Source organism: Vibrio sp. 10N.261.55.A10 (assembly GCF_041470825.1).
GTDB classification, from domain to species: Bacteria; Pseudomonadota; Gammaproteobacteria; order Enterobacterales; family Vibrionaceae; genus Vibrio; species Vibrio crassostreae_C.
Window position 1 is genome coordinate 1 of record NZ_JBFRNC010000032.1, and the last position, 57,671, is coordinate 57,671.

Annotated in this window: 44 protein-coding genes and 1 pseudogene; 26 read left to right on the forward strand and 19 right to left on the reverse strand. The window is 45.3% G+C overall.

Features of this window, described 5'->3' with window-relative positions; all coding sequences use genetic code 11:
• The first annotated feature begins 129 nt into the window (after window positions 1–129).
• Window positions 130–834: a hypothetical protein gene (locus AB4274_RS10755; protein ID WP_017065155.1), complete on the forward strand. Its 705-nt coding sequence runs from the start codon at window positions 130–132 to the stop codon at window positions 832–834.
• 108 nt (window positions 835–942) lie between these two features.
• On the opposite strand, the gene AB4274_RS10760 is transcribed toward AB4274_RS10755, so the two are convergent.
• Window positions 943–1,431 carry an Lrp/AsnC family transcriptional regulator gene (locus tag AB4274_RS10760; RefSeq protein ID WP_004732526.1) on the reverse strand — a complete coding sequence of 163 codons (489 nt, stop codon included), beginning with the start codon at window positions 1,429–1,431 and terminating at the stop codon, window positions 943–945.
• A 278-nt stretch (window positions 1,432–1,709) separates the two neighbouring features.
• On the opposite strand from AB4274_RS10760, the gene AB4274_RS10765 reads away from it, so the two are divergent.
• Window positions 1,710–1,880, forward strand: a complete 171-nt coding sequence (locus tag AB4274_RS10765) for a hypothetical protein (protein ID WP_017071239.1) — start codon at window positions 1,710–1,712, stop codon at window positions 1,878–1,880.
• 638 nt (window positions 1,881–2,518) lie between these two features.
• Here the strand turns inward: AB4274_RS10765 and putP are convergent.
• The 4 genes from putP to AB4274_RS10785 form a co-directional block, all read right to left on the reverse strand.
• Window positions 2,519–4,009, reverse strand: coding sequence for a sodium/proline symporter PutP (gene putP / locus AB4274_RS10770; protein WP_029235685.1), 1,491 nt, complete (start codon window positions 4,007–4,009; stop codon window positions 2,519–2,521).
• 183 nt (window positions 4,010–4,192) lie between these two features.
• Window positions 4,193–4,897 (reverse strand): 1-pyrroline-5-carboxylate dehydrogenase, encoded by a 705-nt coding sequence (locus AB4274_RS10775; RefSeq protein WP_017065152.1) that lies wholly within the window; start codon window positions 4,895–4,897, stop codon window positions 4,193–4,195.
• 11 nt (window positions 4,898–4,908) lie between these two features.
• Entirely contained in the window at window positions 4,909–8,046 is a 3,138-nt protein-coding gene (gene putA / locus AB4274_RS10780) for a bifunctional proline dehydrogenase/L-glutamate gamma-semialdehyde dehydrogenase PutA (protein ID WP_372111999.1), read from the reverse strand.
• Window positions 8,047–8,227: 181 nt separating this feature from the next.
• A complete protein-coding gene (locus AB4274_RS10785; RefSeq protein ID WP_017061200.1) occupies window positions 8,228–9,052 on the reverse strand; it encodes an AraC family transcriptional regulator in 825 nt (274 codons plus the stop codon).
• A 483-nt stretch (window positions 9,053–9,535) separates the two neighbouring features.
• Between AB4274_RS10785 and AB4274_RS10790 the strand changes: the two genes are divergently transcribed.
• The 3 genes from AB4274_RS10790 (at window position 9,536) to AB4274_RS10800 (ending at window position 13,787) form a co-directional block, all read left to right on the forward strand.
• Entirely contained in the window at window positions 9,536–10,639 is a 1,104-nt protein-coding gene (locus AB4274_RS10790; protein WP_372112001.1) for a PEGA domain-containing protein, read from the forward strand.
• A gap of 168 nt (window positions 10,640–10,807) precedes the next feature.
• Window positions 10,808–12,640, forward strand: a complete 1,833-nt coding sequence (locus AB4274_RS10795) for an SUMF1/EgtB/PvdO family nonheme iron enzyme (RefSeq protein WP_372112003.1) — start codon at window positions 10,808–10,810, stop codon at window positions 12,638–12,640.
• 364 nt (window positions 12,641–13,004) lie between these two features.
• A complete protein-coding gene (locus AB4274_RS10800) occupies window positions 13,005–13,787 on the forward strand; it encodes a helix-turn-helix transcriptional regulator (protein WP_032547136.1) in 783 nt (260 codons plus the stop codon).
• 102 nt (window positions 13,788–13,889) lie between these two features.
• Here the strand turns inward: AB4274_RS10800 and pdxH are convergent, their stop codons facing one another.
• A complete protein-coding gene (pdxH, locus tag AB4274_RS10805) occupies window positions 13,890–14,525 on the reverse strand; it encodes a pyridoxamine 5'-phosphate oxidase (protein ID WP_017061203.1) in 636 nt (211 codons plus the stop codon).
• Between the two features lie 167 nt (window positions 14,526–14,692).
• Between pdxH and AB4274_RS10810 the strand changes: the two genes are divergently transcribed.
• The 6 genes from AB4274_RS10810 to AB4274_RS10835 all read left to right on the forward strand — a co-directional run bounded on the left by AB4274_RS10810 (window position 14,693) and on the right by AB4274_RS10835 (window position 24,267).
• On the forward strand, window positions 14,693–16,615 hold the full coding sequence (locus AB4274_RS10810) for an ATP-binding protein (RefSeq protein ID WP_372112005.1): 1,923 nt from the start codon (window positions 14,693–14,695) through the stop codon (window positions 16,613–16,615).
• 84 nt (window positions 16,616–16,699) lie between these two features.
• Window positions 16,700–17,986: a sigma-54-dependent transcriptional regulator gene (locus tag AB4274_RS10815; RefSeq protein ID WP_372112109.1), complete on the forward strand. Its 1,287-nt coding sequence runs from the start codon at window positions 16,700–16,702 to the stop codon at window positions 17,984–17,986.
• 112 nt (window positions 17,987–18,098) lie between these two features.
• The gene (locus tag AB4274_RS10820) at window positions 18,099–19,490 is read left to right on the forward strand and encodes an HlyD family type I secretion periplasmic adaptor subunit (protein ID WP_048660519.1); all 1,392 of its coding nucleotides are present in this window, start codon (window positions 18,099–18,101) and stop codon (window positions 19,488–19,490) included.
• A gap of 59 nt (window positions 19,491–19,549) precedes the next feature.
• A complete protein-coding gene (locus AB4274_RS10825) occupies window positions 19,550–20,218 on the forward strand; it encodes a transglutaminase-like cysteine peptidase (protein WP_372112007.1) in 669 nt (222 codons plus the stop codon).
• A gap of 5 nt (window positions 20,219–20,223) precedes the next feature.
• The gene (locus AB4274_RS10830) at window positions 20,224–22,134 is read left to right on the forward strand and encodes a LapD/MoxY N-terminal periplasmic domain-containing protein (protein ID WP_017061208.1); all 1,911 of its coding nucleotides are present in this window, start codon (window positions 20,224–20,226) and stop codon (window positions 22,132–22,134) included.
• 18 nt (window positions 22,135–22,152) lie between these two features.
• On the forward strand, window positions 22,153–24,267 hold the full coding sequence (locus tag AB4274_RS10835; protein ID WP_017061209.1) for a type I secretion system permease/ATPase: 2,115 nt from the start codon (window positions 22,153–22,155) through the stop codon (window positions 24,265–24,267).
• A 124-nt stretch (window positions 24,268–24,391) separates the two neighbouring features.
• Here the strand turns inward: AB4274_RS10835 and AB4274_RS10840 are convergent, their stop codons facing one another.
• The 4 genes from AB4274_RS10840 to AB4274_RS10855 all read right to left on the reverse strand — a co-directional run bounded on the left by AB4274_RS10840 (window position 24,392) and on the right by AB4274_RS10855 (window position 30,866).
• On the reverse strand, window positions 24,392–26,062 hold the full coding sequence (locus AB4274_RS10840; RefSeq protein WP_372112009.1) for a FapA family protein: 1,671 nt from the start codon (window positions 26,060–26,062) through the stop codon (window positions 24,392–24,394).
• 419 nt (window positions 26,063–26,481) lie between these two features.
• Window positions 26,482–28,575, reverse strand: a complete 2,094-nt coding sequence (locus AB4274_RS10845; protein WP_372112011.1) for a GNAT family N-acetyltransferase — start codon at window positions 28,573–28,575, stop codon at window positions 26,482–26,484.
• 93 nt (window positions 28,576–28,668) lie between these two features.
• Entirely contained in the window at window positions 28,669–29,643 is a 975-nt protein-coding gene (locus AB4274_RS10850) for a ParB/RepB/Spo0J family partition protein (RefSeq protein WP_372112013.1), read from the reverse strand.
• Window positions 29,644–29,648: 5 nt separating this feature from the next.
• Complete coding sequence (locus AB4274_RS10855; protein ID WP_017061213.1) at window positions 29,649–30,866, reverse strand: ParA family protein; 1,218 nt, start codon at window positions 30,864–30,866, stop codon at window positions 29,649–29,651.
• Window positions 30,867–32,126: 1,260 nt separating this feature from the next.
• Here AB4274_RS10855 and AB4274_RS10860 point away from each other — a divergent pair.
• Window positions 32,127–34,106 carry a replication initiator protein RctB domain-containing protein gene (locus AB4274_RS10860; RefSeq protein ID WP_017071247.1) on the forward strand — a complete coding sequence of 660 codons (1,980 nt, stop codon included), beginning with the start codon at window positions 32,127–32,129 and terminating at the stop codon, window positions 34,104–34,106.
• A gap of 380 nt (window positions 34,107–34,486) precedes the next feature.
• On the opposite strand, the gene AB4274_RS10865 is transcribed toward AB4274_RS10860, so the two are convergent.
• Together AB4274_RS10865 and AB4274_RS10870 are read right to left on the reverse strand one after the other, a co-directional pair.
• On the reverse strand, window positions 34,487–35,005 hold the full coding sequence (locus AB4274_RS10865; RefSeq protein WP_017061216.1) for a hypothetical protein: 519 nt from the start codon (window positions 35,003–35,005) through the stop codon (window positions 34,487–34,489).
• A pseudogene (locus AB4274_RS10870) lies at window positions 35,002–35,886 on the reverse strand (ABC transporter ATP-binding protein). Before AB4274_RS10870 ends, AB4274_RS10865 begins: the two are co-directional and overlap by 4 nt.
• A 185-nt stretch (window positions 35,887–36,071) precedes the next feature.
• Here AB4274_RS10870 and AB4274_RS10875 point away from each other — a divergent pair.
• Both AB4274_RS10875 and AB4274_RS10880 read left to right on the forward strand, forming a co-directional pair.
• Complete coding sequence (locus tag AB4274_RS10875; RefSeq protein WP_017061218.1) at window positions 36,072–36,266, forward strand: hypothetical protein; 195 nt, start codon at window positions 36,072–36,074, stop codon at window positions 36,264–36,266.
• A gap of 189 nt (window positions 36,267–36,455) precedes the next feature.
• Window positions 36,456–37,016: an NADAR family protein gene (locus AB4274_RS10880; protein WP_050643559.1), complete on the forward strand. Its 561-nt coding sequence runs from the start codon at window positions 36,456–36,458 to the stop codon at window positions 37,014–37,016.
• Window positions 37,017–37,190: 174 nt separating this feature from the next.
• Here AB4274_RS10880 and AB4274_RS10885 read toward each other — a convergent pair whose 3' ends face one another.
• Complete coding sequence (locus tag AB4274_RS10885) at window positions 37,191–37,949, reverse strand: substrate-binding periplasmic protein (RefSeq protein WP_372112015.1); 759 nt, start codon at window positions 37,947–37,949, stop codon at window positions 37,191–37,193.
• 88 nt (window positions 37,950–38,037) lie between these two features.
• Here AB4274_RS10885 and AB4274_RS10890 point away from each other — a divergent pair, with 88 nt between their 5' ends.
• On the forward strand, window positions 38,038–40,470 hold the full coding sequence (locus AB4274_RS10890; protein ID WP_372112017.1) for a response regulator: 2,433 nt from the start codon (window positions 38,038–38,040) through the stop codon (window positions 40,468–40,470).
• Window positions 40,471–40,621: 151 nt separating this feature from the next.
• Here the strand turns inward: AB4274_RS10890 and AB4274_RS10895 are convergent, their stop codons facing one another.
• The gene (locus AB4274_RS10895) at window positions 40,622–41,374 is read right to left on the reverse strand and encodes an SDR family NAD(P)-dependent oxidoreductase (protein ID WP_017061222.1); all 753 of its coding nucleotides are present in this window, start codon (window positions 41,372–41,374) and stop codon (window positions 40,622–40,624) included.
• Window positions 41,375–41,386: 12 nt separating this feature from the next.
• A complete protein-coding gene (locus AB4274_RS10900) occupies window positions 41,387–42,082 on the reverse strand; it encodes a sulfite exporter TauE/SafE family protein (RefSeq protein WP_017061223.1) in 696 nt (231 codons plus the stop codon).
• A 362-nt stretch (window positions 42,083–42,444) separates the two neighbouring features.
• Here AB4274_RS10900 and AB4274_RS10905 point away from each other — a divergent pair, with 362 nt between their 5' ends.
• Complete coding sequence (locus tag AB4274_RS10905; RefSeq protein ID WP_017065135.1) at window positions 42,445–43,761, forward strand: aspartate aminotransferase family protein; 1,317 nt, start codon at window positions 42,445–42,447, stop codon at window positions 43,759–43,761.
• A gap of 167 nt (window positions 43,762–43,928) precedes the next feature.
• Here AB4274_RS10905 and AB4274_RS10910 read toward each other — a convergent pair whose 3' ends face one another.
• Window positions 43,929–45,443 carry a PLP-dependent aminotransferase family protein gene (locus AB4274_RS10910; RefSeq protein WP_372112019.1) on the reverse strand — a complete coding sequence of 505 codons (1,515 nt, stop codon included), beginning with the start codon at window positions 45,441–45,443 and terminating at the stop codon, window positions 43,929–43,931.
• 263 nt (window positions 45,444–45,706) lie between these two features.
• On the opposite strand from AB4274_RS10910, the gene AB4274_RS10915 reads away from it, so the two are divergent.
• The 4 genes from AB4274_RS10915 to AB4274_RS10930 all read left to right on the forward strand — a co-directional run bounded on the left by AB4274_RS10915 (window position 45,707) and on the right by AB4274_RS10930 (window position 48,993).
• The gene (locus tag AB4274_RS10915; protein ID WP_017066355.1) at window positions 45,707–46,573 is read left to right on the forward strand and encodes a transporter substrate-binding domain-containing protein; all 867 of its coding nucleotides are present in this window, start codon (window positions 45,707–45,709) and stop codon (window positions 46,571–46,573) included.
• A gap of 131 nt (window positions 46,574–46,704) precedes the next feature.
• Complete coding sequence (locus tag AB4274_RS10920; protein WP_017066356.1) at window positions 46,705–47,346, forward strand: amino acid ABC transporter permease; 642 nt, start codon at window positions 46,705–46,707, stop codon at window positions 47,344–47,346.
• 134 nt (window positions 47,347–47,480) lie between these two features.
• Window positions 47,481–48,146: an amino acid ABC transporter permease gene (locus tag AB4274_RS10925; protein WP_017066357.1), complete on the forward strand. Its 666-nt coding sequence runs from the start codon at window positions 47,481–47,483 to the stop codon at window positions 48,144–48,146.
• Window positions 48,139–48,993 carry an amino acid ABC transporter ATP-binding protein gene (locus AB4274_RS10930; RefSeq protein ID WP_061037768.1) on the forward strand — a complete coding sequence of 285 codons (855 nt, stop codon included), beginning with the start codon at window positions 48,139–48,141 and terminating at the stop codon, window positions 48,991–48,993. The genes AB4274_RS10925 and AB4274_RS10930 overlap by 8 nt, the downstream gene beginning before the upstream one ends.
• A gap of 121 nt (window positions 48,994–49,114) precedes the next feature.
• Here AB4274_RS10930 and AB4274_RS10935 read toward each other — a convergent pair whose 3' ends face one another.
• Entirely contained in the window at window positions 49,115–49,843 is a 729-nt protein-coding gene (locus AB4274_RS10935; RefSeq protein WP_017067362.1) for a UTRA domain-containing protein, read from the reverse strand.
• 211 nt (window positions 49,844–50,054) lie between these two features.
• On the opposite strand from AB4274_RS10935, the gene AB4274_RS10940 reads away from it, so the two are divergent.
• The 6 genes from AB4274_RS10940 (at window position 50,055) to AB4274_RS10965 (ending at window position 55,495) form a co-directional block, all read left to right on the forward strand.
• Window positions 50,055–51,158, forward strand: coding sequence for an ABC transporter substrate-binding protein (locus AB4274_RS10940; protein ID WP_102397955.1), 1,104 nt, complete (start codon window positions 50,055–50,057; stop codon window positions 51,156–51,158).
• Window positions 51,159–51,219: 61 nt separating this feature from the next.
• Window positions 51,220–52,140: an alkaline phosphatase family protein gene (locus AB4274_RS10945; protein WP_372112021.1), complete on the forward strand. Its 921-nt coding sequence runs from the start codon at window positions 51,220–51,222 to the stop codon at window positions 52,138–52,140.
• Complete coding sequence (locus AB4274_RS10950; protein ID WP_017061233.1) at window positions 52,137–53,030, forward strand: ABC transporter permease subunit; 894 nt, start codon at window positions 52,137–52,139, stop codon at window positions 53,028–53,030. The genes AB4274_RS10945 and AB4274_RS10950 overlap by 4 nt, the downstream gene beginning before the upstream one ends.
• On the forward strand, window positions 53,030–53,815 hold the full coding sequence (locus AB4274_RS10955) for an ABC transporter permease (protein ID WP_017070181.1): 786 nt from the start codon (window positions 53,030–53,032) through the stop codon (window positions 53,813–53,815). Before AB4274_RS10950 ends, AB4274_RS10955 begins: the two co-directional genes overlap by 1 nt.
• On the forward strand, window positions 53,815–54,834 hold the full coding sequence (locus AB4274_RS10960; protein ID WP_108195142.1) for an ABC transporter ATP-binding protein: 1,020 nt from the start codon (window positions 53,815–53,817) through the stop codon (window positions 54,832–54,834). Before AB4274_RS10955 ends, AB4274_RS10960 begins: the two co-directional genes overlap by 1 nt.
• 1 nt (window position 54,835) lies before the next feature.
• Window positions 54,836–55,495 (forward strand): HAD family hydrolase, encoded by a 660-nt coding sequence (locus AB4274_RS10965; protein ID WP_372112024.1) that lies wholly within the window; start codon window positions 54,836–54,838, stop codon window positions 55,493–55,495.
• A gap of 75 nt (window positions 55,496–55,570) precedes the next feature.
• Here AB4274_RS10965 and AB4274_RS10970 read toward each other — a convergent pair whose 3' ends face one another.
• Window positions 55,571–56,236 (reverse strand): response regulator, encoded by a 666-nt coding sequence (locus tag AB4274_RS10970; protein ID WP_017094156.1) that lies wholly within the window; start codon window positions 56,234–56,236, stop codon window positions 55,571–55,573.
• Window positions 56,233–57,603, reverse strand: a complete 1,371-nt coding sequence (locus AB4274_RS10975; protein WP_372112111.1) for an ATP-binding protein — start codon at window positions 57,601–57,603, stop codon at window positions 56,233–56,235. Before AB4274_RS10975 ends, AB4274_RS10970 begins: the two co-directional genes overlap by 4 nt.
• Between the last annotated feature and the right edge of the window lie 68 nt (window positions 57,604–57,671).

Here is a 57,671-nt window from a genome sequence, read left to right on the forward strand (position 1 = left end):
CGTATTTTAGGACGAGACATGCTATTTGGCGCTCTTTGCTACCTGTCCAATAAACTTCATCGATCCTTTTGTTTTTTTCTTGGCGTTTTTTTCTTAAAATGCGCGCAATATTCTTTCTAGAGATCAACCATGAACAAAAGTGTCTTAACTAACGTTATCGCGTTAGCGCTGCTTGCTGGCGGCTATGCGACAGCAAACCAATACTTGCTTTATGCAGGCCTATTCGCCTTTTCTGGTGCCATCACCAACTGGCTTGCGATTCACATGTTGTTCGAGAAAGTACCCGGCCTATACGGTTCTGGAGTGATTCCAGCGCGCTTTGAAGAGTTCAAGGCAGCCATCAAGCAACTGATGATGGAGCAATTCTTTACAGAAAGTAACATCGACCGCTTCCTAAGCAGCGAGATGACAGGAAAGTCGCTCAATCTAGAGCCTGTGATTCAGAAGATCGACTTTAATCCTGCATTCGACTCACTGGTGCATGTTATCGAGAACTCTCAGTTTGGCGGTATGTTGGCAATGTTTGGTGGCACAGAAGCACTAGAGCCAATGAAAGCGCCGTTTGTTGAGAAGATGCAAGAATCTGTGATTGAAATCAGCAAGAGTGATTCTGTAAAAAATGCCATCAAAGACGAGCTAGAATCGCCTGCGATGATGGATGAAATCAAAGAAAACATTGAGGCGATCATCGATCAGCGCTTGAATGAACTAACACCTAAGCTGGTTAAAGAGATGGTTCAGACCATGATCAAGAAACACCTTGGTTGGTTGGTCGTTTGGGGCGGTGTATTCGGTGGTGTGATTGGCTTAATCTCTGCGGCCATTACGCTTTAAGGCGAACAAGTTTATCGGGTTGCTCTTTATCTGACGCTCAACAAAAAATGGAAGCTTATTGCTTCCATTTTTTATATCTAAATCACGTTGGTAAGCGAAATTAGGCCACTATTTTAGAGTTGCCAACAACTCAGGGTTCACGCCGAAGCCCTTTTTATGCTCTTCAATCACCACTTCACTACGTGTCTGAATCACACCAGGCAAGGTGCCCAACTTCGTTGCCATAAACGCTTGGTACGCCTTCATGTCTTTCACTCGAACCTTGATCATGGTGTCAAAGTCACCCGACAGTGAGTAGCACTCTTCCACCTCAGGCATCATTTCCACGGCTTGGGCAAATTTGTCGAAGATCGAAAAGCTAGTCTGATCGAGACGGATATGGATAAAGACTTGAACATCGAGTCCCAGCTTTTCTGAACAAAGCTCAGCATGATAGCCCGTGATGTAGCCCTCTTTCTCCAATCGCTTGAGTCTATCAGAGCAAGGTGACGTCGTAAGGTTGACCTGTTTTGCCAGTTCAACAACAGGTAAACGCCCTTTCATATGCAGAATTCTTAGTATCTCTTTATCGATACGATCGAGCTGATGCTGAGACATAACATTCCTTAAACATTCTAAATTCCGCTCAGTATATTCCATACCAAGAGCAATCGAAGAAAACCTCGCTCACACATTTAAAAACTAAATGCACGGATGATATTCACGCCAGATATAAACACATACAAATAGATAAGAACCCTTATAAATCAAACTCTGGTTATTAACAAATTATTATAGAAATGACCCGATTAACAAATAAGTTGAGCCGGAAACGAAAGAAAGGATATAGGCCAAAGTGAATAATATAATTATCAAAGAGAAAGGATGACTCTATTATGAAAACGCAAGAACTCGCATATAAACCTTACGGTATTGGTTCATGGACACACGTAACGGTATCAAAAGATGTTGCTCAAGCACTAGCAAGTGAATACTCAAACTATGGATGGGAAGTGAAGATTGATGGCAATGCCATTGAAGCTGAGCTTGCACTCAAGGCTGCTTAGAAACACAAAAACCTCCTAGCACGGAGGTTTTTTGAATCAAGTTAGTAAGCACTTACTATGAGTTAGGCTAGGCCAACTTGGGGAACAGCACTTCCAGTTTCGCAACGACAATTGCACGTGCGGCAGAAGTGCTGAGTTTCCATATCGTAGTACAGGTTTCCACTAAATAGTTTTGACGTCCATTGCATCATACGGCCAGAAGCTGTCTCGGGCTCTGATTCACAACGTTTCATTATAGACTTATGTAGTGTTGTTTTTTTACATCCTTTGCAATAGAGATCAGGCATACCTTTGTCCTATAGGTCTTTAGTGGTTACTGACAATTGACACATCATGTCCAATTCGGTTCCACAATTCACCGAGCTAATGACAAAAGTGAGCGCCAAGTTCAAAAAATAGCCATTTTTCTGTTTTATTTTTTGACATCAAACGCCACCAACAAGACAGACCTTTCATTTCTCGCTCAAGATCCTTCGCTTTCGATTTACATTGTAAACCCCCATTTCAATATCAGAAAACCTCGAATAAACTTAATTTGAAATAAGACAAAGGTCGTACTCACATAAAAAAATAGAGCCACCGAAGTGACTCTATTGTTCATGTCTTTTGCTAATTCATTGGTATTTTTACAATGTAAATTAGTCTAGCTCAACAAGGTTCTTCTCGAACTCAGCGTGTTGCTTCTTAACTTCGTCTTCAGGCTCGCCCGTAATTAGACTCACGATAACGATAGAAAGAGTCGATAGGATGATTCCCGGTACGATTTCGTACACATCGAACCAACCGCCCGTGAACTGTTTCCAAAGTACAATCGTCACACCACCAACCACGATACCCGCTAGAGCGCCGTTACGGTTCATACGAGACCAGTACAGGCTCAATACAATAGCTGGGCCGAATGCAGCACCAAAACCAGCCCATGCGTAAGACACAAGGCCAAGTACTGAACTGTCTGGCGTCATCGCTAGCACAAGTGCAATCAAAGAGATTAGGATAACCGCGAAGCGGCCTACACGAACAATCTCTTCAGACGTCGCATCTTTCTTAAGTACTTGCTTATACAGATCTTCTGCTAGTGCAGATGAAGATACAAGTAGCTGTGAATCCGCAGTACTCATGATTGCCGCTAGGATTGCAGCAAGTAAGATACCTGCGATTACTGGGTGGAACATCGCGTTCACAAGAAGCATGAAGATCTTCTCGCCATCGTCTAGCTTAGGCGCGCCAGAGTTAGTCACGTAGATTAGACCAACCAGACCTACTAGCATTGCACCAACCATAGACAGAGCAGACCATACCACCGCGATACGACGCGCTGTTGTTAGGTCTTTGTTGCTACGTGTTGCTTTGAAACGAGCAAGGATGTGTGGCTGACCGAAGTAACCTAGACCCCATGCCGCTAGCGAGATGATCGCGATAGCAGAAAGTGGCTCACCTTTCACATCATTCCATAGCGTGAGAAGCTCTGGGTTGATGTTGTGAAGATCAGTCGATAGCTGACCAAGACCACCGTTCATCGCTGCGATTGGTACAATCAATAGCGCAGCAGACATCAGCAGACCTTGAACCAAATCCGTCCAAGATACCGCAAGGAAACCACCAAATAGCGTGTAAGAAACCACACATACTGTACCGATGATTACCGCTGTTGTGTAATCTAGGCCGAATACTGTTTCAAACAATTTACCACCTGCTACCAAGCCAGAACTTGTGTAGAAAAGGAAGAATAAAAGGATAAAGAAAGCAGAAATTGTTTGGATCAGCTTAGAATTATCATTGAAACGACGAGATAGGAACTCAGGTAGCGTCAGTGACTCTGTTGTAATGCTGTAAGTACGCAGACGCTTAGCACTGATTAACCAGTTCGCCCAAGTACCAACTAGCAGGCCACCAGCAAGCCAGAATGCTTCAAAACCAGCAGCATAAGCGTAACCCGGTAGACCAAGTAGTAGCCAACCACTCATGTCTGATGCACCAGCAGAAAGTGCAGCAGGCCATGGGCCTAGCGAACGACCACCTAGGAAGTAGTCTGTCGAGCTAGAAGTACGTTTGTAAGCAATAACACCGATTGCCAGCATCATAATTAGATACGCAATGAACGTCGTCGTTATTGCAAAACTGTTTTCTATCATTTGATAGTCCTCATTTGTAAAAAGCCTTCCATACCTAATTCAATGCAAGACACTCACCGTAAAGGCAAGCGAGTGCATTGAGTTAGGTATTGAGGCTCCAAGGCACTATGAGTTAAATCCAAAGATGGTGAAACCAACAATGGAGAAAACAAAAGTGCTTAGAGCCAATGTTACTGAAGGTTAGTGAGCTTCGCTTCCAAGTTCGAGCAAGGTCGCGTTACCGCCCACGGCTGTTATATTTATAGTTCGCGTACGCTCGGTAATGAAACGCAGCGATAAGTGTGGATCGTGAGCAACATGCATTGCTGTCAGATCCGTTTCAGCTACTAAACTGACGATGGCACCGTCACGCTTAGCAAGTTGTAAATTGATAGCTTGAGCCGTTTGTGAGTTACCTACGTAACCTGCGCTACGTACATCGCAAGACAGCAGCTGTTGAGCCGCGTCGTACGAAGCAACCTGCACCAAGTTCGTCGGTAAATTCGCTTGTTTCGCTGCATCAGCGATCAAGGTGTTGAATTGCACGTCATCACTGCACAATTGCACGCTGTTACCCGCTAATAGTGCTGCGGTAATCATCGCGGTTGCTGTTTGCAGTGCTGGCTCTTTGTCTTGGCAATCATCAACAATCACCAAAGCCACACCACGTCCTGCAGCATACAGCTCGTTTGTTTCACCAGTCGGGCCAGCCATTAGGTGCTGCTCAGAAAGCAGCGCAGAGGCTTGCTCTAGGTGATAAGTTGCCACTGCCGCCAAAGACGTAGATTGGCTTTCGATCTCTGATTTGAATGCAAGTACCTGAGCACTCTTATGATCAAAGTCGGTAAGATTCCATTGTTCCCACGCTAACAAAGCATCAGAAAAACCTGTCACTTGATGAACCATGATACTGCTCCTTATGCCTTGTCTTGTGATTGAGAAAAATGAACATCAGTAAAGCGGTATAGGTAGTGAGGACCACCCGCTTTAGGGCCAGTACCCGACAAACCTTGACCGCCGAATGGTTGAACACCAACAACAGCGCCCACTTGGTCACGGTTGATGTAGCAGTTACCCACACGAATGTGTTTCTCGATCCAACGGTAAGTTGTTTCGTTACGGCTGTGGATACCCATAGTTAGACCAAAACCGGTTTGGTTAATTTGGTCTACTACTTGTGTCAACTCACTCGCTTTGAAGCGAACGATATGCAGTACAGGACCAAACTGCTCTTCTTTCAAACAGCTGATGTCATCGATTTCAAATGCACTTGGTGGAACAAAGTCACCATGTTCACAATCCGCTCCTAGAGAAAGTTGAGCCACTTTCTTCTGGGTCTTAGTCATATTTTCTAGGTGCGTCATCAACTTCTGCTTCGCGTTTTGGTCGATAACTGGGCCCACATCCGTTTTATGAAGATGTGGAATACCAACGCTTAGCTCATCCATCGCACCGTGAATTAGTCCAATCACGCGATCTGCAATGTCTTCTTGAATGTAAAGCACACGTAGCGCAGAACAACGTTGACCTGCAGAAGCGAATGCCGAACGAATAACATCACGGACTACCTGTTCAGGCAGTGCGGTACTGTCGACGATCATCGCATTCTGACCACCGGTTTCCGCGATAAACGGAACAGGCTTAGCGTTACGACTCGCCAATGACACGTTGATACGTTGTGCTGTTGGTGTTGACCCCGTAAAGGCAACGCCCGCAATCGCATCATGACTGGTTAGCGCACTGCCGATCTCAGCGCCACGACCCGGTAGTAACTGAATCGTGCCAGCAGGGAAACCCGCTTCATTCATCAATTCCACTGCGCGAGCTGCAATTAAGCTTGTTTGCTCTGCAGGTTTCGCCACAACCGTGTTACCCGCCACTAGTGCAGCTGTAATTTGGCCAAGGAAGATCGCCAATGGGAAGTTCCAAGGGCTGATACAAACGAATACACCACGACCTTGTCGCGAAGCGATTCGAGTTAGACCATCAAAGCCTTTTAGCTCAAAACCTTGTAGGTTGTTCGCTTGTTTTGCGTAGTAACGACAGAAGTCGACCGCTTCACGCACTTCATCAATGCTGTCGTGAATCGTCTTACCTGCTTCTTGATGACAAATTGCCACCAGCTCAGCAAGGTTGTCTTCCATCAGGTCAGCCAGCTTATCAAGCGCTGCCGCTTTGGTTTCAACTGAAGTTGCGTTCCAATCAGCAAATGCTGCGTCTGCGCCAGTGATCGCTACGGAAACATGATCAAGGTTAGCAAAAGCCACCTGACCCACATTAATACGACGATCATAAGGTGCAGTCACTTGTTCAACGTTCTGATCAGCCTTGATCATGCTTTCGGCAAGAGATTCACCGTTGATCACAGGGCCCGCAGTCCATTGATTGTTTAAGAAGCCTTTTACTTGCTCTTCAAACTGATGCGCTTCGCTTTCGATATCAATGTTCACACCGTATGAATTTTTACGCTCAGGGAATACCGCTGGAGGCAGAGGAATCTTAGTGTTGTTTAATGTATCGAACGCCAGAAGCATATCGACTGGGTGTTGAGTCAGCTCTGCCACAGGGCAACGTGCATCAACTAGACGGTGTACAAACGAGCTGTTTGCGCCGTTTTCTAGCAAGCGACGTACTAGGTATGGCAGTAGATCTTTATGGCTGCCAACCGGTGCGTAAATACGTACTGACTGTTGGTAAGCTTCCATCGCATGGTTGTAAAGCGAGTCACCCATGCCGTGTAAGCGTTGGAATTCAAAGTCTTTATGATCGGTCATTACTGCAATAGCAGAAACCGTATGAGCATTGTGGCTCGCAAACTGCGGGAAGATATTGCCACGAACGCTTGGGCTCAATAGGTAACGTGCACATGCAAGGTAAGCTACGTCTGTCGCTTCTTTACGTGTGTAAACTGGGTAATCAGTAAAGCCTGCTTGTTGTGACCATTTGATTTCGCTGTCCCAGTACGCGCCTTTCACTAGGCGAAGCGGGATCAAATCACCCTGCTCTTTTGCTAGGCGGTTTAGCCAAACTAGAACCGGTAACGCACGCTTTGAATACGCTTGAATAACCAGACCAAACTTGCCCCAGCCTTTCACTAGCTCGCTGCGATACAGTTTTTCGAATAACTTAAGCGAAAGCTCTAGGCGATCCGCTTCTTCTGCATCAATCGTGATCGCAACATCAAGCTCAATCGCACGGCGCAGTAACTGCTCTAGCGCGTCGCATAGCTCAGTCAGTACGCGGTCTTCGTTCGCCACTTCGTAACGAGGATGAAGTGCAGAAAGCTTGATAGACACAGATGGCGCTGGGCTAGATTTTGAAGAGACATAAGTGTCTCGACCTACGGCTTCAATCGCCATTAGGTAATCTTTAAAGTACTTATTTGCGTCAGCTGTGGTCAGTGCTGCTTCACCTAGCATGTCGTATGAGTAGGTAAAGCCTTTGTCGCGCATCGACTTACCGTTCTTTTGCGCTTCAGCAATGCTGCGGCCAAGAACAAATTGGTGACCCATCACTTTCATCGCTTGGTGCATCGCTTTACGAATTACCGGCTCAGAAAGCTTGTTCACTAAACGGTTAACCGCTTGTCCAGCACTCTGCTCGTTCGATGAAAGTCCAACCACCTTGCCTGTTAGCATTAAGCCCCAAGTTGAAGCGTTAACAAAAACCGAATCAGAATTCTTTAGGTGAGACTTCCAATCCGCAACGCTTAGCTTGTCGCGAATCAGTGCATCAGCCGTTGCTGAATCAGGAATACGCATCAAGGCTTCCGCCAGACACATCAGCAAGATGCCCTCTTGAGTATCTAAGCTGTATTCAAGCAACAGTGCATCGATCATCTGGATAGAAGTCTTATCCGCACGGATAGCTTCGATCAAAGAAGTCGTTTTGTCTGTGATTTGCTGCTTTTCAGACTCAGAAGGGGTAGCTAGTGGCAGAAGTTGCTCTAGCCATTGGGTTTCATCCACCATATATAATGGTGAGATAAGCGACCATAGATCAGTAAGCGACTGCTCATTGAATTCTGGCTTTAACACATCAGTAGCTGTAAACATGCGTTTTCCTTAATCTCACACCCGGAATTAGCCCGGGATCTCTACAATGGCTGCAGTGTATGTAGAGTATATAAGGATTACTTGTCAAAAACTCCGAGTTTTTTGCTAAAAACTCGCTTTATTAACAAAACAAACACAACGTCACATATGAAACTTTAAAATAATATGCCGTTTTGTTTCACTATTTAACAGAAATTTTCTTTTTGTATTGAGATGGTGACATGCCTTGAAGGCGTGAAAAGGTATGAGTAAAGGAAGATTGACCGGAGAAACCAGCCAGTTCTGCGACCTGACCAAGGCTAAGGTTACCCTGTTCAATTAAACGGCGAGAACGATCGATACGCTTACCAAGAACATACTGGTGAGGGGTAATGCCCATTTGCTCTTTGAACAGCATATGGAACTGGCTTTCGCCCAAGAACACGCTGCCCGCAAGCTGAGCGACAGAGATCTTATTCGCGAGGTGTTGCTCGATGTAGCGATCCAGTGCTTCAAGATCAAAACGCGAGTCTTTAATTGAGGTTTCAAATGCCGATATGTGCCTTTGCATCAGAGCGATCACCGTGTCATTGCAGGCACGGCTTAACAATAGATCATCCGGGCTCGCCTGCATTTCTTGCACCAACATATGGATAAGCTTTTGAATTTGCGCGTCTAATTGGAAGTAGACGTTCGATGATTCTAACTGGTTAATCTTCTCTAACATTAGAGGGTCATCATCGGTTGGCACAGGCATATTGAGCACTAGGATATCCGACTGACCAACCACCCCACCGAAAGCATGATCAGAGCTCGCTGTTACCACACAACCTTGACCCGGCCCGATAAGATTACCTTTACCGCAAACTTCAAATTCCGCCTGACCATTTAAACCAATCACGACTTGCGAATAGTGGTGATCGTGACAATCCATATGCGAAGGCAAAGTAATGATCTCCGCAGGGCGAGGGCCAGTAAGGCCTAGCGGGGACAAGTCTAGGTTTGGAAAGGGTAAAGGTTTTGGCATGACAGCAAAGTACTCAGATCGACATAGTGAGAATAATACTCTGAAATCTGCACAAGATGAATTTGTAAATGATCATGAGAGTCATTTCCTCACCATAGACAGAAGATCATTACCGCGATCATCTTGATCATGCCTGCGGAAAGATGATCAAGAGCGTACAAACTACGGGCATTGTAAAACCAATCGTTCCGGCGAGTTTAGGGACTTCACCAGCAATCACACAAGCACGAAAAACCATGTGGTCAATAAATGCTTTTTCACGCCAACATAATGAATAAATTTTCTTATATAGCTCAAATAATTGGCTATAAGCCTGTAAAAAGTGTATCCGAAGTACCGAAACTTGGCTTTTGAGTAGATTGGATAGCAATAAAACGGTATAAAGACGGGTACTGTGTTAATTGCTAATAACTAGTGACTCACAACTAGGAAGTAGACACTTTATTAACGAGCCAATTTTCAATCTACAAGTTGCAGGGACCTATGACTAACTTTCGAATTTCAGCGCTTTTACTTGCGCTATCCCCACTTTGGGTATCTGCATCGGTATCCGCTGAAGAACTGAATCAAGTCGATCCCGTTTCAGCTATCGATGCAAAGCTAACAGAGAAAAACTCAGATATTGAGCGTATTTCAGCAACCAAAGTATCGGCGACTGAAAACCTAAAACAACTTCAAAACAAGAACAGCAAGTTGTTGCGCGAAGGTGAAGAACTTAAGGCAAAACGTAACAGAGCCAAGTCTGTACTCGACAAACAGTACAGTCGCTTGCTTGAAGATCCAGAAACAGATTTAGTCTCTTTCCAGAAAAGTTACCAAGACGCTTGGGCTGCGGTTAAAGAGAATCAATCGTCTCAGCTAGATAACGAACAAGCGATCAACGAGAGCGAAATTCACCTTTCTCAAATCAAGCAAAAGCAAGCTCGCCTGAATAATGAGCTGGCAAACTTGAGAGAGTCAAAAGTTGAAGCTCGCGTAAAACGTATCGCAACAGAACTGCGTGAAAGTGCGGTGCTTGAAACCAGCTATACCACCACATGTTCATCAACAATGACACTTGGTGAGTGTACTGCACAGGGTAAACACCTGACCAATCAAAAAGCCGTGCAAACGTTCAAGAGCCAATTACTTGAGCAGCTCACAGAAAGCACACTTGCGAAGCAAAACTTACAAGGTGTTCAGCTGAATATCCATGTTCAAGACAGCCAAGCGATCAAGAGCGGCTTCTCTGGTAACAACTCTTACTTCATGCAGATGCAAGCTCAACTGCAAGCAAAACCTGAAGCGGTTGCCGCATGTAACCTATTGAACGTTTCAACACGCTACTGTTTAACTGGCAGCGATGCGGCTGCAGTTAAAAAGAGCGACAAGAAATGGGCAAACGTAACCGTGCGTTCTGACCAATACAACGACTCTGTGACCATCAACGGTATTAAGTATGGCAGCACACCTCTTGAGGTAGCGCTACCAAGCGGTCGTCATCAAGTAACTATCTCTAAGCAAGGTTACGAGTCATACAACCGCACAGTTACCATCAACGGCAGCGACACTATCTGGGTTAAGCTTCTTCCTAGCAAAGAAAGCTAATTCCCTCAGTAAAAGATCGCCATACCGATTTCACAAAGCTGAATGAACACTCGCCATTTTGTTGATCGTTATAAACTTATACGGTCATTATAAACAATAACTGCAGACGAAATGGCGTTGTCGTTTAGAATAGTCGATTAACCTAAATTACGATTGAAGTAGCCCATCATGCGCCAAGGTTTTCCCACTCTATTATTTGCACTTGCTCCCTGCTTAATGACACCTGCTGTTTTCGCTGAAGCAACACCACCAGCAATCACGGCCGCCTCTGTTACTGATCTTGAAAGTTCGCTTTTCGAAAAGCACGCCGAGTTAACGGCTATCGAAAAGAAAGTCGAGGACAAACAAAATCAAGTCGATAACCAAGCACAGCAAACGGCACGTCTAGCTGAGTTATCAGCTCAAGCAGAGCAAACACTCGCAAAGGCAAAAGCCAGCCTAGAGCAAGATTACACGCGCATGATTGATGATCCCGATTTAGATATCTCGCTTGCTCAAAAACGCTTCCAAGACGCTTGGAAAACCGTAAAAGAAGGCAAACTTGCGATTTCAGACTCAGAGCAAAAGCAGCAAGGCTTGGTGATGGAGCTTGAGGCTATCCAAGCCGAGAAAGCCGCGGCAGAAGCTTCAATCGCAAACCTAAACCAAGACAAGCTAAGAGCAAGAGCAGAGCGACTAAGATACGAGATCACTCAGACGGAAGAGCAAACTGTTAGCTTTACCAACCGTTGCAGCAGCGATATGACACTGGCGCAGTGTTCAGACCAAACGGTGACTTTGGCACTTCAAAAAGCGGTAAAACAATTCCAACACAGCCTAATCGATAACGCGACTGAATCGAAAACAGTGAAAGAGCACCTTGCGTCTGCTTCGCTGAACATTCACGTTCTGCAACACAAAGTGAAATCCTCTGGCTTCTCTGAAGATAACCGTTACCGAGCGGTGATTGCGGCGAACCTAGAAACTCGTCCAGATAAGAACACACCTTGTCGCCTGCTTGGTATTCAGTCATCAAACTGTTTCACACAAAGCGAGCAACAAGCCAACGACCAGCAAAAAGAAGTTGCTTGGGTTAACTTGGTGGTGCGTTCAAATCAATACAACGACAATGTTTCTATCAACGGCGTGAACTATGGCAGTACACCGGTTGAAGTGATGTTACCGACGGGCCAACACATGGTCACGATCGAAAAAGAAGGCTACCTTTCTTTCCATCAAGAGCTGAAGATAGCCCGCGATCACAACCTACGAGCCGTATTGCAAGCGAAACAGAATTCATTAAATGTCGGCACCAAGTTTGCCGATCCGATGGGTAACGACATTCAGAGCCCTGAAATGATTGTTGTCGGCTCGGGTCGCTACCTACTGGGTGAAAATAACGCACAACAAGTGACGATCAAACAGCCGTTTGCATTAGCCGCAACACCAACCCGTGTTCAAGACTTCAAAGCATTCGTAAAAAACACAGGCTACCAGACAGACGCTGAGCTGATGAACACCTGCGATACATTCGTCAATGCAGAGATCACAACCGTTTCAGATAAAGACTGGCAGAACCCAGGCTTTAAGCAAGCTAATAACTCACCGGTAGTTTGTGTTAGCCAAAACGATGCCAAAGCTTATACACGTTGGTTATCTAAAAACACCGGCTTCACTTACCGCTTGCCAACACCACAAGAGTGGGAAGCTGCAGCAAGAGCTGGCCAAGACACCAACTTCTGGTGGGGCAATGAATTCCGTTCAGGCAAAGCCAACACTGGCTGGGCGGGTACACCATGGTCAAACGTTAGTACATCTCCGGTTAAGTCATTCCAACCAACACCAACAGGCTTCTACGACATGGTGGGTAATGTATGGGAATGGACAACCGTTCAGAAAGGCCTAGCAAAAGGTGGCGCGTGGAGCTTCTCTCCTGAAGAAGCAAAAGTGTTTAACGAACTGTACGTACCGCCTTCAACGGCAGCGAACTATCTAGGATTCCGAGTAGTACGAGAGCTGTAGGCTCCCAATCACAGGCTCAGAATCCCAAATATTTACTCTAGGTTCTCAATTATCACATTGAGCAGCATTTATAGGGGAATTCCCCCCTTATGCATAAGCACTCCTAGGAGTAGATTCGTCGATAGAGTAGTAAGTCACTCTGGGTATCAAATTGATGCCTCAGTTTAATTTACCTGACCCTCGTAAATTAGACTGAAAATCTTCTACATGTCGACAAGGCATATCTTGTCTTTAGCCAGCCCCTCTTCAGGCTGGCTTTTTTTTGCCTGATTATCACCCTTTATGCCCATCGATTCTCCGTGATTGACACAGTTAATCAACAGTCCGTTTAACTGTCAGTCACCCCTTATTTTTCGTACTCTAATTGCCATTGCAGCGCTATAAGAAACTGATATCATTGCCATACCTCAGCTTACGAGATAAAACCTTGCCAGATCCACTCAACTCCATACATCGTTCTTTATTCGAACAACTTCCAGGCTGCTGGGGCTGCAAAGATACTGACTCGGTCTTCGTGTATGCCAACCTTGCTTACAACCAATTGATTGGCTTAAAACCCAATGAGACTTGTACTGGCTTGACCGACTTCGACATGCCCAGTCAAACCACTGAGTGCGCACAAGATTTCAGGGCTCAAGACAAACATGTAATGGATACACGCAGTACCCTTAAGATTCTCGATATTCACCCCTATCCAGACGGACGCTGGCACGCCCATATCTTTACCAAAACCCCTTGGCTTGATGATGACGACAACGTCCAAGGCACCATCTTCTATGGCCAAGAGCTTACCGATACCGCGATCTTAGAGGTCGGTCATTGGGTTTGTCAGGCCACAGGAACAAAAGGCGATCAGGCATCGCTTGCGGGGTCAGAGCCGCGCGTGTCTAAGCTGCAAAAGCGGCTGACTTCGAGAGAATCAGAGGTACTGTTCTTACTGCTTTTCGGCAAGAAACCACAGTACATCGCGTCGACGTTAAACATTTCAATCAAAACGGTCGAAGGTCATGTCGCCAGATTGAAACAGAAGTTTGATGCACGCAGTAAAAGCCAATTGATTGAGTATGCATTGGATTCAGGATTGGGCTCAGTGATCCCAGAAACTCTGCTCAAAAAACAGATCTCTGTTGTTCTTCACAGTGACTGATTGACTGTTCAGCTGAAAATGCAGACAAAAAAATGCCGTTGATTTGATCAGTCTAATCAACGGCATTTTTGGATCTGTTAAGCAGCTAAGCGATCAAGCAGCCTAAGGCGCTAGGCGATCAATATCCCAACTGTTGTCTTGGCGTGAGAACAAGAAACGGTCGTGCAAGCGGTGTTCACCACCCTGCCAGAACTCAATACTATCCACACGAACTCGGAAGCCACCCCAGAAAGAAGGCACAGGAATCTCGCCTTTGGCAAACTTCTGTTTAAGCTCTAGATACTTACCTTCTAAAATCCCACGCGCTGAAATGCGGCTACTCTGCTTACTTGCAATCGCGGCCAATTGGCTCTCTTTTGGACGTGACGAGAAGTACTTCATATTTTCCATAGCGGTCAGCTTTTCAGCCGTACCCGTAATATGAACTTGTCGTTCGAGTGGATGCCAAGGGAAGTGCAAACTGATTTTGCTGTTGTGCTCAAGCTGGTGCGCTTTGCGGCTACCTAAGTTGGTGTAAAAAACGAACCCGTCTTTATCAACATTCTTCAGCAGAACAATTCGTTGGAATGGCTGACCATTTTCATCAACCGTAGCAACTGTCATGGCAGTAGGGTCCGTCAACTTCGCTTCAATGGCTTGCTCTAGCCATAGATTGAATTGCTCAATCGGGTCTGCGGCCAAGTCTTTGCGTCTCAATCCACCCTTAGCGTATTCGCGACGAATATCTGTCAGTTCCATTTGGTTGCTCCTTTTAATTTTTTTGTGATTTTGCGCCGTAATCCTTTGAAACACAAGTCTAAGCCATGGTTTTGTCTCACAGAAGGTGCTCTGTGTTAACAAGATCTCGGTACTCTCTCCATCATATTGATAATCTTTATACAAACCGATGACAAGCTGAGATCCGAGTGACCAAAATACTGCCTAACCTAATGACACCCTTTGTTTTATTCTCATTGTTATTGGGAGCTGCAGGGCTGACCGCAACCCACTTTATGGCAGTGCAATTCCAAGAAAAAATCGTCACTCAGCAACTCGATGAAGCAGCAAGTAAAGCCAATCTACAAATCGACTCTGAATTGGATAAATTCAAACAGATCCCGGATTTGCTCAGCCATGACCCGCGCTTGCTCTCTTATTTTGACTCATCACCACAAGCAGACAAGATTTCCGCTGCGCAGCTCAATCAATTGCTATTTGAATGGTCGAATCAAAGCCAAGCCGACACCATCTATATTCACGATCCGAACGGTACTGTGGTCGCTTCCAGTAATTACCAAAAGCCTCGCACTTTTGTGGGTGAGAACTTCTCGTTTCGTCCCTACTTTGCTTCTGCCATTCAAGGTAACAACACACAATATGTCGCGCTAGGCGCTCGTTCGAACGTACGCGGTTATTTTCTGTCTTCACCTCTGTATATCGACAAGGAAATTGTTGGCGTTATCACCGTAAAAGTGAGCTTAGAAAATCTCGAAAACATCCTAACCAGCGACGATTTTGAGATCGTAGTACTCGACTCTAACCAAGTGGTCTTTCTATCAAGCCAAGCTCCATGGCTTTACCATTCATTGTTGCCACTAACTCAGCAACAACAAACGGATATCGCACTTCAACGCCAATACGGTCAAAGCGAAATTTCGATCATCGAAGCCTTTCGTTCTTCAAGCTCTCAGTCAGAAGCGAGCAATACCAATCAATCTAGCAACCTTCAATCCAATGAAATCCGAAAAGAGCTCACCGCCAACCAGTTATTCAAGCTTGGTGCTTTTAATCTTTACCCTGCAACGGTCAGCAACAACCAGTACCAAGTTGTCGCACTAAAAGAGACCAGAGCTGAACTTATTAAAATCTTTCAGATCGATGTCATCTTCGTGGTGATTTACAGCTTGGTGATGCTCATCGCTTGGTCGTGGCGCCAGACTTATCTCGCGAAAGTGGCGTTGACCCGACTCAACCAAAACCTAGAGCAAACCGTTGATAAACGTACCCACTACTTGAAGCAATCCAATCAGCAGCTGCAACAAACCCTTTTTCAATACCAAGAGTCGCAGTCGAAGTTGAAACAGACAGAACAAGAGCTGACACAAACCGCGAAACTAGCGGTACTCGGTGAGCTGTCAGCCAGCATTAACCACGAAATCAACCAACCACTTGCAGCACTGCGAACCTACAGTGAAAACAGCTTAAAGCTACTGGAAATGGAACGAACCGATTTAGTGAAAAGCAATCTTGAGAAAATGATTGGCCTCAACAACACCATTACCGACATCATCGCGCGACTCAAAGTCTTTACTCGCAAGGTCACCAAACAAGAACATCATGTGGCGAACCTGCATCAAGCGGTCAATAACGCCACTAGCATTCTCAGTGCGCTGATGATCAAGCAAGGCATTACGCTAAGGCTAAGCACGGTGCCAGACGACATTAATATTGCGATTCATCCAACCGAACTCGAGCAAGTACTAGTGAACCTGATTCACAACGCGACTCAAGCGCTGCAACAACAAGTTCTTGAACACAAAATCTTGCAGGAGCAACAAAACCTGGAAAGCGTTGACCAACAGGCTAGCCCACAGATAGGCATCGAATGGCAACTGCATCATGACTCTTGTCAGCTGATCATTTGGGATAACGGAATTGGCATGCCGAACGATAAGCTAGAACAGCTGTTCGACCCGTTTTTTACCACCAAACCGGAAGGTTTAGGGCTAGGGCTTTCAATATCGAAACGGATTATTGAAGCGTATCACGGCACGATCAGCGCGAACCGGTTAGAGCCTTCAGGCATGGTATTCTCGCTAAACATCCCGTTATATAACGATAAGGGCTAACACGCCGTTGTTATCGCTGATTAGAAAACGAATCTCACATACTGCTAATCTCACCTACAGCTAAGGACTCGACTTTTGCAATCTATGCCTAAACTCTATTTTGTCGACGATGAACCCACCATTCGAGACTCCGTAGAACAAGCCATGCTCATTGAAGGCATCGATATCGTCTGCTTTCCCAATGCTATTGAGGCATTAAAGAAAATAGATACCACGCAAGCCGGAATTGTCATCACCGATATTCACATGCCGGTAATGGATGGCATTCAATTAACGCAAAAGTTGCTGAGCCAAAATCCTCATTTTCAGGTCATCGTACTTACCGGACATGGTGACGTGCAAACCGCGGTATCAGCGATGAAAGCCGGTGCTTACGATTTTCTGGAAAAGCCATTTGTAGTCGATGCCCTACTCACTGCCGTTAAAAAAGCGGCAGATAAACTCGCACTGGTTGAAGAAAACAACCTATTGCGTAAAGAGTTGGCAATGCAAAATCAGGTTGGCCCAAAACTGATTGGTCAATCGCCATCGATGCAGGCATTACGCCGAGAATTGATCACCCTAGATACCAAAACCAACCCACTTCTATTGTTTGTTGGTGATTTAGGGACGGGGAAAAGGGTCACTGCACAATACACCCATGATTTACACAGTCATCAAACCGCAGAGCTTTGCCCTGTCGCGGCGTTTAATTTGCCACGCAGTGACGAAGCGACATTCCATCAGTTTATTTTGCAACTGTTCTTGAAGCATCAAGGTGGAACACTCTATATCCATGAAACAGAAGCGTTAACTTCGCAGCAATGGCTATGGTTAGCCGCTCTAAAACCCACTCTACTTCGTGAAAACTCATGCAAGACCAATGCAACTTGTATCATTATCGCAACTACAGTAGTTCCTACTACAATTACAGGTGAACTGCGCCGATTTAATTTACTACCCTTGGCGCAAAGAACGGAAGATATTGGCTCTTTGTTCAAACACTTTGCTCGTGGTGCAGCCAGTCGCTATCAACTGCCGCCACCCGTGATTACAGAAAAAGAGATCCAGAGACTCATTGCAACGCATTGGACGGAGAACATTCGTCAGCTTCGCCAACATGCTGAACTCAGAGTGCTGACTCAAATTAAGCAGCCGTCGCTCGACAACGATACTAATGAGCAAAATGAACTCGATATGAGCATTGAAGAGCAACAACAGTCGTTAAACCAACGCACCGATAGCTTTGAACAAATTATCTTGATTGAGGCACTACATCGCCATCAAGGTCGTTTAAAAGAAGTACAACAAGAGCTGCAGGTATCGCGAAAAACACTGTATGACAAACTAAGAAAGCACCAACTCGATAAAACAGATTTCAAGAACCGATAAGTCTTAAAAAATATATAAATTCAAAGATTTAAATGAGCAAAATCTTAACATTTATCAAAAGTAAGAATACACTCAATAGGCTTGCACTTTTATTTAGCGAACAAGGACTGTTATGAGTCAGAAAAATTTCAGCAAATTGAACGAGACCGAGCTTGAGTATGTCGATGATAAAACAGCGGCACTACTCCTCAATACGCCCACCAGTGCGCGAATTATGTTGTGGGTGATCGTTCTGTTTTTTATTGCTGCTATTGGGTGGTCTGCATGGGCAGAGATCGACAAAGTTACCGTTGGCCAAGGCAAAGTGATCCCTTCCTCTCAAATCCAAGTGGTGCAAAACCTTGAAGGTGGCTTAGTTAAAGAGATCTTAGTTAAAGAAGGTCAACGTGTTCAGAAAGGTCAGCAGCTACTGTTGATCGATGACACTCGATTCCGTTCGGACTTCCGCGAACGTGAACAACAAGTGGCGAACTTAACCGCCAACGTGTTGATGCTATCCGCTTCATTAACCAGTGTCGTCATTAACGAAGAGTTCTCTGTTGAAGAGTGGAAAAAAAGCGTGTTGCTTGATTACGGTAAACTCGCCTTTCCACCAAAATTCTACGAGCTTCAGCCTAAACTGGTTAATCGCCAAAAAGCCGAATATCGTCAAGATCTGAATAACCTAAAAAACCAACTTTCTGTTTTTGATCAACAAGTTGAACAGAAACAGCAAGACCTAGTTGAGATTAAAGCGCGTGTTCGAAACCTAAAACAGAGCTACCAGTTTGCTCGCCAAGAACTGGATATCACCAAACCTCTCGCCGATGAAGGGGTGGTACCACGAATTGAATTACTTAAACTGCAAAGACAAGTGAACGACACTCGCCGAGAAATGACTTCGAGCGAGCTAAAAATTCCTCTTTTACGCTCAGCAATCAAAGAATCCATGCTCAGCCGTATTGACGCCGCACTGAACTTCCGCTCCGAACAACAAGAAAAACTCAATCAAGCCCAAGACAAGCTCTCTGCAATGACCGAATCTGCCGTTGGCCTAGAAGACAGAGTAAACCGTACCGTGGTGGTTTCTCCTGTAACAGGCACCGTTAAAACATTGGGTATTAATACTGTCGGCGGGGTTATCCAACCGGGTATGGACATCGTTGAGATTGTACCAACAGAAGACTCTCTATTGGTTGAAGCGAAAATCGCCCCGCAAGATATCGCGTTCCTACGCCCAGAATTGACTGCCATCGTTAAATTCAGTGCTTATGACTTCACTAAGTACGGTGGTCTAGAAGGCGTGTTAGAGCACATCAGTGCCGATACCACTCAAGATGAAGAAGGCAATAGCTTCTATATCGTGCGCGTGCGCACCGAAAAACACAATTTTGGACAGAACGAAGAGTTGCCAATCATTCCAGGTATGACCGCCTCTGTCGATATCATCACGGGTAAAAGAACCGTGCTTGAGTACATGTTGAAGCCACTATTAAGCGCTCAAAACAATGCACTAAAAGAGTAAGGACGTTTGATGTTTGATAACGCCTTTCAATACACAGCAAATAGACAAGAGCAGAGGCTATGAAGTCTCGGATTTCGCTATTGCTGCTGGTCCTCACCTCTTTCACCTCTGTGGCGCTCAACAAGAGCGACCAACGGTGGATAGATGCAGTGACCAAAACCTACGGCGATAGAGCCGGAAAGCGAGTGGCAACATGGCGCTCAAGTATGACGTCATACGACGGATTAAGTGAAAAAGAGAAGCTCAGGTCGGTGAACCAGTTCTTCAACCAGATGTACTTTGTCGATGACAACATACTGTGGGGAAAGAATGATTACTGGGCAACACCACTGGAATTTTTAGGCAGCAACGCCGGTGATTGTGAAGACTTCACAATCGCAAAATACTTCTCTTTGCTTGAACTGGGCGTCCCAGATAAGAAATTACGATTAGTGTACGTAAAAGCACTGGAACTAAACCAGTTCCACATGGTGTTGGCTTACTACTCAACACCGAGTGCAGAGCCATTAATTTTGGACAACTTAAACCCTGAAATTAAACGCGGTTCCAAACGCCCAGATCTACGACCAATTTACAGTTTTAACGGTAAAAACCTTTGGTTGATCAAGTCGGCAGCAGGCAGCGGCAAATTGGCAGGGAAATCTTCAAGATTGAGCTTATGGAACGACTTACGTTCACGTGAGCGCTCTCTAAAATTAAACAAACCCATTATCAATTACGATGAGTAGGTACAATGACTTTATATAAACAGCTTGTGGTCGGGATGGTTGCAGTGTTCATACTGCTGATGACGTCAGTTTTTATGATCGAATTCAATACCACCCGTGGATACTTAGAGGAGCAGCAACGCTCTGAGGTAAGTAATACCATTAATACTGTTGGACTGGCTCTCGCCCCTTACCTAGAAGAAAAGGACAAGGTGGCAGTGGAGTCTGTTATCAACGCCCTGTTTGATGGCAGTTCTTACTCAGTCGTTCGATTGATCTTTCTCGATAGCGGTGAAGACATTCTCCGCTCATACCCTGTAAAGCCAACTGGCGTACCAGAGTGGTTTACCAACCTAAACCTGTTCGAGCCTGTTCATGACCGCCGCGTGATCACCAGTGGCTGGATGCAATTGGCCGAGGTCGAGATCGTAAGTCACCCAGGCCCTGCCTACGATCAACTTTGGCAAGCATTCATCCGCTTACTGAGCATATTTGGCACGATCTTCTTGCTCGGTTTGGTGTCTATCTCTTGGATCCTTAAGCGCGCTTTACGCCCGCTCTCGTTGATCATTACCAAGATGGATCAGATCGCCAAGAATCAGTTTGGCGAACCTCTGGCTCGTCCAAAGACAAAAGATCTCACCTTGGTTGTCGATGGTATCAACCACATGTCGACTCAAGTTGAACTGGCATTTAAAAACCAAGCGAAAGAAGCTCAGAAGTTACGTGAAAGGGCATATATCGACCCTGTATCTCAGCTAGGTAACCGTGCTTACTACATGTCTCAGTTAACTCAATGGTTAGAGGAGTCGAGCTTAGGTGGTTTAGCGGTACTTAAAGCGGAGTTTATCAGTGAAGAGTACGATGAAAAGGGCTATCAAGAAGGTGATGCCTTGGTTCATCAACTGGCTGAACAGCTGCAAGCTTCAATTTCATCTCCAGATATCACCATCGCTCGTATTTCTAGTGACGAGTTCGGTTTCATCATGCCAAACATTGATGAGAGCGAACTGAAACTTGTCGCGAGCAGCATCGTAAACTGTATCCAGAGCCTAGGTTCAGACCCAACAGGCACTGCGAATCCACATATTGCTCTTGGTGTGACCTACAGCAACAAGCGTAAAACCAGTACTGAAATCATGTCGCTGGTGGATAACGCACTCTCAAGTGCCAAGGCGAATCGAGAACTTGCTTACGGCTACGTAACCGCAGACGATCACGGCGCAGTGATGGGCAAACAACAATGGCGTATGTTGGTTGAAGAAGCGATCATCAACGACCTCATTACCTTCCGTTTGCAGGCTGCAAACAATGCCTTTGGTAAAACGTATCACCAAGAGGTGTTCTCTGCGATTGAAAAAGATGGCGTGCGTTACGGTGCTAACCAGTATCTATACGCGCTAGAACAGCTTGAAATGAGCCACATTCTCGACCAATACGTTATTGAGAAGATGGTTGAAAAGCTCAATGCAAAAGAAGTAACCAGCCCAGTCGCTATTAATCTCTCGCCAAGCAGTATATCTCAACCAAGCTTCATCCGTTGGATCGGTAAGACGCTTGAACAGAATGCTTCAATCGCTCACCTGTTGCACTTTGAGATTCCAGAAAACTGCTTCATCAACGTTCCGCACTACACGGCACTTTTGTGTAACACCATTCGCAACGCTGAAGCGGTGTTTGGTGTCGATAACTACGGACGTAACTTCCAATCACTGGATTACATCAACGAATACCGTCCAAGCTATGTGAAGCTAGATTACCTGTTCACACATAACCTTGATGACGAAAAACAGAAGTTTACCTTAACGTCGATCTCTAGAACCGCTCACAACCTAGGCGTCACCACCATCGCGTCTCGAATAGAAACTCAGACTCAGCTAGATATTCTGTCTGATAACTACGTAGAAGTGTTCCAAGGCTTCATTGTTGATAAATAGTTGTAAGGGTTATATCACATGCAAGATCCACTATTGAACTCACTGATCTACGTTAGCCGGTATTACGGGTTAGCTAACTCGCCCGAAGCGTTGATCAATGGGCTACCACTATCCGATGGAAAGCTAACCCCTTTCCTATTCCCACGCTCTGCTGAACGAGCAGGATTAGTGGCAAAAGAAAACCGTTCCGACTTAGAAAAGATTCCTCACCTGATACTGCCTGCGGTCTTACTACTTAAACAAGGTGAGGCGTGCGTTCTCAACAGTATCGATTTAGAGAAGCAAGAAGCGGAAATCATTACTGCGGAAAGCGGAATGGTGCCAATCATCATTCCTGTCGAAGAGCTGAAAGAACAATTCATCGGCCGCTACTTCTTGGTAAAGAAACAGTTCCGTTATGATGAACGTTCACCAGAAGTTCTAAAAACACGTAAAGGGCATTGGTTTTGGAGCACGATTTGGGAATCTAAAAACATCTACCGAGATGTGTTGATTGCCTCCATTCTTATCAACATCTTCGCGATTGCCGCGCCGATGTTTACACGCTTGGTGTACGACAAGGTAGTTCCCAACCTCGCCTTTGAAACTTTGTGGGTGCTGGCAAGTGGTATCTTTGTCGTGTTCCTATTCGATTTGCTGCTCAAATTGATGCGCAGCTACTTCATTGACGTTGCCGGTAAGAAATCCGATATTCTCATTTCCTCCAAACTGTTCAGTAAAGTACTGGGGATTCGTATGGAAGCGAAGCCTGCTTCTGTCGGTGCTTTCGCTAAAAACTTGCAAGAGTTCGAATCCATTCGTGAATTCTTTACCTCTGCAACCATTGGCTCGTTAATCGACCTCCCCTTCGCACTGATGTTCTTAGCGCTAATTTGGTTAATGGCTGGAAACCTTGTGTTTGTTCCCGTTGCTGGCGTGGTCATTTTGATCGTCTATGCATTGCTAATCCAAGGTCCACTGCGCCGTACCATTGAGGAAGGCTCTCGTCTTGCTTCGCAGAAGTACGCGAACTTAATCGAGAGTTTGGCTGGGTTAGAGACGGTTAAGCTGTTCAGTGCGCAAAGCCAATTCCAATTCCGTTGGGAAGAAGCCGTTGCTCACATGGCGAATTGGAATATCAAAAGTCGACGCATCACTGACAGCATCCAAAACACCGCCGGCTTTGTTCAGCAAAGTACTAACGTTGGTATGATCATCTTTGGCGTGTATCTAATTGCAGAAGGTGAACTTACGATGGGTGGCTTGATCGCTGCAACCATGTTGAGCGGCCGAGCGATTGGCCCGCTTGTTCAGCTGTCTTTGCTTTCGACTCGTTACAACCAAGCAAAGTCATCAATGACTCTGATTGAGCAAGTGATGTCGATGCCTGATGAACAAGAAGAAGGTAAACGCTACATTCACCGTCCGATTATTCAGGGCCATATCGCGCTAGATAAAGTGACGTTCCACTACCCAGATTCACCAGTGGCTTCAATTAGAGACTTAACCCTCAATATTAGTCCTGGTGAGAAAGTAGCAATCATTGGTCGTATTGGTTCAGGTAAAACCACACTAGAACGTCTGATTATGGGCCTGTACAAGCCCACAGAAGGCCATGTACGTATTGATGACACGGATATGGAGCAACTGCATCATGTCGACGTACGACGCAATATAGGTTGTGTTCCGCAAGACAGTAACCTGTTCTACGGTTCAGTAAGAGACAACATTACTTTAGGTCGTCCTTTGGTGGATGACCGTGACGTGATGGATGCAGCAAACCGTGCAGGGGTAACCGCGTTTACTCAACAAGATCCTGCAGGTTTGGAACGCCAAGTGGGTGAAGGTGGTGCCTTGCTGTCTGGTGGACAACGTCAGTCAATTGCCATTGCTAGAGCCTTCCTTGGCCGTCCGCCAGTGTTGTTGATGGATGAGCCGACCAGTGCTATGGATAACCGTTCAGAGATGCACATCAAACACCAACTTAACCAATTGCTACCAAGCGAGACGTTAATTCTGATTACACACAAAACGTCGATGTTGGACATTGTCGATCGAGTGATCGTAATGGAGAAAGGCTGCATCATTGCAGATGGTCCTAAAGCACAGGTTCTTTCAGACCTTAAACAAGGCCGAGTGAGAGCGGTTAGCTAAAACGCGCAATCCACCTAAATAAATCATTATCAGTAGAAAGCAAAAGGGGAGCATCAACTCCCCTTTTTCTATTTGTCAGTATCGACACCTAGACAATACGTCACTTTGTGTTCAGCACAAAAGTCTACAAAGCAATATCCTCTTGCTCCATCTTAAACGAACATTGGATCTCGTATTGGTTGAATGAGAAAACACTTCCGCCGTGGGTCCGCTTGGTTGTGACTGTCTCATCACCAAATTGAATCGTCACTCGGGTATACACTTTTTCGTGTACCTCTACCGTGCATTCAGCAAGATTGGTTTCAAACTCTGCTTCGAGTGTATCTAACTGCGACTTTGTGTTTTCAATTGCGAGGTTGTTCTTCTCACGTTGCTGCTCTATTTCTAGGGCTTGCTCTTCGCTTCTCTCTGCTTTCGGGCGCTTCTTAAATTCTAACTCTTGGCGAATCACACCCATGGTTTGCTCTTGCGTATGTTTATAAGTTTCCTTCAGCTCGGCTATCTTTTGGCGGTAGCCATCGTAGCGTGCAAAACCATGTACCTTGGTTGCGGTGTCTCCCTCAACACCTAGGAAGACACATTCTACTTTTCCGCCGACTTTGGCTTCACCACCGCTGAGTGTGCCGTGTTTTTTCAAACTGTCCATCACGATAAGGTTGTTACCACAGCGAATGTCATTACTCATACTGTGCACACCAAGTCGAAGGTCGTTGGCCGTTTGTAGCTCGGCATTCTGTGCATAGCTTGCTGTGATAGAGCCTTTACTGAATACCTTACAACTTTTTGGCTCACCCTCTTTAGTCGTGTGGCCGATAATGCCTTTCGCGACTTTGATATCCCCCTGGGCTTGAACTTCGGCCGATTCGATAAAGCCACCCACCGTAACACTTCCGGTCGCCTTGACGATCATCCCCGGCTCGATGTTGCCAGAGACAAAGACATTACCTTTAAATTTAACGTGCCCAGTTGAGACATCGACGTTGCTGACACATAAGGCGTCATCCACTTCGATGGTTCGGTCTTTAATGATGGGCAATCCAGGGTGCGAGGCGAGTAGTAAATTGGGATCTTCAGGGGAGATGTAAGTGCCCTTTCCAGGCTTGATTAAACTGTCTTGTCCAGGAAGCGGTGGGATAATTCGGCCTTGAACGGTAAAGCCAGCGATACCTTTGGTAGCGGGGGTACGTTTCATTAAGTGATCATTTTGACCAACGGTAATGGTTTGTCCCAAGTCTCGCATATCAATCTTGCCTTCGTCTTTACTGCGAGGCTTTAAGACTTGGCGAGTAATATCTTCAACCAAGGCGGCAAACTTGGCGTCCTTACCTTTTACTGGTTGTGTCCCTTTAGCGACGGGCTGAGTAAACTTTTCCCCGGATTTAAGTTTGCTACTCATCATCAGAACTTTTCTGAGCGCTAACTTATTTATTCCTTTTGTTATTTGAGCTTGAGATAAACACTGAATGATGTCGCTGCCACGCAGTGGGTGTCCATTATAGGGACCAGTAACTACAAGACTCGCCAACATCTCATCATCAGACAGTTCGACCGCAACAGTGGCATTTCGAACTTCGGCAATCAAGATTCCTTCATAAGCTTCACCCTTACCTTCTTTAGCAAGAGTAACGAAACGCAACACCTCTTCTTCGAAAAGAAAATAGTTTGATGCATTCAAAGCTTCTAAGGTTGATGGCAGCGTCTTGTTATCAAAGCTTGCGTCAACCACAGTCCCGGTTGGCAGACATGCCATTACTTGTTGCTTGTCTTCCGACAATGTAACGATGTTATCCCACATTCGAATTGAGTATCCCTAATGACTCAGTTGTTATTCAGTCTATATAATTCATTCTGCGCTGAGTATCACATTATTAGAATAATCAGCGTCACATCACTTACTTTCGATTCTGCAAACATGACTCATAAATAAGACTTACACATTTTATGATCTGCTTCGCCTTTACAAATACATAGGGAAGTTTTTTCAATATATTTCGTGTGATTGAATGTTAATTCGATGTAGGGCTAGATAGTAAAGGCGAATAGCTTTAGAAGATTAAAGGCTGTCATGGAGAGATGAAACAGAAGTGATGTAACAGATAATCAGGGTAAAAACGGATTTGAATATGGAGCTTCAGTTTACAGTGTAAATCCAAAATTCTAATTTACACTGTAAATCTAATTTGTAGCGGTCAGTCTATTTAAATGATGGATAGCCTATTTACACTGTAAATTTGACAGCAGAGCATCGACATCTTTACGAAACTGAATCTCTGCTTGTTTGCGACCAACAAGATTAAACTGTTCGACACAAGTCCCCCACTCTTTCTGCTGAACAACCTTTGCGATGAGTAAGTCAGAAATACCTATGTTTCGGTCGTTACTGAGTAGAATCAAGTTCAGTACGCTAAAACTAATCGCATCATAACTGTTGCCACCGTTCACGTAATTTCTAACTAACTGAGTTTCAAACTCGCTAACAGTATCGACACTCTTTGGCAGCAGTTCGCGCACCATATCGGTTTCAAGTGAAACCAAAGAACCTGAAACAAGAAAACAGTAACTACGCTCGAAGTGATTTTGAACTTGATTTATCCAGCGTTGAGAGTTTGAGTTAAGCGCCTTAACCATCAGAACCGAGTGGCAGCCGCTGGCCTGATCTCGCTGGTGGCCGATGTGGACAGCTTCAAATTCACTACCACGCCAAAAAGAAATCAATTCGCTGGTCGCGCCAAAACTTGTCGCCAGATAATCTGCTTGGCTGGTTTGCTGTGATAACTGAGCCAACATCCAACGGCCAATACCCAAGCCTTGATGACGAGCTGAAACAGCAATGCGCATAACTCGAAGGCACCGACTGGTCGCCGCCGGAGTACAACCAAGTTGGTTTGCCAGTAATACAGGAGCAAGGTGACCTTGAGGCCTGCGTTTTCCAAGTTGAATTTGAGCAATCAACTCGCTGTCCAAACCACCCTCTTCCGTCACTAACATACAACCTAAACATTCATCCTGCTGCCAAGCGGCGTACAAACGGATTGCTGGGTTGTAGAGAAACTGCATTAAATCGTTCGGCGAGGTCTGATAGTGCGCATCCACAAGAAGAGAAAAACATTGTTGTAGCTGCTCAGGATTAGCCAAGCATTCTGCTTTTGATAACTCGACCAAGTTTAATTGGTTGATTGCCTCAGCAGAAAAGCCATCGATTTCATCAACCGCCGATTCACTGAGTGATGCGTCATTACCAAGTAGGAAGCAATCAAACAACCAAGCTTCTAGCGGATCGTTGTTATTCCAACGAATCGGTTGTTCGAGCTTAAAGCCTTTCCACCCCGGACGATGCTCAGAAAGCCAAGACTCAAACTTAATACCGAACCCTCGTCCACTGCCTTCGTAACCGTGTACCGTGGTTGAAAAGACCATACGGTGATAGATGTCGACCATGGATTTAAGCATCGGAATTGGAATTGCAGCTGCTTCATCAACCAATAACAGATCGCAATCAGGCTTAGATTTAAGTAATTCATCTGCTGCGACGAATCTTAAACTGCCACCTTGATGACGAATGTGAGTAGCGTTTACCACTTCGCAAGATTCTAACCCTTGGCTGGCATGAGAAAATACCGGCTCTACCGCTTTCACTGAAGGCGCGGTAACAATTATATTAAACCCGTGACGCTCAACTAACAGTTGCGCTGCGGCAATACCCAATGTCGAGCTTTTACCACGCCCTCTATCCGCAGTGAGAATCAAAGGACGTTTACGATGTCCAGACACCACTTTTTTGACTAATTCAACAGCCGTGTTTTGCTGTTCAAATTTATCCAATCCGTTTTGGGCGCTTTGCATCTGAGGAAGAGCGTGAGTTGCTTGAACTACATCGCCGGCTTCATTGTGTTGTGAAACAGAAATCAGTTTATCGAAATGACGTTTTAACCAACGTTGGCCAAAGCTTTCACTATCTTCAGAGGCATTAACTTTTGGCGGCAACACCAACAACAACCCACCACCAACTAACGAACCCAACGCGGCACTAAAACCATTCGCATCGAACTGCTCTCTAAAATCACAAACAAGAACTTGGCACTCACGACCAAGCAGTTGTTGGCCTTTTTTTACTGGAGCATGAATCACACCTTCAAATGGCGTACCGCCAACCTGGAAGATGCTCGGAGTGTTTGAATCTTGAAGGAAGGTAAAAACAGCAGAGTTTTGCCAATCAAAATCGCCATCAAAGACCACGCCGTAACGGTGATCGTTATGCTGAGCAATATTAGAAAGTGTATGTAGAAAAGTGTTGGTTGGGTTTGTCATAGTTAGCGTCCAGATTCATCTAAACACAGTTTATCACAGCCAAATAAAAAGCCGCATAAAGCGGCTTTAGAGGAGTAATGAAAAGTCGTCGACTTAGTCGAGCTTCGATTGTACGAAGGCGAGGATTTCTTCCATTGTTGAATCATCAACTTTCTTAAGGTTCAACGCCAAGTTTGAACCCTTGCGGCTGTATGATACGCGGCCCTTAATAAGCTCAACTTTTGGAGAAGCTTTCTTCGCTGGCGCTGGCGCCAATTCAAGAATCCAACCTTCCAATGTTTCGGTCACGTCTTTGGTTAGACGAGTTACGCCTTGAGCTTCGCTACGCTGCCATACAAAACCTTCAGAAGCATCACACTTAGTCAGCAGTGTTTGCTGCTGTTCACTCGTCAATCCACCAAACTGCTTGTGCAGTTTAACAATAGTTGGACGACCAAGGTCGCTCACATTTGGGTAAGCTTGTAGCAATTCAAGTGGTAGAGCAGCTGCTTTCAATGCACCACTCACTAAAGCTTCACTGCACTGGAACATTTTCGCCAGTGCTTTCTGATCTTCAGCTTCGCCTTTATCCAGCTTCGCTTGCATCTCTTTGCCCTTCTCGTAAAGAGAAAGCGGTTTATGAGCGTTAGCTACGTCTGATAGGAACTTAGCGTGTTCGCCGTTAATGTTTTCAGCAACATAGATTAGGAACTCTTTGTCAGCCAAAATACATGACATACGACGACGGCTACCATCAAGAACTTCAATCTTACCGTCTTTGTTCTTACGACCAACCGCTGGGTATTGCTGACCACGTTCTTTCAATGTTGTAAGAACATCAGAAAGCGCGTGCTCGTTTAAGAAAGATTGCTCACGAGCGTTCTCTTCAAAAACAACCGTTCGAGTAGCCACTTCAGCCGCAGGAATTCGAACCAATTCAAATGAAACCAAATCTTCGCCAGCAACAGAAAGCTCAATCACTTGAGCCTGCTCTTTTGCCGCTGTTTGCGCTTCTTGTGGTGTTGCTACGCGACGTTTGTTTGCTTTACCAAATAGCTTTGCATTTAAGTCAGATGTTTTAATTGCCATTGTTGTTATCCCTGATTAAGTGAAGGCCAGTTGCTATGTAATACGCGCTCTAATTCTAGAGCACTTTTTTGTACTGCGTCTTGAGCAACAGCTAGAGTTTTCTTACCGCCCTCAAAGTCGCTCACCGTTAGATCGAAAACCGTGCTGTAAGTGTCGGCACAGGTTTCAAAAGCACGGCTTCTTGGAATGGTTGCCATCATTACTTGGTCATTCAACAGGTAGTTCATTTCCGTCAGAACTGACACCTGTTTCTTGTTGTCGTCTTCAAACATGGTTGGCATTAGACGAACAAATTCGAGCCCTTTCCAGTCATCCGGGAACATTTCGTAAACCGTTGGTAAGTGCTGGAAGAAGTTAACCGTTGAAGCCCAATCCAAACGCTTAGCTGCACATGGAATCAGAAGTGCGTTCGACGCGTACATTGCATTCCATACTAGAGGGTCAACGTGCGGGCCGGTATCAATCATAATCACATCGAAGTCATCGGCGATTTTGTCGATAAGCTTCTCTTTTAACAGACGAACAATATCAAGTGACTGATCTTGTGAAAGGCTTTGCCACGCTTCAGCGTTAAACATCGCATCTTCTGGGAAAGCAGAAATTGTCTTCAGGTTTGGATACTGAGTTGGCAATAGTACGTTCTTACGAAGAAACTCTAGATCGACATCTTGGCCTTCAGGCACGTTGTCCAACATGATATCGACGGCAGAATAGATGCTGTCGTGCTCTGCCCCACTAATTTGTGGATTTAGGAACAGACGCAAAGAGCCCTGTGGGTCCAAGTCAATCAGACAGATACGGTAGCGCTTATCCAAATTCAGAGACAAACAAGCGGCTAAATGAACCGCTGTCATTGATTTACCCGTACCACCCTTCTGGTTTTGTACGTTGATAATCCATGGCTTATTGTCAGCGTGCTGCTTACGTTCATGGAACTTTGGCACTTCTGCCGCGTCCATCAACATGTGAGCTTCTGTCAATGAAATCGAGTAATGATTGGCGTTGTTCTTTGTAAACTGATGGCCATCAGCTTCAAGTTTAGTGATCGCTTCATCGAGTTTACGACGCGTTAAACCAGAACGAGTCTCCATCATAGCTTTAGACATTGGAGGGAAATGTTCATCACTTCGCTCTTCCAAAATAATCTCAATTCGGTCAGCCTGAACTTGTTGAGTTTGTTCGGCTAGCTGATAGAGCTTATCAATCGTTTGTTCTCTTTTCATTGCCAGTTTCCGTAATGATTAACTAAGTACAAATTGTACAGCGATTAACAACAAACACAACAAAAACATGAACATACATTTATGAGTAAAATCACATAAAATAGACCGCGTTTTTACAATTTGATGAAACATCGCCTTAGACAAACACAAAAATGACTGTTTCTATCATGAATAACCATGCTATTTCTAGTCTACATTTTAAATGTTACAGCATCACTTATTTACAATGTAAATGGAATTTCAACGAAAAACCTTCGGAACGATTGAAATACAACCGTAGATTACGGTTGGTGTGATTTGCATTCGAATTTATAGATTTTCAATCCAATAAAAATTAAAAAACACTCAATGACCAAAAAATTCAAAACAGAAGAGAAGATGGGGTGTCAAAAAACAACAGAGGATTGGAACTTAACCGGAAGAATGATCATGGAGCACATCCAGTGTAAGATAATTGATAACGCCAAATTATGAAGCATGATCAAGGCGTAAACTGAGCAATATTGATCCGAGCAACTGCAGATTGAAAATGATCAACCTCCGGAAAAATGATCAAGTAAACATAGTTCCGGAAGCATGTAATTTATGAACTAAGTTACGGACAAATGCTTTTGGAATGGGGATTCAACGCCTATAAGGGCTCAATGATTGAAAATTCAATCGACACAGACCAAGAATACACAAACATGACAATTTCATGATCATGCTTCCTAGTTAAGACCCACCCGCTCTAAATACATCAAAGCAATCCATTTCCAGCGGATACAGACTAAATTTTGCACTCAATAGGGTAGGAACGATAAAAAAGTATGCTCTCTTGATCATTGTTCCGATAGATTGGCCACCACAAGTGTCCACTTAGACAAGTCAAAAGCTACTTAGAAACCGATGTTGAATTCCGATCTGTGGATAAGCTGTATAAGTATAATGATCATGCTTTCGAACCAATAATGATCATGCTTACAATGACTTAATGATCATCGTTCTGATGTTCTGTGATCATGCTTTCTTAAGTTTAATGATCATAGTTTCGGAACCTTTATGATCATGCTTTCCAAGGCGATTTATTTTAATGCTTTAAATTCAGCTACTTATAAGCAAAGTTACGTCCAGATCATTAGATCACTTAATCATTTAAGATCATATTAATCAAAAAGATCAGTTATTTAAAAGCCAATAAATTCTCTTTATTTATGATCATTCTTTCTTTATCATTCAGGAACTATAGTGAAATTACGGTTAGTGTGATACGGATCAAAAATGAAACCAGAAGAGAAATTGTTAATTAAGGCACGAAGCCACAAAGATGGTCATTTATTTGAGGTATCTGAAACAGCCGTTGAATGGATAGAACAATATCAACACTTCAAAGGTGTCACCAAAAGCATAGTTGAGCTTCTTAACCTAATTTCACTTCGTGGGTTTAGCAGTAAAGACGGGTACGTTTCCACCACTGAGATTATTGAATCAACCGATGGTCAAGTCACTCGCGCAGCCTTACAGCAAAGGCTGAGAGCTGCAGTTAATATCGGATTGTTCAAACAAATCCCCGTTCGCTTTGAAGAAGGCCTTGCTGGTAAAACCATGTTGCATCGCTTTGTGAACCCAAACCAATTGATATCGGTGCTGGGTGCCACCAGTTTAGTGACAGAAAGCGTGAAGCAAAATGAAAAGCAAAAGCGCTCTAAAGCCCTAGCTCAAACCAAAGTAAACAAGCGCTTACTGAATGAACATGGGTTGAATACCCCACCAACGATGAAAGATGAAGCGGATCAATTCATTGTTTCGCCAACCAATTGGGCGGGGATTATTGATCAAGCGTTAGCGCCACCTAGAACTCGTAAGAGCTACCAGAAATCCATGGTTTCGATCTCTGGCACTCGCGCTGTGATCGAGACACGATCTTCTAAAAATATCATGACCGTTGACGATCTGATGACGCTATTCGCGTTATTCACTCTCACCGTTCAATATCATGATCATCACCAAGATGATTACCATCTAGACGCGAAACACACGCCAAACAAAACACCACTCTACATCACTGATATTTTGTCTTTACGTGGCAAGAAAGACAGCGGCCCTGCACGTGATTCTATCCGCGACAGTATTGATCGTATCGAATTCACGGATTTCCAACTGCACGAGCTTACAGGCCGTTGGCTTAGTGAGAACATGCCAGAAGGCTTTAAGAGTGATCGTTTCCGATTCTTAGCTAGAACCATTACCGCATCGGAAGAAGCGCCTACAGAAGGCTCTGACGGCGAAATTCGCATTAAACCGAACCTATACATCCTGGTTTGGGAGCCTTCGTTCTACGAAGAGCTGCTGACGCGTGACTATTTCTTCCTATTTCCGCCAGAAATCCTGAAGCAACATACCTTGGTCTTCCAAATGTATTCGTACTTTAGAAGCCGCATGGCACGTCGTCATTCAGATAGCATGTTGCTCAGTGAGCTCAACCAGAAATTGGCGCGTAACATCGATTGGCGTCGTTTCTCGATGGATCTGATCCGCGAGCTCAGAAAGCTGGGTGAAGTCGGGGATCAAGAAGATACCTTCCTGGTTAATCTTTGGGGTTATCACTTGACGATCACTGCGTTGATCGAAAAAGGGAAAACGACCGATTATCAGGTAGATATCAAATGTAATGTGGAAGAGGTCTTACGTTACTCAAGAGCGCGTACCACTAACGCGGGTAAGCGTAATATGGCACCAACGCTGCCGAACCCACTTCGTAACGAAATGGTGTCTAAGCAGAAACTGGAAGAGCTGTCTGAGATTATCGACGGTGAGTTTGAGCCAATTCAGCGTAAAGCACCGTCGCCAAGAGGCAAATTGGGACGTCGAGTTAAGCAGCGTAAACACTCTGTTGAGATCAACGCTGATGAGATCATGATTACTCTCTCTAAATATACCTCTGCAGAGGCTCTAGAACGCAGCATAACGGCTTTATCTGCTATGACAGGGCACTCACATGCCTCAATCAAAGAAGAGTGCTCAGAGCTCATTGAGAAGCTTGATTGGTTGAGAGTAGGGGAGGACGTTATCCCATACGAAACACTGAGTCGCTTGATTGAGCTATATAACGACCGAGATAGCACCAGCAATCGACATCTGTCCATTGAACGTTTGATCTCTGGTTTAGCGGTGCGTCGTAAAGTGTGTAAACAAGTTCATGAAGGTCATTTAGACGAAAACGTGTTCCTTGCGCTCGATGAAATGGCGATTGGCCACTAGTCATTATCCTATCGCGATAAGCCTGTTTTACCGTCGCTGAATGGATAGTTTTGAACACATTAGGTGCTGATTAAAATCGCACCTAACGCTGACAAAGTGATGACAAAGTAGCGCATCTAGTTGATTATTATTTATCCCGAATAGACAACCTTTGTCCTTTCTTGTGATTAATAGATTGGCTCATATTTTGTTACATCATACTGAATAGATTTTTGCGAGTTCCCAAGGGACTCGCTTTTTTTTGCCTAAAATTCAGTCAATCATTAAAATTCAATAGCTTACAGAGTTAAACGCCGAAGCATGATCAAGGCTCGATCATGCTTTCTACGGATCTAGCTCTGGTGAGATTCTGATTTGATGCTTGATCGAGAAGGGCTTGATCAGTGGAGATGGCGTTGAATAATTCCTTGATCATCGTTTCGGGGATGGGTTGCCATAAAGCGTACATGCGACTCGATCAATTTTTCAGACTCTGCTTTCCAACGTGGTTCTTGCTGTTGGTTCGTAAACTCCAAAGCCAATACACACAAGTGTTGTAGCCGCTGTGTACACCACTCTTGCAATCCTGCTTCTGATTTTGGGTCACATGACACCGCTTGCAGCTTACTGTAGGCAAACATTAGGTATTGGTAGGCTTTATCTTGATGGCTTGAGCTGCTGGCCTCCTGCGAAGCCAACTCCGGATTCGATGAATCCGCGAGGTGGCGATAGAAAGTAAAGATTCTCAGGCATCCGTCTAGCCAACATGCGATGCCTTTGCTCTGCTCATCCGTGATCAATGGCCCCCAGAGCGCATCTGGAGGCGTTAAGATCAAAGGTTCTAACCGGTCCACTTGATCATGCTTTCGGTCTTTGTACCAATCTCCGATCCGCTCTAACCAAGTGTCTAGTTCATTCATGCAACGTTATCCCACTGTTTTACAAAGTGATTATCAGAAACTTGTTTGATTTCATGCTGTATTTCACTGCTCTGCTCTCGAATACGATCAGCGTCTATTGAATAGTTTGGCTCATTTTTGACGAGTTCGCCAAATGGCAGATCGGGATCTGGTACCACAGAGATCAACAACTTAGTGTACGGGTGTTGTGGATTGGTCAAGATCGACTGGGTTGATCCCCACTCGACGATCTGCCCTTTGTACATCACCGCCGTCTCTTCAGCGATGTAATGTGCCGTGGCAAGGTCGTGGGTTATGTACAAAAAGCCTATGCCTAACTCTTTCTTCATTTTTTGCATCAAGTTCAACACGCCAAGTCGAATCGAAACGTCCAACATCGAGGTGGGTTCGTCAGCAAGAATAACCTCAGCGCCAACGGCCAGTGCTCTGGCTAGGTTAACCCTCTGTCTTTGGCCCCCACTGAGCTCGTGCGGGTATTTGGCGAGCGTTTCGATGGGTACTCCACCAGCGTTAATAACTCTTTGAGGCGTTCTGTGAGAGCCTGTTTAGTGGCTACCTGTTTATGGATCTTAAGTGGGCGCGTTAAATGGTGCTCAATGGTGTGAGTGGGATTAAGTGAACCAAAGGGGTCTTGAAACACCATTTGCACACGGCTGCGATAATCCAAGATATCTTTACGGCTTTTCAGCGTAGAGATGTCTGCCTTTGAACAGTATCTCTCCCTCTGTCGCAGGGTAAACCTTGGTCATCAATCGTGCGCAGGTGCTTTTCCCGCAGCCTGATTCTCCGGCTAAGCCGAAAATCTCGCCTTAGCCTATGTGAAAGCTAACGGATTTGATTGCATTGAAAGAGGGGAAAATGAGAGTTGGATCAAACCACATTTCTTATGGGTAATCTTTTAAATATAATTGCAGAAAATGGCTTTGGCAAAGTTTAAATGAGGCATTTATTAATTAGCTTTGTGAAGCGTCGGAATCATCACACTTCAGTACAGAATTTCTTAACAAGCGAAAAAGCATTTGCTACAGATTACCTGTCCATTACATGGTGCTTTTCGGAGGAAAACATGTCCATTAATTCTATCAACCATGATGAAATGACAAATATTGCAAACAAGTGGGATGCTGAAGAAGAAGTATCTTTCAAACCAGAAAAGAAAATGAAGTCTGCTGAAGCTCGTCGTCGTATCGAGACTCTAAGAGAAATTAGAGAAAGCGGTTTGAGTCTGGAAGAAGCGAGGGAGCTAGGTCTTATTCACTAATAATCCCCATTGCATTTAGAAGGGTGGCACAACGCCACCCTTTGATTTATAAGTGTTTTTTCATGTTTCCTATCCAGATTTAATCAACTCCTTGATTCTTTGGCTCACTGTTCCGTTTAGCCTATCCCTTGTGATATTACGCTTTTCAGATGAAAAACACGCACATGGCATACTCTTGAACTAAGTTGTTTGACAGTCATATTCAACGCCACTAATTTTAAAGTTAAAGCAAAAATATGCGATGTCGTTGGTAAGGAGAAGGCTATGTCTAATTCTGTGGCTCAAGCTAAAGAAGTGCTGTTTTACGAACCCGAAGATCCGAACGGATACCTGTCAAATTTTGCCGCTTGTCCTATCAAGGTAGGTGATCAAGTTTGGGCAACCAGCGAACATTATTATCAAGCGATGAAGTTTGCCTCCGAAGCGCTACGTAATACCATTTTGGAAGCCAGTACACCTGCTGAAGCGTTCTCTTTAAGTCGTGACTACGAAGACCAAGTTCGCGAAGATTGGTATGACATTCGTGTTGAAGTGATGCAGTTCATCGTCACCGAGAAGTTCAGACAGAATCCACAGTTTGCGCTGTTTCTTACCAATACCGGAGATTCGGTGATCAAAGAACATTCGCACAAAGACCACTTCTGGGGCGATGGCGGCGATGGAACCGGCGAGAACCATTTGGGTAAGATTCTGATGGCAGTGCGTCACCAGCTTCGCACTCAGCAACTGCATTTGATTGCTTCGCACTGATTCGTCGATTCAGATAGCGGCATGCTTATGATTACTCCTTAGACGTATTTAAAAGGCCGCCCTGCTATCTAGTATGAAGCAGGGCGGCCTTTTCGGTTTTAGAGAGTCAGGCATCAACGAGAGTTAACGTACGTGACTAAGCTATCCGTTGCTAAGTTCTAAGTTACGCTGGTGCTATAAGTAACTCTGTACGATGTCGTCAAGCTGTCCATCGTATTTCATTTGGTCTAGGCGTTGGTTGATGAAGCTTTGCAGTTTAGGATCCATCTCAGGGTCAAACGCCAAATGGATAGGGTAGTTATTGATGACAGAACCAAACTCTTGCATCTGGTAATCATCAATACTCAGTTTTTGTTCGTTTAGGTTGTATTTGATTCGTGATTCCATTTCCACAAACACGGTGTCGCCAGGTGCTCGGTTCAGGACACGAAACGCAGCAGTGTAATCTTTTACTCGAATCTCGTTGAGCTTGCCCTGTTGGATATAAGGTTCCAAGTTCGGATACTCAAATCCTTTCAGCAATACCACGGCTTTCCCATCGAGATCATCGATTGTATTGAACTCAAATGGCTTTTTACCGCTGCTGAGTAATACGTGTTTTACATTGTAAATCGGGTCTTCAGATAGGTTCGCAGATTGAATATTCCCCCAACTAGGGCTGCCATAGGTAACCCAGTTTGGATTCTCTCTCGCATCGAGCTTGTCGATCATTCGATTAAAAGGGTAGGTGTGGTAGTTGATCTCATATTGGCTGTCATCAAACACGGCTTCCACAATATCTGAAACAATTCCTCTGTGAGATGACCCGTCAGTTTCGATTTGAAAAGGTTGCGCTTGGCTCGCAATAATGTAGTAGTGAAGAGGTTCGCTTGCAGAAGCATAACTGCTTGAAAACAAACTGACTATGGATGCAACGATAAGATGTTTTTTCATAACCTTCCCTAGTTATTTGATGAATGACTACTATTATACTAGTTGAGTAATTGTAGTTTGCTAGGATAACAATAATGGTAATTTGTGTATGGTGACAAAAGGAAAACGCTACGTTGGACTCTCCCGACAGTTGATCGGGATGATAATAGCGATCAGTACCTTATTCACAGTTATAGTGACAGGTCTCGGGTTGTATGTAGAGTACCAAAGTCGAGTTTCTTTTATCAGCTCTCAGATCGAGCAGGTCAAGGCTGGCTACCTTTCTGGTTTAACGGCAAGTTTGTGGGTTGAAGATCGAGAGCAATTGTTTGTGCAAGCCGAAGGCATCTCTCGCCTCCCTTCGGTCAGTTACCTTCTTATCGAAAGTCCCGATGAAAAAATTCTAGAGTTAGGTCAAAAGACCGAAGGCCAATCTTATTCTCAGTCTTGGGAAATGGTGCACCAGATGGGCGGCACAGACTTCCCGTTGGCGACGCTCACGGTGCAATCAGACTTGAGCATGATCCTAGATGACTTTGAAGAACGAGTGTTATTGTTGCTCGCCTTCGAAGCCGTTAAAATCTTCTTGTTGTCTCTGGTATGTTTAACCATCGTCTATCGTCTTGTCGTAAAACGTTTGATGACCATGTCTTCCCAAATCAACCAGCAACAGGTCGAAGACAACAAACCGCGCTTTATAACGCCAACTCACTCTACTTACAAAGATGAGATATCGACTCTAGAGAGTAGCTATAACCGATCGGTAGAACGTATTCGTCAACAATATCAAGAGCTGGAAAAAGCTAAAGATGTTGCTGAGGTGGCCAACCGTAATAAAAGTGAATTCCTTGCCAATATGAGTCACGAAATCCGTACCCCAATGAATGGGATTATCGGGTTGTCGTCTTTGCTCTCTGAAATGGATATGCCGAAAGAGCAAAAAGAGTATATCAACATGCTCAACACCTCTTCGCTTACTTTGCTCGACTTAATCAATGACATTCTCGATTACTCGAAGATCGAAGCGGGGCGACTAGAGCTTCAGCAAGAGCCGATGAAAATGATGGGCATTGCGGCCGACGTTGAATCAACCTTCCGAGTGAAAGCGGAACAGAAAGGGCTTCGATTCCAATTAGCGATCGACCCTAAGATCCCAACCATGGTGATTGGCGACGGTACTCAACTAAGACAAGTCCTAAATAACTTAGTAGGTAACGCGATTAAATTTACCGAGCACGGCCACGTCACGCTCTCACTTCGTTTGGAAGAGGTGGTTGAGCCTGAGCAAAAACTCAGAGTGAAATTCGAGGTTGTCGACAGCGGTATCGGTATTGCAGAAGACAAACAGAAATCGGTGTTCGATAAGTTTCAACAAGCCGACGGCAGTACCACACGTATTTACGGAGGCACAGGGCTTGGTCTAACAATATGCGAGAAGATCGTGACATTGATGGGCAGCAAGCTTGAACTCACCAGTGTTGAAGGTAAGGGCAGTACCTTCTTTTTTACGGCTGACTTTGACCCGTGTTTAGAAGCCGATGAAAGCAATATCGATTTCAATAAGGTTTCGGTTCTGCATGTGGATGATAGCCAGCTGAACATGCGCATAACGTCTACACAGCTTCAATCCTTTGGCGTTAAGTCTGAGTGCTGTGAAACGGCAAACCAAGCGTTAGAGTTGGTTTCAGAGTCTGTGGCTCAGTCATCACCTTATGATCTCGTGCTGATAGACAAAGTAATGCCGTCCGTTGATGGCTTTCAACTGGCGAGAAGCTTAGTTGAACGCTTTGGTAGCGAGTGTCCTAAGTTAGTGATGATCTCTGCTGACCCCAGAAAGCAAGATGAAGCTCGTGCGAAACAAGTCGGTTTTGTTGCCTACATTGCGCGTCCTTACCAAGATAATCAGCTTAAATGGACCATCAGTGAGGTACTCGCGAGAGGGGCTGATACTTCAGTCTTTACCTATCCGAACAGAGGAGAGGTTGCGTTTAAAGACAATGAACCTGTGCCGTTAAGTAAACCTGCAGCGGTTGTTAAAGATGCTCTCATTGTCTCTGTAAACGCCACACCAGCCGATAAACAAGCTCCAATTCAAGCAGAGTCAAAACCTGTCGCAGTTGCCGGAGAATTTAGTGGTACAGTTTTAGTTGTTGAAGACTCGCGAGTAAACCAACAAGTCGCCAAGATGATGCTCAAGAAGCTTGGCTTTGAGGTTGATATTGCCGACAACGGTGAAATTGGTGTCGAGAAATTCAAAGCCAACGAATACGAGATGATTTTTATGGATTGTCAGATGCCGGTTCTCGATGGCTTCGAAGCGACCAAGCAGATCCGAGCGCTCGAAGAAGGGGCTGCAAAGCATATTCCAATCATTGCGCTGACGGCCAACGTCGTGCAGCGAGACAAGCATTTGTGCTTCGATGTAGGCATGGATGAGTTTTTACCTAAACCGGTTAACCAAGGCAAACTGAGAGAGATCGTAGCGAGTTTCTTGTCGAAAGAGACGGAATCAAACAAAGAACATGAGCAGCAAATTGTTTAGTTGAGTATCTCTAATCTTACTTTCATTAAAAGAGTAATGAGGCGAATTAGACATAGTCTTTTATGCCGTTGGTTATATTTGAAGTATCGTGTGAAAGAAATGATAAAGGTGGCCTGAAAAGACCACCTTTTTTGTATGTGTCGGTTTGAACTTAATCTCTATCGATTGCGAACGCAGACCATGCTTGACGTGTCGGCATCACTTCGACTCGGTTAATGTTGATGTGATCTGGCAAGGTTGCGATATAAAACATCTGCTCGGCAATATCCTCTGCTGACAACGGTGTAGTGCCTTGGTAAAGGTTGTCTGAAGCCGTCTGGTTACCTTTAGTTCTTACAAGAGTAAATTCCGTTTCTGCAATACCAGGGGAGAGGTCAGTCACTCGTACCCCTGTGCCTTGTAAGTCACAACGTAGGTTGTAACTGAACTGCTTTACGAACGCTTTGCTGGCACCATACACATGGCTTCCTGGGTAAGGCCACTGTCCGGCGATTGACCCAACATTGATGATTGAGCTTCCTGCGCCTTTTTTAATTAACGTAGGCAACAGCGCATGAGTAACATTAACCAAGCCTGTGACATTGGTATCGATCATAGTGTGCCAGTCTTTCAAGTCCACATCAGGCGCGCCTTCTGGTGCCAAAGCTAACCCAGCATTATTGACCAATGCGGTAATCGATGAAAATTCAGCGGGTAATGAATCAATGGCTTGTTTTACGGCGTCTGCGTCTCGAACGTCGAGTTGAATTACATGCACAGGCACCGTTAATTCTTCCTTTAGGTCGAGTAGCCTTTCGATTCGACGACCAGACAGCACTAACGACCAGTTATCTTCTGCGAAACGTTTTGCTGCCGCTTTGCCGAAACCAGAGGTTGCCCCTGTAATGAACGCTATCTTATCCATAAATACATCCTTCTAATTTGAAATTAACATAAGTAGTGCCATGCCGATCAAAATCGGCGCGGTCGTTGTTTTTGCAGACAAGTTCGGTACTGATAGATACAGTTTTTGCCCCAGTACATTGCCAATCAAAGCTGCCGGTAATAGCCATAAACCTGTGATGAACGATTCTTGGTTAAATGCGCCAATCCATATGAAGCCGATCAGTGAAATCGCTGAACTCAGCAGAAAAAACACAATCGCGGTGGCTCTCTGTTCACTGGTTTTAATGGTCAGGTTCATCAAATACGTCACTAATGGCGGACCTCCAGAAGAAGCGGTGGTCATGCTAAACCCCGAAATGGCTCCCGCCCAAAACGCGTGTCGTTGGTGCAACCAAGTGAGGCGTAAGTCCAAAATAATCAGCGTGCCAGCGACCAAAGACATCATCGCGATAAAGGCCTTCAAGCCTGATTCCGATATCGTGCTAATGAAATACAGCGAGAAAGGCACCGCAACCAACATGCCAATACACAGCGGCGCAATAAGCCGGATATTGATGGTAGTTTTACTTCGCTTGAGCAGAGGAAAGGCACTTAAAAAGTCCAACAAGATAGCGATGGTTACCGCTTGCAATGGTGGAACAATAAAGCTGAGGGAAAGCGCTACGATAATCGCAAACCCAAATCCTGAATAGCCTCGAACTACTCCTGCAAACAGAATCAATGTCATCGCTAATCCTAATTCCACTCTTGCTCACCTCTTTGCTTTTGATATTGCTGCTGCGTTAATTAGCGTTCGATGAGACCTGTCTCGTCTGCCTTTCAATCTATTCACACCTAAGAGTTTTGAATAGAGCCAGATCGACGATTGGATTGGGTCAGGCTGTTTGTTGGATCGGGGATGAGACTTGGGCTGATGTACTGGCCCAATGTTTTGTTGAAACTGACACTATGACCTCCGCCCTGTTTGGGATGAAGATTATTCCATCCGATAGCGCAGCCTTTTCAATGTCGTGTTTTGTGTCTTTCATTCTCGAAGACGAGCCAAGCACGAGCGGCTGTGAATCTAGTGTTGTTAATGGAGACGATGAAATGGAAGTATCAACAGAACAGCTTGTGAACCAAGATATTATCGACCTCGACAAGAGCGTATTTCATTCTTGGTCGATTCAAGAAGCAGCGGAGCCTATCGCCATTGCGGGTGGGCAAGGATGCAAAATGTGGGACTACGAAGGTAAAGAATACCTTGATTTTAGTAGCCAACTGGTTAACACCAACATTGGTCATCAGCATCCACAAGTGATCAAAGCGATTAAAGATCAGGCTGATTCATTAGTGACCGTTGCCCCTGCGACCGCCAACCTCACTCGTGGTTTGGCGGCTAAGCGTATCTTGTCGAAAGCGCCAAGCTCGTTTAAGAAGGTGTTCTTTACCAATGCAGGGGCAGATGCCAACGAAAATGCGATTCGCATGGCGCGACAATTCACAGGGCGCGACAAGGTGCTATCTGCTTACCGTTCTTACCATGGCAATACAGGTACTGCTATTGCTGCGACGGGGGATTTTCGTCGAATTCCAAACGAGTATAGCCGTGGGCACGTTCACTTCTTCAATCCATTTCTCTATCGAAGCGAATTCAACGCGGCGACTGAGGCAGAAGAGAGTGAGCGTGCCCTGCAGCATTTAGAGCGAGTGATTGAATGCGAAGGACCAACGGCGATTGCGGCGATTATCCTAGAGACGATTCCGGGAACGGCTGGTTTTCTCATTCCGCCCAAAGATTACCTTATCGGCGTGCGTGAGCTGGCAACCAAACATGGCATTCAGTTGATATTCGATGAAGTCATGGTCGGCTTTGGCCGCACGGGTAAGTGGTTTGCGTTTGAGCACTTTAATGTAGTGCCGGATCTGATTACTTTCGCGAAAGGGGTGAACTCGGGTTATGTGCCGGCTGGTGGCGTGGTGGTCAGCGAACCGATCGTTGAGTACTTTAAGTCAAACTTCTTTATGGGCGGCTTAACGTACTCAGGTCACCCTTTGGCGATGGCTTCTATCGTTGCAACGCTCGATGTGATGGAGCAAGAGGGCATTGTCACACATGCTGATAACGTCGGTAACAGCGTTCTAGGGCCGCTCCTACTGAGCCTTCAAGAGTTGCACCCTATGATTGGTGATGTGCGCGGTAAAGGGATGTTCTGGGCGGTTGAGCTGGTGGAAGATCGTGAAAGTAAAACACCTTTAAGCAATGAAAAAATGGGGCAATTGAAAGCGCAATTGACCAAGCGAGGCCTGTTGACCTTCATTGTGAATAACCGCATTCACGTTGCGCCACCTTTGGTTATTCAGCCAAGCGAGATAAAGAAAGGCGTTAAGATCATTGATGAAGTGTTGTTTGAGCTCGCTTCTTAAGCCTCCAATAAGATAGCCAACACAGCAACTAAGGCACTTTGACAAAGGATTCCCCGTTCTTTTCAACGTGCCAAACCTAACCTTCAGAAACGACAAAAGAGCATCGATTGATGCTCTTTTTACGTTTATCCACAGAATCACTTTGGGCAAACAGCTTTTGAGTGATGCTAGATCTTCATCACCTCTGACAGCTCTTTGATACCGGGTGCGATCAGATCTTTGTCGATGGCGTGAAAGCCCAATCGAAAATAGGAATTGGGGTCATATTCTGACAATGCTTCACAGCCCGATTCCGTTTCGGTATTAGTCATAAAGTGTGAATAGCCTGTCTCAATCAATATGCCCTTTTGGGCAGCTCGTGATGCTAAACGTTGGCTATTGATGTGGCTGGGCGTTTGTAGCCACAGAGAGTTGGCTTGTTCACTCTGAGCCAGTCGCTTGCAGTCAGGTAGGTACTTCAAGACTGCATCGTTGATAAGCTTCCAGCGCTGGCGCGTGTTTTCCCTAAAGCGCCTCACAAAGCTGTCGTAGTAGCCTTGTTCAATAAAGTGCGCCACTTCCATCTGAACGCGGCTTGGCGCATGTCGGTACATCAAGCGACGCAGTATTCTAAGGTCGTAGATCAACTCTTCAGGTGCCACGATGTAGCCTAACCTCAAGCCGGGTGCTAATAGCTTAGAGAAGCTGCTGACGTAGATGACACGTCCTTCCTTGTCACTGGCTTTTAGCGCGGGTTTAGGGTTCCACTCCACGTTGCACTCGGCGTCATAGTCATCTTCGATAATGACCGCGTCATTGGCTTTGGCCATTTCCAGTAACTGAGTTCGACGTTCGTCACTCATGGTGACGCCGGTTGGAGCTTGGTGGCTGGGCGTGACATAGAAGTGATCACACAGTGAAGAGTGTTCATTGAATCTCAATCCTTGTTCATCTACTTGATGCGGGTGTAACTGCGCACCTGCGAGATTAAAGATGTGATTCGCTTCCTTGTAGCCGGGGTTCTCGACTCCGACTCGGCTCTGATGGTTCATGAGCAAAGTCGAAATCAAATACAGTGCATTCTGCGAACCTAAGGTTATGAGGATCTCATCACTTTGGGCGTGAATACCACGCTGAGGAAGCACCCTTGTGCGTATCTGTTCGACCAGCATGTCGACGTCTTTATCGACCTTGTCACACAGCCAGCGATGGTCATGTGGATCAGAGGTGACCTTTCTTGTGGCTTCTCGCCATTGCGCCAATGGGAAGTCATTGATAGAGGGTTGGCCAAAAATAAATGGGTATTGGTAACAACTCCAATGCGAGGGTTTGACGATGCGAGGGTATTGGCTCAATTGCAGTTTTACTCGCTTGCTCCAATCCGGTGCATTGTCGTTGTCTGTTGATTCAAAATGATCCAAGTTCGCATCGATTTCTTCGCTTGGATTTTGATACTTTTCTGACAGGTAATAACCACTGCGAGGCTTGCTGATGAGATAACCATCATCGAGCAAACTGTCGTACACCAACGAGACCGTATTGCGTGAGACGCCCAATTGGCTAGAGAGCTTGCGACAAGACGGTAGCGCTTGTTCCGCAGGAAAAATACCATTCAATATTGCCGTCACCAAATAGCTACGTACTTGTTCTTGTAGGCTTCTTTTGGAATCAAACTCGATGAAACAATTGTGATTTATCGCCATGAGATACAGTCCTTATTCTCAGTAAACCTCGGTCCTATTTGTATAAAAGAGCAAGAACTGAGCCAGAGTTCATATGGATGTTTTAAGGACTGGCTTTTGAACTGTATCTAATGTGAAAGATGCCCTGTCCCAAACCCGAAAGTTACTTTGTCCCAAACTAGAAAATTGCTCTGTCCCAACCCGAAAATTAAATTGGCTCTACGTCTTCGAGGCATTCCGTTCATAAAGTAAAGGCAGGCAAATAATCTCGATAAGGAAAGCGTATGAAACAGGGAATGACGATGAAGGCATGGGTTTCAACAGCGGCAGCAACAGTTGTACTGGGTTGTTTTGGTGTCGCACAAGCATCCGAGCTTGCAGCCATCGAAAAGCAAGGTTTTATGAAAGTGGCGACAGAAGATAACTATTCGCCATTCAACTATATCGATCGTGGTAATCCGGCTGGGATTAATAAAGATCTGCTTGATGAACTGCGTGAATACTCGAAGTTCGATATTGAACAAGAGATCTTACCTTGGACAGGGTTGCTAGCGTCAGTATCCGCAGGCCAATACGATGTGGCGTTAACCGGAGCAATCATTACCGACGCCCGTTTAAAGGCCTTCGACTTTACTCCACCGATTGCTTCAGCGCAGCACTACTTCTTAACCCGAGCAGGTGATGACGACATTAATACTGTCGCGGATCTAGACGGTAAAACTGTTGGCTTACAAGCGGGTAGTGCTTTGTTAGAGCGACTTCCTGAGCTGGAAGAGATGCTAGAAGCACAAGGCAAGTCTTTGGGCAAAGTCGTTCAGTATCAATCTTATCCAGAAGCGTATTCCGACTTGGCAATCGGTCGTATCGACTATGTGATCAACAGTGTGGTTTCAGTTAACGAGGTAGTGAAGTCCAAGTCAAAGGTATTCAAAAAAGGCGAAGCAGTCTCTGGCCCAGGTTTCGTTAGCTGGCCAGTTCCTAAAGATAATCCTGAGCTTTTGGCTTACCTAACGGAATTCTTCCTACACCTTGAGCAAACAGGAAAAATGGCAGAGTTGCAGAAGAAGTGGTTCGGTGAATCGTTCGACCAACTCCCTTCAGAAGCCATCACTTCGGTTGAGCAGTATCACAAGCTAACAGCCGTTCAATAGATGAAGAAGCATGCGCCGACACAAACAGTTAGCGGCTGTTTGTGTCCATGCCAATGGGTTCAAAGCGGTTTAACCCATGAGTCATTGGCGCACAATCTATCGAAAGAAGTCGCTGATCAAAGAGGTCGTTTATGGATTATTACGCTTGGGAACAGTTACTACAGGGCGCGTGGGCAACGGCATGGATATCGGCAGTATCGATTGTATTAGGTGTCGTCATTGGCTTAATGATTGCCTTGGTTAGAATGATGAAAATCCCGTTTGTGGATCAAATGTTGGGCATTTATGTTAGTTGGGCACGAGCAACGCCTTTGGTTACGTTGGCTCTGTTTATTTTCCTTTCTTTTCCGTCATTTGGCATCAATTTAGATAAACACGTTTCTGCCATTTTAGCTCTCACACTCAATACATCGGCATTCAATGCAGAGATTTGGCGCAACGCCTTTCTTAACTTTTCAAAAGGGCAAATGGAAGCGGCTGAAGCCATTGGTATGAGACGCATCACTTACTTTCGCCGCATCATGTTCCCGCAAATGGTGATCATGAGCCTACCTGCGCTAGTCAATGAGATGTCGTTCTTAATTAAGGGCAGCCCAGCGATTGCGGTGATCGGTATTGTCGACCTAACTCGTGTCACCAATCGAATCTCTGCGGTTACCTATGAACCACTTGGGCCGATTCTGTGTGCCGGCGCCATATACATGTTGATTATTGGCGTGTTGGTGAAGTTGCAAGCGGTGGCTGAAAACCGAGCCACTTATCTGCAGCAGTAAGTGTGGCTAGCAGTCATCTACCTCAGTCACAGCTATCAACAACAGCCACAGTTTAGCCGTCACGGCTACTTGGTCAGAAGCACCATTTACCTGCTTGTGATGCGTTATTGAGCGGGTAAGTTTAAGGAGTAAATATGGAAGAATGGAATATTATCTGGCAACAAAAAGAGCTGTTTGCTTCAGGGTTTGTGACCACATTTTATCTTTTTGTTTCGTCTTCAATCTTGAGTTTTATCATTGGCATCAGTTTGTTGTATTGCCTCGAAAATTCAAAACTTGGTGTGAAGTACACCATCAATAGTTTGATAGGCATGATGCGCACCTTGCCGTTTCTTATCTTAGCGTACCTGCTCTATTACGGGCTGCCGCAGGTTGGTATTCGACTCGATGCGATTACAGCGGGAATCATCGCGCTAAGTCTCTATCACGGTACCTATTTTTGTGAGATTTTCCGAGGTGTTCGTAAAGGGCTAGAGCCAGGCTACATCGAAGCAGCTCACGCTTATGGCTTTTCTAAATTCAAAACCTTTACCCGAGTTATTACCCCAAATGTGTTGTTTAAGTCGGTTCCTCTGATCACTAACCAACTCATCATCTGCTTAAAAGACACTGCGTTTCTTAGCATCATTACCGTCGCAGAAATTACCGCGGCCGCCAACAGCATTCAATCGACCTACTTCATCCCATTGAATGCGTTCATCATTGCTATCGCGCTCTACTGGGCTGTGAGTATTGCACTTGAAACCATCACCAAACGAATCCAAACCAAAGTTGAACTTAGAGGGCTTAGCCATGCTTAAACAATCAGAGATTATTGAAACGGAAGCACCGATTAACCCTTCTTCTAGCGTGAGTTTGGAAGTGATTGAGTGCGAGCCATTATTGGAAGAGCGTGAGACGATCATCAAGGTTGAAAACCTGTCGAAACAGTTTGATGGCATCGAAGTACTGCGAGACATCAACCTCAATATCAACAAAGGCGATGTGGTGAGTATTCTCGGTTCGTCTGGGTCGGGGAAATCGACGCTATTACGTTGCATGAATTGGCTAGAACAGCCAGAGCGCGGCACGATTTTTATGGGTGATGAGCGTATTGGTATCAACTCTGAAACGGGTAAACCACTCAAATATAAAGAGCTGGCGAAACTCAGAGAGCGCCTTGGTATGGTTTTCCAAAGCTTCAACTTGTGGCCACATCTAACCGTGTTGCAAAACGTCATGGAAGCGCTCGTTCACGTTAAGAAGATAGCGAAATCAGACGCAGAGGAAATGGCTCGTAAGCAGCTAGATAAGGTTGGGATGTCGCACAAACTAGAGAACTACCCAAGCATGTTATCGGGTGGGCAAAAGCAACGTGTCGCTATTGCCAGAGCGCTCGCGATGGAGCCGGATGTGTTGCTGTTTGATGAACCAACGTCAGCACTCGACCCGGAATTGGTCGAAGAGGTGTTATTGGTGATGAAGAAATTGTCGCAAGAGGGCTACACCATGGTAGTTGTGACACATGAGATGGAGTTTGCGCGTCAGGTGTCGGATCAGGTGGTGTTTCTTGAGAAGGGCATATTGATTGAAAAATCCAACCCAGAGAAGTTTTTCACTAACCCAGATTCATCAAGGGTAAGACAGTTCCTCAAGCTTGATTCATGAGTTAGATAGCTTGCACAGCTTCAAGGTTCGACCGTTAAAAAACTCCGACAGAATTTGTCGGAGTTTTTGTATGTTAGCTTTTTCTTCCTAAACCTAAATCTAGGCAAATGGTCATGTGGCGCTAACCAATACTGTCAATATGAATGACTACAGAGTCTGGTCGCCAGTACTCCAGTTCGCAGTCCATCAACTCGCCATCTTGCTTGTAGTTCACTCGGCAGATCTTCAAAACAGGCTGTCCCTCTGCCAAATTCAGCGCCTTGGCGACATGAGCAGGGGCAGAAGTGGGAATCACATCAAAGCGCGAGCGTTGGGTCTCGTAGCCGTATTTTTCTCGGTAGATGCCTGTTAGTGACATGGTGAGGTTTTCCGACAAGACACCATCAAATAAGGGCGCTTTCAGTACATTTTCAACAAACAGCACTGCTCTGCCATCAATAAAACGCAGGCGCTCAATCACGTGTATTGGCGTTATCTGCTCTATCTCTAATGCTTTGGCGTAATCGCCAGTCGCCATCTCTGTGCGGGTGCTGAGCAGTCTGGTTTCTGCTATGCGGTGTTGTTCGCGGATCATTTGATGAAAGTGAGAACGTGACAATGGGTTGTAGCGAATCCGTTCGGGCGACACATACCAACCTCGGCGTTCCTCTCGGTATATCAAACCTTCGGTTTCTAGAGACACCAGCGCATCTTTGAGCGTGATTCGTGTGGTGGAAAACAGCTCGCTGAGCTCTCTTTCGGATGGCAGTTTTTGCCCCTCGGTGAAGATGCCAGATTGAAGCTGTTCTCTAATGCTCGCCTTAATTCTGCCTAGCTGTGTCCCTGATTGCCCTGTACCCAATGTTCTCATTGCTGATCTAGTCCATAAGTTCGTGTACTTAATAAGGTAAACCATGGAGTTAACAGGAATGTGACAGTAAACAAAGGCTTGCTGTCATATGAGTGAAATATAACTGCCACGGAAATGCATCCTAACTGTCAAATAACTTGCGCGAAAGCGTCACACTCCGGCGATAGCATACAAAACGAACTTACTGACCTAGTCCAGAGGGATAGAGACAATGAAAACTTTGCTTAGCCGTTCAACTGTATCGCCAGCCAAACTTATGGATTCATCTACAAAGCTAATAGGTGCAACGTTAATAACGGCAACACTTTCAATGCCAGCGATGGCGAAGGATGCTGATCTTGAGTCACTGATTGAAGCCGCTCAAAAAGAGGGTGCGGTTTACAGTGTGGGTATGCCTGACAGTTGGGCAAACTGGAAAGGCACATGGGCTGATCTGAAAGCAAACTACGGTTTGAAGCATCAGGATACAGACATGAGTTCGGCACAAGAGATCTCGAAATTTGAAGCAGAGAAAAGAAACGCAACCGCAGATATCGGTGACGTTGGTTTCGCCTTTGCACGTGTCGCTGTGCAGAAAGACGTAACGCAGCCATACAAGCCAACCACTTGGGATGACATTCCAGATTGGGCGAAAGACAAAGATGGTCACTGGGCTTTGGCTTACACAGGTACTATCTCGTTCATTTCAAACAACAACCTTGTGGAAGATGCACCAAAATCTTGGAGCGACTTATTAGAAGGCGACTACAAAGTCACAGTCGGTGATGTAGGTGTAGCAGCACAAGCAAACAACGCAATTCTAGCGGCAGCATTTGCTAATGGCGGTGACGAATCGAACCTAAAACCGGCGATTAAATTCTTTGGTGAGCTAGCGAAGCAAGGCCGTCTATCTTACACCGACCCAAGCATCGCGAATCTTGAAAAAGGCGAAGTGGAAGTGGCAATCATGTGGGATTTCAACGCACTGAACTACCGCGACAAGATCGACCGTGAGCGCTTTACCGTCAGCATTCCACAAGATGGCTCAGTGATTTCTGGTTACACCACCATCATTAACAAATACGCACAAAACCCGAACGCGGCGAAGTTGGCTCGTGAATACATCTTCAGTGACCAAGGCCAAATTAACCTAGCAGAAGGTTACGCACGTCCAATCCGTAGCAGCGTTACGCTACCTCAATCAGTACAAGACAAGCTGATCTCTAACGATGAATACAGCAACGTGCACCCAGTATCTGACTTCTCAGCATGGGAAAAATCAGCACGTCGTCTGCCACGTCAATGGCAAGAAAGCGTATTGATTCACCAGCAATAACCCCGCTTAACACGCCACCTGTAACGGGTGGCTTATAGAAACAAGCAATAGAGAATAGACCATGATCAATAAGGTTATCCTTGTTGTTCTAGATGGACTGAACTATCAGGTAGCCCGTGATTGCATGGGCTACCTGAACGGCCTTCTAGAACAAAGTGATATGTATGAGAAACAGGGCGATTTGCAGACAAAACAGGGCGATTCGTACAATAACCAAGGCGATTTGCGTAATAAACAGAGCACTTCGCAGAGCACGCAAAAAAACAAGCTGCGCGCCACGCTTTACCCTGTGCAATGTGAACTGCCATCTATGTCACGCCCACTGTATGAGTGCATTTTAACTGGAGTTCGCCCTGTCGAGAGTGGCATCGTTAACAACCAAATCGTGCGTTTATCGAATCACGAGTCGATCTTTAGCTTGGCGAAATCGCAGGGCAAAGTGACGGCTGCAGCGGCATATCATTGGGTGAGTGAGCTGTATAACCGAGCGCCATTTGATGCTGTACGCGACCGTTTCACCAACGACGAAACCATGAACATTCAACACGGTTGTTTCTACCACTGGGATCACTACCCAGATGAAGCCTTGTTCTTGGATGCTGAGCACTTGCGCGTGACTCATCAGCCTGATTTTTTACTGATTCACCCAATGAACATTGACGACATGGGACACAAGCATGGGCTGGATTCTCGCCAGTACCGTAATAGTGCTCGTGGCGCGGATATCTACCTATCGAACTACCTTGAGAAATGGGTAGACGATGGTTATCAAGTGATCATCACCAGTGACCACGGCATGAACAATGACTTGTCTCACGGTGGCATTCTGCCTGAAGAGCGTGAAGTGCCATTCTTTGTGATTGGCGATAAGTTCACACACCAAGCTTGTTCAGTGAAACAGACCGACATCTGCGGCAGCGTGTGTCAGTTACTCAATCTAGAACACGATAAATCTTACACTCAGGAATTGTTGGCCTTATGAGCAGTTCTGTAATCACGCAGAGCGATGGCTCTGCGCTTCAACCCAAAACCAAATCTTTGTTTCAACGCTTCAAGCCCGCCTTGTGGCTTGCGCCTTTCGCACTGTTTTTCTATCTGTTCCAACTGGCACCTATGGTTTGGGTGCTGATCAACAGCTTCTTCTACGATGATGAGCTCTCTCTCGAAAACTACTCTGAGATATTCGATTCTGCCTTCATGATGCAGGCTTTTGGCAACAGTTTATGGCTGTCGATTTGGTCGAGCATTGTTGGCTTAGCGATCGCGACTCTGCTCGTTTCTTCACTGCGCCGCGTTGATTCTAAAATCCGCGATGCGGTGATTGCGTTTACCAACATGAGCAGTAATTTTTCTGGCGTTCCGTTGTCTTTCGCTTTCATCATCATCCTTGGGACCAACGGTGCGATTACCTTGTTGCTCAAGCAGTATGGATTGCTGGGTGATTTCGACCTTTACGGCAAGTGGGGCTTGCTGGCGATTTACATCTACTTCCAGATCCCATTGGCGGTGTTGTTGCTCTATCCAGCGTTTGATGCTCTGAGTGACGACTGGCAAGCCGCTTCTGCATTGCTTGGCGCGAAAACTTGGCAATACTGGACCAAAATAGCGCTGCCTGTGTTATCTCCGGCTTTGTTCGGCACCTTCATCATCTTGATTGCCAATGCGATTGGCGCCTATGCGAGCGTGTATGCCTTGACCTCGGGCAACTACAACGTGATTACGATTCGAATCGCGAGCTTGGTATCGGGCGACTTGTTCTTAGAACCAAACCTAGCCGCCGCAATTTCTGTGATTCTGATGGCGATGCTGGCCTTCATCACCGTGATTAACCAATGGCTGATCAGCAAAAGCTACGCAGGGAAGAGAAAGTAATGAATACCGTAAATACTCGCTTTCATAAAACGGTTGTCTATTCGATTGTCGGCATCATGGTGATCCCGATCTTAGCGACCTTTATCTACTCGATCTCTTCTCGATGGGGCGCAACGATCCTGCCGGATGGCTTCACGTTAGATTGGTATATCAACCTGCTGACCGATCCTCGCTTCTTGCAAGCCTTTGGTCGTTCACTGTTTATCTGCGTGGCGGCACTGTCATTGAGTGTGGTGTTGGTTCTGCCTGCGATTTTCGTGGTGTTTTACTATTTCCCGAAACTCGACAAGGTGATGAATATCCTGATCTTATTGCCGTTCGCTGTGCCTCCTGTGGTGTCATCGGTGGGTTTACTTCAATTGTATGCAGACAGTGAAATCTCACTGATAGGCACGCCGTGGATTTTGATTGGTACTTATTTCACCATCGCGCTGCCATTCATGTACCGCGCGATTGCCAACAGCTTTGAAGCGATCAACCTGCAAGACTTGATGGACGCGGCACACCTGCTCGGCGCGAGTACTACTAAAGCATTCTTGTTGATTATTCTGCCAAACCTTAAGAAAGGCTTAATGGCGTCACTGTTCTTGTCGTTCTCGTTCCTATTGGGCGAGTTCGTGTTTGCCAATATCTTGGTGGGTACACGTTACGAGACACTGCAAATCTACCTATACAACATGCGTCAAACCAGTGGTCACTTCACGTCAGCCCTTGTGATGACGTACTTCCTGTTTATTTTCTTACTGACTTGGTTGGCAAGTCGTTTCAGCCAGGGAACAAAATAATGAGCTATGTAAATGCGAAAAACCTCACTAAGAGCTTTGGTGACAATACAGTGTTTGAAGACATTCAATTTTCCATCGAGAAGGGTGAATTCATTACTCTGCTTGGCCCAAGTGGCTGTGGCAAATCGACTCTGCTGCGCAGCTTGGCTGGCCTGAATCCTGTCGATGGTGGCGAGATCTGGGTGAACGGCGAAGAGATCACCCACCAAGTGCCGCAACAGCGTGGTATCGGCATGGTGTTTCAATCTTATGCGCTGTTCCCGAACATGACGGTTGAAGGAAATATTGCCTTTGGCCTGAAAATGAAAAAGCTTGCTGCTGATGAGATTAAGCGTGAAGTGGCGAAAGTGATTGGGCTGGTGGACTTAACGGGCAAAGAGAAGTTCTACCCGCATCAGTTATCGGGCGGTCAGCGCCAACGTGTGGCCTTGGCAAGAGCTTTGGTGGTCAAGCCGCGTATTTTGTTGTTGGATGAGCCGCTTTCTGCGTTGGATGCGAAGATCCGTAAACACCTTCGCCAACAGATCCGAGATATTCAAAAAGAGATGAACCTGACCACGATCTTCGTGACCCACGATCAAGAAGAAGCGATGATCATGTCTGACCGTATCTTCTTGATGAATAAAGGCGAGATCGTACAAGCGGGTACACCCGAAGAGATCTACACTCAACCTGCCAATGAATTCGTGGCGGGGTTCATGGGGCACTATAATTTGGTGCAAGCAAACCAAGCTAAGCAACTTTTCAACATTGAAACGGAATGGAAAGTGGCGATTCGACCGGAATCTATCTACGTGAAAGAGCAAGGCCGACAATATGGCGAGCATATCTCCGCGCCGAAAACGGGCACCATTCGTAACCACCAGCTCTTGGGTAACGTGATTCGCTACCAAGTGGACGTTGATGAGTGTGAATTAACGGTCGACCTACTCAACCGCTCCTCTGAACGACTGTTGGCAAACGGCAGCCAACTTGAACTCCTGTTTAACCTTAACGAAATTCAACCTGTGAGAGCCTAAGATGTTCAAACCTTTGTATGTATTTGATATGGACGAAACGCTGATCAATGCCGATGCCGCGATGCTCTGGAATGAATTCTTGGTTGAAAAGGGCATTGCCACTGCGCCCAACTTTATTGAAGAAGATAAGCGCTTAATGGGCCAGTATTCGGAAGGTAAGCTGAACATGGAAGATTACCTCACGTTCGCTATGCAGCCACTGGCGGATATGCCAACAGAGCAAGTCACCGCCTTGGTCGAAGAGTGTGTCGAGCAGCATATTTTACCTAGGCAGTTCAAACAGTCGAAACCTTTGATTGAGCAGCTAGAGAATGATGATATCGATATGTTGATCATCTCTGCCAGCGTCACTTTCTTAGTGGAAGCGGTCGGCCGTAAGATTGGTATTGAGAACGCACTCGGTATTGATTTGATTGAAAACCAAGGTCGTTTTACTTCTCAAATCTCAGGTGTACCAAGCTACCGTGAAGGCAAAGTAGCGCGTTTAAAAGAGTGGTTAGACAATCAAGAAACCAACTACTCAGACATTCACTTTTATACGGATTCAATCAACGACTTACCTTTGTGTGAACACGCTGACTTTGCCTATCTGGTGAACCCATGTCCGCGTTTGAAAGCACTGGCCGATCAACCGAATTGGTCGATTCTCAACTGGGATTAACGCGATTCTGATATTCGAATTAGGTTCGTTCTAGAACTCATCAAGCCGCTGACTACAGCGGCTTTTTGATTCGTATTATTCTATTTCTAGTTTGTAACCTATCCCGTAAATGGATTTAATGTAGTCACATTTTTCATTTATCGAGACCATTTTTTTGCGTAAGTTTTTAATATGGCTATCGATAGTGCGATCACTGACCACTCTTCTATCGTCGTAGATTTTATCAATCAATTGATCGCGACTATAAATGCGGCCAACATTTTGATAGAGAAGGTGCAAAAGCCGAAACTCAGCTGGCGTTAAACTTAGCTTAATACCACATAGGACGGCGGTCATACTCAATTCATCAATATCAATGGCGTTCGTTGTTGACGTGGCTTGGGGCTTGTTGGAACGGCGCAAAATATTTTTCACCCTCACGACTACTTCTCTCGGGCTGTACGGCTTACATATATAATCATCTGCACCCAATTCAAGCCCAACGAGTCGATCGATCTCTTCGACCTTGGCTGTCGCCATAACCACTGGGATGTCACTGAACGTTCTCAGCTCTCGATAAATATCCAACCCGTCTCTATTGGGTAGCATGAGGTCGAGAATAATGAGTTTAGGCGATGCTTGCTTTACCCAGTCAATGACAAGGTTACCATCGATAATATGATGACTTTCAAGGCCAGAGTGCTCTAAGTACTCACACAGTACACTTGCTAATGCAGGCTCATCTTCGACGACTAAAATCACGATTTTATTTCCTTTGGTAACGCTATGATGATTCGTAGTCCACCCAATTCTGAGTGGTCGGCAGTAATGTGTCCTTGGTGCGCTTCAACGATATTTTTACAGATAGATAATCCAAGTCCAGAACCGCCACTTGAGCGACTACGCGATTTATCAACGCGGTAAAGCCTCTCAAATAAACGTGGAAGTGATGCATCAGGTACACCTGGATCACTGTCTTCAACGTTGATAATAATACTATCACTAATGTCGGTAACATCTATCGATACATACCCATTATCGCCAGTGTATCGCGCGCTATTTTCTAACAGATTCACAAACAGTTGTGTCAGTAATCTCTCATCACACGAGGTAAACAGTGGCGCCGAATGGTCATAGTACTTTGTTAATGTGATGTTTCTTTGTTCTAAACGGATCGAGTTTTGAACGATCACAGAATCAATCAGTTTATGTATATCAACGTTGTTTTTAACATTGAGGTTAAATCCGATGTCATACAGGGAGAGTTGGTGAAGATCCTCAACGAGTTGACCCAACGTGATGATTTGTTGATGTAACGAGTCGATGTATTTTGGTTCAGGTGATCGAATACCGTCTTGTAGCGCCTCTAGTTCACTTCTAAGCACGGTGATAGGCGTTCTAAGTTCATGTGAAATATCTGATAACCACTGTTCTCTAAGTGTTTTCTGTTTTCTTAGTGTCTCGACAACACCGTTGAATATTCCGATGAGATCAGACAATTCATCATTGCCGCTTTTTTTAATGTAGAAATCGAGATCGCCATTTTCGATAGATTTGGCACCTTTCGACAAAGCACGCAATGGTTTCAAAAATCGCCTAACAAGAAACAAAGAGATAAGGAATGAAAGTAACACGGTAATCGATGCGATAGTGCTTACATGCGTCGTTTGTTGTTTGAAAAAGCTTTCTGCTAAAGGCCCTGATATTTTATCCATCTGGACGATAGAGATATACCCAATAACTTGATCATCCAGTGTTATTTCGACTAGCGCTTGATGCTGACCATCTTCAAGGTGATGTAGGTTTTCAGGCGGTCCAATTATGGCTCGCCCGTCTTGATCTAAAATGTTGAGTCGTTGCCAAATAGGTTGAAGGCCTGGCGCTTCCGGCTCTCTTAATGGTGGTGGCGATGGGTGTCTGTCACGAGGATGTGGTCGTGAGGGGCCGCCAATGCTACTGGCGATTAAATGTGGTTCACGCTCTAGCCGCCTCCACTGTTCGGAAGGTGAGTAATATTGCTTTAAGTTATTGGCGAGTTCTTGAGCTAGGGCAATCTCATTATTATTTGTGAAATCTTGGAGCCCTCTTTGAAAACTGGAGTTAATAAAATAGGTCAGTACAAAGAGCATGGTCACGCACACCATTAGTATTGAAACAAACAGTTTGGTGAAAATTGATATGCGCACGTTCTCTCCAG

What these genes read in the sequence shown, in the direction of transcription:
- AB4274_RS10915 (WP_017066355.1), top strand. Translation starts at nt 45,707, where the DNA reads ATGAAACAGGGAATGACGATGAAGGCATGGGTTTCAACAGCGGCAGCA.
- AB4274_RS10845 (WP_372112011.1), bottom strand. Translation starts at nt 28,575, where the DNA reads ATGACAAACCCAACCAACACTTTTCTACATACACTTTCTAATATTGCT.
- pdxH (WP_017061203.1), bottom strand. Translation starts at nt 14,525, where the DNA reads ATGGAACTGACAGATATTCGTCGCGAATACGCTAAGGGTGGATTGAGA.
- AB4274_RS10930 (WP_061037768.1), top strand. Translation starts at nt 48,139, where the DNA reads ATGCTTAAACAATCAGAGATTATTGAAACGGAAGCACCGATTAACCCT.
- AB4274_RS10965 (WP_372112024.1), top strand. Translation starts at nt 54,836, where the DNA reads ATGTTCAAACCTTTGTATGTATTTGATATGGACGAAACGCTGATCAAT.
- AB4274_RS10910 (WP_372112019.1), bottom strand. Translation starts at nt 45,443, where the DNA reads ATGGCGATAAATCACAATTGTTTCATCGAGTTTGATTCCAAAAGAAGC.
- AB4274_RS10835 (WP_017061209.1), top strand. Translation starts at nt 22,153, where the DNA reads ATGCAAGATCCACTATTGAACTCACTGATCTACGTTAGCCGGTATTAC.
- AB4274_RS10850 (WP_372112013.1), bottom strand. Translation starts at nt 29,643, where the DNA reads ATGGCAATTAAAACATCTGACTTAAATGCAAAGCTATTTGGTAAAGCA.
- AB4274_RS10825 (WP_372112007.1), top strand. Translation starts at nt 19,550, where the DNA reads ATGAAGTCTCGGATTTCGCTATTGCTGCTGGTCCTCACCTCTTTCACC.
- AB4274_RS10905 (WP_017065135.1), top strand. Translation starts at nt 42,445, where the DNA reads ATGGAAGTATCAACAGAACAGCTTGTGAACCAAGATATTATCGACCTC.
- AB4274_RS10830 (WP_017061208.1), top strand. Translation starts at nt 20,224, where the DNA reads ATGACTTTATATAAACAGCTTGTGGTCGGGATGGTTGCAGTGTTCATA.
- AB4274_RS10945 (WP_372112021.1), top strand. Translation starts at nt 51,220, where the DNA reads ATGATCAATAAGGTTATCCTTGTTGTTCTAGATGGACTGAACTATCAG.
- AB4274_RS10940 (WP_102397955.1), top strand. Translation starts at nt 50,055, where the DNA reads ATGAAAACTTTGCTTAGCCGTTCAACTGTATCGCCAGCCAAACTTATG.
- AB4274_RS10775 (WP_017065152.1), bottom strand. Translation starts at nt 4,897, where the DNA reads ATGGTTCATCAAGTGACAGGTTTTTCTGATGCTTTGTTAGCGTGGGAA.
- AB4274_RS10865 (WP_017061216.1), bottom strand. Translation starts at nt 35,005, where the DNA reads ATGAATGAACTAGACACTTGGTTAGAGCGGATCGGAGATTGGTACAAA.
- AB4274_RS10795 (WP_372112003.1), top strand. Translation starts at nt 10,808, where the DNA reads ATGCGCCAAGGTTTTCCCACTCTATTATTTGCACTTGCTCCCTGCTTA.
- AB4274_RS10935 (WP_017067362.1), bottom strand. Translation starts at nt 49,843, where the DNA reads ATGAGAACATTGGGTACAGGGCAATCAGGGACACAGCTAGGCAGAATT.
- AB4274_RS10955 (WP_017070181.1), top strand. Translation starts at nt 53,030, where the DNA reads ATGAATACCGTAAATACTCGCTTTCATAAAACGGTTGTCTATTCGATT.
- AB4274_RS10890 (WP_372112017.1), top strand. Translation starts at nt 38,038, where the DNA reads ATGGTGACAAAAGGAAAACGCTACGTTGGACTCTCCCGACAGTTGATC.
- AB4274_RS10960 (WP_108195142.1), top strand. Translation starts at nt 53,815, where the DNA reads ATGAGCTATGTAAATGCGAAAAACCTCACTAAGAGCTTTGGTGACAAT.
- AB4274_RS10920 (WP_017066356.1), top strand. Translation starts at nt 46,705, where the DNA reads ATGGATTATTACGCTTGGGAACAGTTACTACAGGGCGCGTGGGCAACG.
- AB4274_RS10840 (WP_372112009.1), bottom strand. Translation starts at nt 26,062, where the DNA reads ATGTGGGATAACATCGTTACATTGTCGGAAGACAAGCAACAAGTAATG.
- AB4274_RS10815 (WP_372112109.1), top strand. Translation starts at nt 16,700, where the DNA reads ATGCCTAAACTCTATTTTGTCGACGATGAACCCACCATTCGAGACTCC.
- AB4274_RS10975 (WP_372112111.1), bottom strand. Translation starts at nt 57,603, where the DNA reads ATGCTCTTTGTACTGACCTATTTTATTAACTCCAGTTTTCAAAGAGGG.
- AB4274_RS10875 (WP_017061218.1), top strand. Translation starts at nt 36,072, where the DNA reads ATGTCCATTAATTCTATCAACCATGATGAAATGACAAATATTGCAAAC.
- AB4274_RS10820 (WP_048660519.1), top strand. Translation starts at nt 18,099, where the DNA reads ATGAGTCAGAAAAATTTCAGCAAATTGAACGAGACCGAGCTTGAGTAT.
- AB4274_RS10755 (WP_017065155.1), top strand. Translation starts at nt 130, where the DNA reads ATGAACAAAAGTGTCTTAACTAACGTTATCGCGTTAGCGCTGCTTGCT.
- AB4274_RS10895 (WP_017061222.1), bottom strand. Translation starts at nt 41,374, where the DNA reads ATGGATAAGATAGCGTTCATTACAGGGGCAACCTCTGGTTTCGGCAAA.
- AB4274_RS10925 (WP_017066357.1), top strand. Translation starts at nt 47,481, where the DNA reads ATGGAAGAATGGAATATTATCTGGCAACAAAAAGAGCTGTTTGCTTCA.
- AB4274_RS10860 (WP_017071247.1), top strand. Translation starts at nt 32,127, where the DNA reads ATGAAACCAGAAGAGAAATTGTTAATTAAGGCACGAAGCCACAAAGAT.
- putA (WP_372111999.1), bottom strand. Translation starts at nt 8,046, where the DNA reads ATGTTTACAGCTACTGATGTGTTAAAGCCAGAATTCAATGAGCAGTCG.
- AB4274_RS10885 (WP_372112015.1), bottom strand. Translation starts at nt 37,949, where the DNA reads ATGAAAAAACATCTTATCGTTGCATCCATAGTCAGTTTGTTTTCAAGC.
- AB4274_RS10790 (WP_372112001.1), top strand. Translation starts at nt 9,536, where the DNA reads ATGACTAACTTTCGAATTTCAGCGCTTTTACTTGCGCTATCCCCACTT.
- AB4274_RS10785 (WP_017061200.1), bottom strand. Translation starts at nt 9,052, where the DNA reads ATGCCAAAACCTTTACCCTTTCCAAACCTAGACTTGTCCCCGCTAGGC.
- AB4274_RS10950 (WP_017061233.1), top strand. Translation starts at nt 52,137, where the DNA reads ATGAGCAGTTCTGTAATCACGCAGAGCGATGGCTCTGCGCTTCAACCC.
- AB4274_RS10765 (WP_017071239.1), top strand. Translation starts at nt 1,710, where the DNA reads ATGAAAACGCAAGAACTCGCATATAAACCTTACGGTATTGGTTCATGG.
- AB4274_RS10855 (WP_017061213.1), bottom strand. Translation starts at nt 30,866, where the DNA reads ATGAAAAGAGAACAAACGATTGATAAGCTCTATCAGCTAGCCGAACAA.
- AB4274_RS10900 (WP_017061223.1), bottom strand. Translation starts at nt 42,082, where the DNA reads ATGACATTGATTCTGTTTGCAGGAGTAGTTCGAGGCTATTCAGGATTT.
- AB4274_RS10760 (WP_004732526.1), bottom strand. Translation starts at nt 1,431, where the DNA reads ATGTCTCAGCATCAGCTCGATCGTATCGATAAAGAGATACTAAGAATT.